This is a genomic window from Bradyrhizobium sp. 139, assembly GCF_023074175.1.
GTDB lineage: Bacteria > Pseudomonadota > Alphaproteobacteria > Rhizobiales > Xanthobacteraceae > Bradyrhizobium.
The window spans coordinates 228,944-285,593 of record NZ_JADPKS010000008.1 but is presented as its reverse complement, the minus strand read 5'-3'; the positions used below and the strand labels follow the sequence as shown (position 1 = coordinate 285,593).

Below are 56,650 nucleotides of genomic sequence, written 5' to 3'. Positions count from 1 at the left end.
ATGATCGGCCTGGAAGTCGAGGGCAAGCCCTTGATGCGCGCCTACAGCATGGCGAGCGCCAATCACGAGGAGGCGCTCGAGTTCTTCTCGATCAAGGTGCAGGACGGTCCGCTGACCTCGCGCCTCCAGAAGATCCGGGAAGGCGACATCATCCTGGTCGGCCGCAAGGCGACGGGCACGCTGATCACCGGCAATCTCATTCCCGGCAAGCGCCTGTTGCTGCTCTCGACCGGCACCGGGCTTGCGCCGTTCGCCAGCCTGATCAAGGACCCCGACGTTTACGAGAATTACGAGACCATCGTGCTCGCCCATGGCTGCCGTCAGGTCTCCGAACTCGCCTATGGCGAGCAGCTTGTCGACGGTCTGCGCAATCACGAATTCTTTGGACCCCTGATCCGCGACAAGCTGGTCTATTACCCGACCGTTACCCGCGAGCCGTTCCGCAATCGCGGCCGCATCACCGATCTCATCTCATCCAACCAGCTCTTCGACGACATCGGGCTATCAGGCCTCGATATCGAGACCGACCGCATTATGCTGTGCGGCAGCCCGGCGATGCTGGAGGAACTCCCGGCGATGTTTTCCGCGCGCGGCTTCATTGAGGGCAATCACGGCCAGCCCGGCCATTTCGTCATCGAAAAGGCCTTTGTCGAGCGCTGAGGGCAAATCGCGGCCCGGCGACAACTAATTGCTATCGCCGGAAAGCCACCTGAACAAATCTGATGCAAAGGCGCCGACTATCGGCGGACCAGGAGCAAGCGATGGCACTAGATCAGATCGTCGACGGACTTTCGGAGGTTTCCTGCGACGTGCTCGTCATCGGCGGCGGCACCGCTGGCCCGATGGCGGCGCTGAAAGCGAAACTGAAGAATCCGAAGGCCAATGTCGTCCTGCTCGAAAAGGCCAACGTCAAGCGCTCCGGCGCGATCTCGATGGGCATGGACGGCTTGAACAACGCCGTCATCCCCGGCTACGCGACGCCGGAGCAGTACACCAAGGAAATCACCATCGCCAATGACGGCATCGTCGACCAGAAAGCTGTCTATAAATACGCCCAGAACTGCTACAAAATCGTCGAGGAGCTCGACAGTTTCGGCATCCGCTTCCTGAAGAACGAGAACGGCGACTACGCCGTCAAGAAGGTGCATCACATCGGCAGCTACGTTCTGCCGATGCCGAACGGCGAGACCGTGAAGAAGGCGCTGTATCGCCAGCTCCGCCGCGCCCGCATCCTGATCTCCAACCGCTATATGGCGACGCGGCTGCTCAAATCGTCCGACGGTCGTATCGCCGGTGCGATTTCCGTCAACACCCGCACCGCCGAGATACTGGTGATCAAGGCCAAGGCCGTGATCCTCTGCATGGGCGCCGCCGGCCGCCTCGGTCTGCCGACCTCCGGTTACATGTTCGGCACTTACGAGAATGCCGCCAATTCCGGCGACGGCTACGCGATGGCCTATCACGCCGGCGCGGCGCTCGCGAACCTCGAATGCTACCAGATCAATCCGCTGATCAAGGACTATAACGGCCCGGCCTGCGCCTATGTCGCCGGTCCCTTCGGCGCCTTCACCGCCAACAACGAGGGCTCGCGCTTCATCGAATGCGACTACTGGTCCGGCCAGATGATGCTGGAGTTCTATAACGAGCTGTTGTCCGGCAAGGGCCCGGTGTTCCTGCAACTGAAGCATCTCCATCCCGACACCATCGCCGAGATCGAGTCCACGCTGCACAAGGTCGAGCGTCCCACGCGCGGCTTGTTCCAGCAGGGGCGGGGCGTCGACTATCGCAGCGAGTCGATCGAGATGCACATCTCCGAAATCGGCTTCTGCTCCGGCCACAGCGCCTCCGGCGTCTTCGTCGACGACAACGCCCGCACCACCGTGCCAGGCCTCTACGCCGCCGGCGACATGGCGAGCGTGCCGCACAATTACATGCTCGGCGCCTTCACCAACGGCTCGGTCGCCGGCATCGACGCCATGGAGTTCGCCGACAGCCACGATTTTGCGGAGTTCGATTCGGCCGATGTCGCCAGGGAGCGCGACCGCGTGCTGGCGCCAACGAAGCGCGAGGACGGCATTCCGCCGAACCAGGTCGAGTACAAGACCCGCCGCCTCGTCAACGACTATCTCCAGCCGCCAAAAGTCACGCGCAAATACGAGCTCGGCATGCGCCGCCTCGCCGAGGCACGCGAGGACATGCAGAAGCACATGATCGCGCGCAACGCGCACGAGCTGCTGCGCGCGCTCGAGGTGCAGTCGATCATGGATTGCGCGGACATGGCGGTGCATGCCTCGCTCTACCGCGAGGAAAGCCGCTGGGGCCTCTATCACTGGCGCACGGATTTCCCGGAGAAGGACAACGAGAACTGGTTCTGCCACACCCTGCTGAGCAAGCGGGACGGCAAGATGACCAGCGAGAAGCGTGCGGTGGAGCCCTATGTCGTGCCGATCGCCGACGACGAGAAGGATCTCTACGACAAGCAGCGCATCCGCGCCACCGCCTGATCCACCGCCAGCTGCAAGCAACAGGAGACCAACGATGCCTCTCGCTTCCTATCAGACATCGGTTCCGGTGGTCGTCGACGACGCCAAATGTATCGCCGACAAGGGGTGCACGGTGTGCGTCGATGTCTGCCCGCTCGACGTGCTGCGCATCAGCGACATGACCGGCAAAGCCTACATGGCCTATGACGAGTGCTGGTACTGCATGCCGTGCGAGGCCGATTGCCCGACCGGCGCCGTCACCGTCAACATTCCCTATCTCCTGAGGTAGTCATGTCGAGCCCGTTCGAATCCTACGACGATCTCGACGACGCCGACGAGCGGTTGCAGGCCGCCGATCCCGCCGAGCGCCGCGTCGCCATCATCGCGCTCGGCCACTCCGGCGATCCCGCGGCCGTGGGCCATCTCGCGAACTTGGTCGCCGATCCCGACGCGGGCGTGCGCCAGCAGGTCGCAATGGCGCTCGGCGAATTCGACGGGCCGGAAGCCGCGAGCGCGCTGGTGAAGCTGCTGGTCGACCCCGAAAGGATCGTGGCATCGGCAGCTGCCGACGGCATGGCCGAGTTCAAGGATCCCGCCTGCGCCGACATCATCCTGCCGCTGGTCAAGCATGCCCACGCCTTCGTCCGCATGGGCGCACTGCGTGCGCTGAAGGAACTGCGCTGCAAGGACACGCTGAAGCCGGCGCTTGAAGCGCTCCAGGACTCCGACGCCGCCGTGCGTGTGCAGGCGATCGGCGTCATCGGCTTCCTGAAGCTGGAAGAATCCATTCCAGCGCTGACCGCGTTGATCAACGATCCCGACGCGCATGTGCGCCGTGCCGCCGTGAGTGCATTGGCCTTCTCGCAGTTAAAGCCCGCGGCGGAAACGATCACCCGGGCGCTGAAGGACACCGACTGGATGGTCCGCGAGATGGCGGCGGAGACGCTGGGGCTTAACGTCAATGGCGCGATTGCCGCCGATCAACTGGTCGCGTGCCTTGCCGACGAGTTCTGGCAGGTGCGGCTGAAGGCGATCCGCAGCCTCGGCAAGATGAAGGTCGAGCGCGCGGTGCGGCCGATCGGCAATTGCATCAACCACGACCAGGCCAATTTGCGGAAGGAGGCGGCCGCCGCGCTTGGCGAGATCGCGCATCCCGACGGCGAGGCGTTCCTGGCCGTCATCGCCGACGATTCCGATCCCGACGTGCGCAAGAACGCGCGGTGGGCGCTCCAGCAGATCGCGGCCCGAAAGGCCCGGGCAGGGGCATAGCTGCGAGACAGGCTGCTGCTCTGGACTTCCAGAGCCAGGCGTTTATTGGTCTTGGCCAAGAAACAGCGAGGACGCAGCCATGACGACACTGACAGCCAAGGATCTTCTCCCTGAGGACGGAATGCGGGGAACATTGGCGGGCCGCGTCTGGCTGCCGCAGGCGAACGGGCCGGCTGTGGTCGCCGTGCGGGCTGAAGGCGTCTTCGACGTCACCGCGAAATTCCCGACCGTCAGCACGCTCTGCGAGGAAGACAATCCGGCCAAGGCGCTTGCCGCGGCCAAGGGCGAACGTATCGGCGATATCGAGGCCATCGTGGCCAACACGGCGCCTGATCAGCGCGACCGCCAAAAACCATGGCTGCTCGCGCCGGTCGATCTCCAGACGCTGAAGGCGGCCGGCGTCACTTTCGCCATCTCGATGCTGGAGCGCGTGATCGAGGAGCGGGCGAAAGGCAATCCGGCCTCGGCCGAAGCGATCCGGAAAGAAGTGACGCGGCTGATCGGCGACGATCTGTCGAAGCTCAAGCCGGGCTCAGACCAGGCGATGCACTTGAAGCAGGTGCTGATCGACCAGAACGCCTGGAGCCAGTATCTCGAAGTCGGCATCGGCCCGGATGCCGAGGTCTTCACCAAGGCGCCGACCTTGTCCTCGGTCGGCACCGGCATGGATGCCGGGCTGCATCCGAAATCGACCTGGAACAATCCGGAGCCCGAACTGGTGCTGTTCGTCTCCAGCCGCGGCAAGATCGTCGGCGGCGCGCTCGGCAACGACGTGAACTTGCGCGACTTCGAAGGACGCTCGGCACTGCTGCTGTCGAAGGCCAAGGACAACAACGCCTCCTGTGCGATCGGCCCGCTGCTGCGCCTGTTCGACGACAGCTTCTCGCTCGACGACGCGCGCAAGCTCGACATCAGCCTGAACGTGAAGGGGCAGGACGGCTTTGTCCTCGACGGTCATTCCTCGATCAGCAAGATCAGCCGCGATCCGACCGATCTGGTCGAACAGACCATCGGACCCGTGCATCAATATCCCGATGGCTTCGTGCTGTTCCTCGGCACGATGTTCGCGCCGGTCAAGGATCGCGATGCGCCGGGGCAGGGCTTCACTCACAAGCGTGACGACATCGTCACGATCGCAGCGCCGCAACTCGGCAAGCTGGTGAACCGCATGCGGACCAGCGACGAGTGCGAGCCCTGGACCTTCGGCATCGGCGCGCTGATGAAGAACCTCGCGCAGCGGAAGCTGATCTAGGGCTGGCTTTCTTCACCTCGCCCTGCTTGCGGGGCGAGCTCGAATTTGCGCAAAGCGCAATTCGGGTGAGGGGAAGTCACCGCGAGTCGATTTGGTCGACATAGGCCGAGTTCTATCGACACCGTCATTGCGAGCGTAACGAAGCAATCCAGAATCTTTCCGCAGAGGGACTCTGGATTGCTTTCGCTGCGCTCGCAATGACGAGGAGGAGGTTGCGAGTCCCACTCTCACCGGCGCTGCTGGCGCATTATTTCTTTCATCTCCCCGTTGCATTGGTGGAACAAAATCGCGTTGGATGTGTCGTTAGGCCGCCCCTCCCGGCGCGCGCCTCCCGCCCAAATAGTCAGATAATATTACTAGTCGGAACCCGTCTTCCATGAAATAGTCTCTCCCGGCGCCCGCAAAGGGCAGTCGTCGGGTGCCATGCTACCAATCGCGCCCGAGATAAACACTTGGGAGAGACGCTTGATGACCCCTAAAGCCTTGTTTGCGGCCTGTGCCACGGCCGCGTTGCTGCTCGCGCTGCCTTCATTGCCTTGCAGCAGGGGCTGGTCGCGCTCGCGCGCCGGCCGGTGACGAACAGCGCGGGAGCGGCCTCATGACATCGCGCATCGTCGTCATCCCGACGCGGCGGGCTCACTCCAACCATGCGGAGGTGGCCCGCTCGATCGGCGTCGACATCATCGCGGGCCGCTACGCGGAGGGAACGCGCCTGCCGGGCGATGCCGAGATGATCGCGATGTTCGGCGTGTCGCGGCCGGTGCTGCGGGAGAGCGTGAAGACCCTGGTCGCCAAGGGCCTGCTCACGACCAAGGCGCGGGTCGGCACCGTCGTGCGCGAGCGCGCCGCCTGGAACATGTTCGATGCCGACGTGCTGGCCTGGCATCTGGACGCCGGCATCGACAAGCGCTTCCTCAACGACCTCGCCGAGATCCGTCTCGCCGTCGAGCCGCGCGCGGCGATGCTGGCGGCTGCGCAGCGGTCGGAGGAGGATATTACCGAACTCCGTCGCAGCATGGAGCGCATGCGGCTTGAAGCCTCAGACTCGGTGGGGTTTGCCGATGCCGACCTCGCGCTTCACGTCGCTGTGGCGCGCGCGTCGGGCAATCTGTTCATGCGCTCGATCGGCCACGTCATCGAGGCTGCCCTGCGCGCCTCCTTCCTGCTCAGCGCACCGGTTGAGCCGGACGACCGCGACACCGTGCTGCTCTGGCACCAGAAGATCGTCGATGCCATCACAGCCGGCGATGCCCAGACCGCCTCGGAGGCGATGGTTTATGTCATTCACAATGGTATGCGCCGCCACGAGGGCACGGTGATCGTAACCGCGCCGGCCGAGGCGGTGCCATCCGCAGAATCTGGAGAGAGGTCGTGACTGAACTTCGCATCGCCATCGTCGGACTCGGCAAGATCGCGCGCGACCAGCATGTCGGCGCGATCGCGGCGGTCTCGGGCGCGACGCTCGCAGCCGTCGCCAGCCGCAATGCCTCGCTGCCGGGAGTGCCGCATTTCGTCACCATCGAAGACTTGCTGGAGAAAGGGCCGCACGTTGATGCGGTGTCGCTCTGCACGCCGCCGCAGGTACGGCGTGCCCAGGCTGCCGCGGCGCTCGCCGCCGGCAAGCACGTGATGCTGGAGAAGCCGCCCGGCACCGGCGTTGCCGAGCTCGATCCGCTGATCGCAATGGCGGCGAAGGCGAAGCGGACGCTGTTTGCGACCTGGCATTCGCGCTACGCACCGGCGGTCGAGCCGGCGCGCGAGTGGCTTGCCACGCGGCGGATCAGATCCGTGCACATCAACTGGAAGGAAGACGTTCGTGTCTGGCATCCCGGGCAGGGCTGGATCTGGGAGCCGGGCGGGCTTGGCGTGTTCGATCCCGGCATCAACGCGCTCTCGATTCTGACTCGTATTCTGCCCAAGCCGGTGTTTGTCACCGCGGCCGAGCTGGCCTTTCCAGCCAATTGCCAAGCGCCGATCGCCGCGAACCTGACGCTGACCGACATTGGCGGCCTGCCTGTTACCGCCGAGTTCGATTTCCGCCAGACCGGACCGCAGAGTTGGGATATCCTGGTCGAAACCGACCAGGGCCAAATGACGTTGTCCGGCGGCGGCCGGCGAATGGCGATCGACGGCAAGGCGGTTGCCGAGGCGCCCGATCAGGAATATCGCGAGCTGTACAGGCGCTTCGTCAAGCTCACCGCGACAGGCGCGCGCGATGTTGATCTGGCGCCGCTTCGTCTCGTTGCCGATGCTTTCCTGCTCGGCAAGCGCATGATCGTCGAACCATTTGGGGATTAGACATGGCTGGCTCAAAGACAATGGAAAAAGACGTCTTCGGAACGCTGCCGGATGGCCGCAACGTCGAGCGTATCGTGTTGCGCGGGGAGGGCGGGTTCGAAGCCCGCATCATCACCCATGGCGCAGTGATCCAGGCGCTCATCGCGCCGGACGCCAAAGGTGGTTACGACGACGTCGTGCTCGGCCATGATGCGTTTGCCGGCTATCTCGCCGAACGGAAGTTTTTGGGCGCGACCGTCGGCCGCTACGCCAACCGCATCGCCAACGGACAATTTTCGCTAGACGGCGAGGCGGTGCAGCTTCCCGTCAACAATGGTCCGAATGCGCTGCATGGCGGTCTCGACGGCTTCGACCGCAAGCTCTGGGAGATCGCCGGCATTGACGACGGTGCGGAGCCGGGCGTCACGCTCACCTATTCGAGTCCGCATGGCGAAGAAAATTATCCCGGCCGGCTCGACGTGCGCCTGACCTATCGCGTCACCGGCCCGACCGAGCTGTCGTTGACGATAGAGGCGCGGACCGACCGGCCGACCGTCGTCAACCTGACCAACCACAGCTTCTTCAATCTGGAAGGCGCGACGTCAGGTACACCGATTCTGGATCACAAATTGACGGTCGCGGCCGAACATTTTCTTGCCATCGATCCGACCGCGATTCCGCTGCCGGAGCCGCCGCGCGCGGTGGCCGGTACGCCCTTCGACTTCCGCGAGCCGCGGCCCGTGGGCGATCGCATCCGCGAGAGCGACCAGCAATTGCGCAACGGCAAGGGCTATGATCACACTTATTGCCTCGCGCGTGACGGCAAGCTTGGTCTTGCCGCACGGTTGGAGGCGCCGCGCTCGGGACGCATCATGGAGTTGTTCACCGATCAGCCCGGCCTCCAGGTCTATTCCGGCAACTATCTCGACGGAACGATTTCGGGGAAGGGCGGCAAGCTCTATCGCCAGTCGGACGCCATATGCCTGGAGCCGCATATATGGCCCAATGCGCCGAACCGGCCGGACTTCCCGAGCCCGCGCCTTGCGCCCGGCGAGGTCTATCGCCATCACACGGTCTATCGCTTTGCGGTGAGGACGCCATGATGGAACAGGTGCCGACGTCCGTCCTCTCGGACGATCCTTGCCATCTCGGCGAGGGGCCGACCTATGATTTGACCACCGACACCGCCTGGTGGTTCGACATTCGCGAGGGGCGGCTGTTCGAGGCGCATCTTGGAAGCGGCAGCATCCGCATCCATGCGCTCGGCCGGATGGCGAGCGCGCTCGGGCGCATCGATGCTGAACGCCAGCTGATCGTCGCCGAGGACGGTCTCTATATCCGCACGCTCGCCGACGGCGCGATGACGCTGCTCTGCCCGCTCGAAGCCGACAATCCCGTCACCCGGTCCAACGATGCGCGCGTGCATCAGTCCGGCACGTTCTGGATCGGCACCATGGGCCGCAAGGCGGAAGCAGGCGCAGGCGCGATCTACGCGTTCCATCGCGGCAAGATCTCGACGCTGTTCCCCCGTATCAGCATTCCCAATTCGATCTGTTTCTCGCCTGACGGCGCCACCGGCTATTTCGCCGATACCGCGCGCGCCGTGCTCTACGCGGTGCCGCTCAATCCGGCAACCGGCCTGCCGCGAGGCGAGCCGGAAGTTCTGTTGCGCCACACCGGCGTCGGGGGCCTCGACGGCTCAGTGTGCGACGCCGACGGGCAGATCTGGAACGCGTGCTGGGGTGCGGGCCGTATTGATGTCTACTCTCCGCAAGGCGAGCGTCTGCGCTCGCTGCGTGTGCCGGCCAAGCAGTCCAGCTGCCCGGCCTTTGTCGGCCCTGATCTGTCGCACCTCCTCGTCACGTCGGCCTGGCAGGATATGGACGCGGCAGCGCGCCTCGCCGATCCGCAAGCCGGCTGCACTTTCCTATTGCAGGCATCTGCGCGTGGCCGCGCGGAGCCTGAGGTCAAGCTCGCATAGGAGGCTCGAAGCCGCACACGACCAGCGTTCTCGACCAAACGAAGAAACAGTCTGACACCCAAGGGAGTGAAGCATGCTGAAACTGAAGACGACATTCCTCGCGCTGGCGTTGACCGGCGCTGCGACGATGGCCGCAGGCGTCACCGCCTTCGCCCAGGACAAGGCGACGGTTGGCATCGCCATGCCGACCAAATCGTCGGCGCGCTGGATCGACGACGGCAACAATATGGTCAAGGTGCTGAAGGAGCGCGGCTACAACACCGACCTGCAATATGCCGAGGACGACATCCCGAACCAGCTCTCGCAGGTCGAGAACATGGTGACCAAGGGTGCGAAAGCGCTGGTGATCGCCGCGATCGACGGCACCACGCTGTCCGACGTGCTCAAGCAGGCCAAGGCCAAGGGCATCACCATCATCGCCTATGACCGCCTGATCCGCGGCACGCCGAACGTCGACTACTACGCGACCTTCGATAATTTCCAGGTCGGTGTGCTCCAGGCGCAGTCGATCGAGCAGGGGCTCGGGCTGAAGGATGGCAAAGGACCCTTCAACATCGAGCTGTTCGGCGGCTCACCCGACGACAACAACGCCTACTTCTTCTATAATGGCGCGATGAGCGTGCTGAAGCCGTACATTGATAGTGGCAAGCTCGTCGTCGTCTCCGGCCAGATGGGCATGGACAAGGTCGCGACGCTGCGCTGGGACGGCGCCACCGCGCAGTCCCGCATGGACAATCTGCTCAGCGCCTATTACGGCAACAAGAAGATCAATGCCGTGCTGTCGCCTTATGACGGCATCTCGATCGGCATCATCTCCTCGCTGAAGGGCGTCGGCTACGGCAGCGCCGACCAGTCGATGCCTGTTATCTCGGGCCAGGATGCCGAGGTGCCCTCGATCAAGGCGATGCTCCGCGGCGATCAGTACTCGACCATCTTCAAGGACACCCGCGATCTCGCCAAGGTGACCGCCGACATGGTCGACGCCGCGCTCGCCGGCAAGCAGGTCACGGTCAACGACACCAAGACCTACGAGAACGGCGTCAAGACGGTACCGTCCTATCTGCTCAAGCCGGTCGTGGTCTACAAGGACAATTGGGAGAAGGTCCTGGTTGACAGCGGCTACTACAAGAAGTCGCAGTTTCAATAAGACTCTCTCTTGTCCCTCGCCCCGCTCTTGCGGGGAGAGGGAGCTCTCTATGGGGGACGAAACGTAGGTCCACATACTCGTCATGCCCGGGCTTGTCCGGGGCATCCACGTCCCTTCTCGCAAGCGGTGGCGCGTGGATGGCCGGGACAAGCCCGGCCATGACGACGTGGAAAAGTCCGGGAGCATGATCCGATGACCGCAATGCTGGAGATGCGCAACGTCAGCAAGAGCTTCGCCGGTGTGCAGGCACTGCGCGACGTCAACTTCTCGGTTCACGCCGGGCAGATCCACGCGCTCGTGGGCGAGAACGGCGCCGGCAAATCCACGCTGATGAAAGTCTTGAGCGGTGTCTATCCACACGGCAGCTATGAAGGCACCATTATCTTTGATGGTGAGGAGCGCCGTTTCCGCGACATCAACGATTCCGAGGCGCTCGGCATCATCATCATCCACCAGGAGCTGGCGCTGATCCCGCTGATGTCGATCGCGGAAAACATTTTTCTGTCGCATCCGCCATCCAAGCTCGGTGTCATCGACCGCGACGAGGTATACCGCCGTACGCGGGATCTTCTGGCGCAGGTCGGCCTGAAGGAATCGCCGGATACGCTGATCACCGATCTCGGCGTCGGCAAGCAGCAACTCGTCGAGATCGCGAAGGCGCTGTCCAAGCGGGTGAGAATGCTGATCCTGGACGAGCCGACCGCGAGCCTCAACGAAGCCGACAGTGCTGCGCTGCTCGAACGTCTCATGGCCTTCCGCGAGCAGGGCATCGGCTCGATCCTGATTTCGCACAAGCTGAACGAGGTCGCCCGCGTCGCCGACCACATCACCGTGCTGCGCGACGGCCGTACCGTCGACAGCATCGATTGCCATGCCGAGCCGATCGAGGAAGACCGCATCATCCGCAGCATGGTCAATCGCGATCTCGCCCATCGCTTTCCCGAGCGCAGCGCAGAGATCGGCGAGCCCGTCCTCGAGGTCGCGAATTGGTCAGTCTACCATCCAATTCATCCCGATCGGCAGGTGATCAAGAACGTCAATTTCGGCGTGAAGCGCGGCGAGGTCGTCGGCATTGCCGGGCTGATGGGCGCTGGCCGCACCGAGTTCGCCATGAGCCTGTTCGGCCGTTCGTGGGGCACCAATATCAGCGGCCGGATCCGGCTAGAGGGCAGGGAGATCGGGCTGCCGAGTGTCGCAGTCGCGATCGACGCCGGTCTTGCCTATGTCACCGAGGACCGCAAGCAGCTCGGACTGATCCTGGCCGACGACGTCCGCAAGAACATCACGCTCGCGAGCCTCGACCAGGTCGCACCGGGGCGGGTGATCGACGATATCGCCGAACTGAAGATCGCCAGCGACTACAGGAGCCGCATGCGCATCCGTTGCTCCGACGTCTACCAGGAGACGGGCCAGCTCTCCGGCGGCAACCAGCAGAAGGTGGTGCTATCGAAATGGCTGATGACCGATCCCAGAGTGCTGATTCTCGACGAGCCGACGCGGGGTATCGACGTCGGTGCCAAATACGAGATTTACTGTATCATCAACGAGCTCGCGGAAGCCGGCCGGGGCGTCGTCGTGATCTCCTCGGAGATGCCCGAGCTGCTCGGCATCTGCGACCGCATCTGTGTCATGAACGAGGGCGCCTTCGTCGGGGAGTTCAAGGCGGCGGAGGCAACGCAGGAGAAGATCATGCGCGCTATCATGCGCAACGACAGAGACTATGGAAGCAGCGCCCTTGCGGGTGCGGAGATGGGGGGATCGCAGCCATGACCGACAAGACGGTTTCGCTGCCCGAGGAGCGCCGGCACGGCAGCTTCATCAAGAACAATTTGCGCAATTACGGCATGCTGATGTCGCTGATCGCGATCATGCTGTTCTTCCAGGTCATGACTGGCGGCACGCTGCTCCAGCCGCTCAACCTCACCAATCTGGTGCTCCAGAACAGCTACATCGTCATCATGGCACTGGGCATGCTGCTCGTCATCGTCACCGGTCATATCGATCTTTCGGTCGGTTCGGTCGCGGGCTTCGTCGGCGCCGTAGCTGCCTTGCTCATGGTGACCTACAAGGTTGACTACACGCTTGCCTTCATCGCCTGCCTCGTGGTCGGCGCTGCCATCGGCGCGGCCCAGGGCTATTGGGTTGCCTATTTCAAGATCCCGTCCTTCATCGTGACGCTGGCCGGCATGCTGGTGTTCAAGGGCCTTGCGCTCGCGGTGTTGCAGGGCCAATCGCTCGGCCCGTTCCCGCCGACCTTCCAGAAATTGTCGTCGGGCTTCATTCCAGAGCTCCTTCCTGAAGCCGGCACGCTGCATCCGACCTCGATGCTGATCGGTGCGGTGCTGGCTCTGGGCCTGGTCTATGCCAGCGCCAAAAGCCGTACGCGCGAGCAGTCGCATGGCATCGAGGTCGAACCCTACGCGTTCTTCCTCGGCAAGAGCATCGTGCTGGCCTGCGCGGTGCTCTATTTCACCTATCTGATCGCGACCTATCGCGGCCTGCCGAACGTGCTGGTGATCATGAGCGCCTTGATCGCGCTTTACGGCTTCGTGACGCGTCGCACCGTGATCGGCCGGCAGATCTATGCGGTCGGCGGCAATGCGAAAGCAGCAAAACTGTCGGGCATCAAGACCGAACGGCTGACCTTCCTCACCTTCGTCAACATGGGCGTGCTCGCCGCGTTAGCCGGCCTCGTCTTTGCCGCGCGCCTCAACACCGCGACGCCGAAAGCGGGCCTCGGCTTCGAGCTCGACGTCATCGCCGCCTGTTTCATCGGCGGCGCGTCAGCCTATGGCGGAGTAGGGCGCGTCGGCGGGGCCGTGGTCGGCGCCATGATCATGGGCGTGATGAACAACGGCATGTCCATCCTCGGCATCGGCATCGACTACCAGCAGGTCATCAAGGGCTTGGTGCTGCTCGGGGCGGTCTGCATCGACGTGTATAATCAGCGGCGGTGAGGGGGCGTAGCCCGGATGGAGCGAAGCGTAATCCGGGACCGCTGCCCCGCATTACGCTGCGCTCCATGCGGGCTACTGTCGAGCGCGTTGCGACCCGCTGAGCTATTGCTCAGCCATTGAGTATATGATCAAATGCGCCGATGGATCCCGGCACGCTCGACCTCATCATCTTCGATTGCGACGGCGTGCTCGTCGACAGCGAGTTGTTGAGCTGCCGGTGCCTGTCGGAGGTGCTGGCTGAGTCCGGGCTCGAACTCAGTGTGGAGCAGGCACTCGAGCATTTTCTCGGACGCAGCACGGCTGCGATCGGACAATACTATCGAGAGCGCGGCGATATCCTGCCTGACGAATTCCTACCGCAGCTGAAGGCGCGGGTGCTGAAGACGTTCGCAACATCGCTTCAGCCGATCCATGGCGTTGGGGCAGTTTTGTCCGGGCTTAACACGCCGTTCTGCGTGGCATCGTCGAGCGATATCGATCGCGTCTCATTGTCGCTCGAGGTGACCGACCTCGCATCGCATTTCGATAGCCGGCTCTACACCTCGCAAATGGTCAGGCACGGCAAGCCGGCGCCTGACCTTTTTCTTTACGCGGCCGAGAAGATGGAGGCTGATCCGGCGCGCACCCTCGTGATCGAGGACAGCGTCAGCGGCGTGCTGGCTGCGAAGGCTGCCGGCATGACGGTTTGGGGATTTGTCGGCGGCAGCCATTATCGCGCCCACGATGGCCACGCTATATTATCCGCCGCCGGGGCCGATCGGGTCTTCGCGCACATGAGCGATTTTTGGAAGGACGCGTAACGCCGCCATGGCCGCCGAGAACGAAAAATCCAGGCTCGACGATGCCGCACGTGCCGGCTGGCTCTATTTCATTGCCGGCCATACCCAGGACGAGATCGCAAAGATGCTCCAGGTCTCGCGGGCGTCGGCGCAGCGGCTGGTCTCGCTGTGTCTGGCCGAGCGTCTCATCACCTTCCGCCTCGAACATCCCATTGCCGCCTGTATGGAACTGGCGGCGCGCCTGAAGGGGCGCTTCGGCCTCAGCCATTGCGAGGTGGTGCCGGCCGATCCTGCCGCACCGCAGGCCACAGCAGGCATCGCCGAGCGCTGCGCCAATCTGCTGGATTCGACCCTGCGTTCGGAAACGCCCGTCATCGTCGCACTCGGCACGGGACGCGCGGTGCGCGCCGCGGTCGAGCGCGTCACGCCGATCGACCGGCCCAATCACCAGATCGTCTCGCTGGTCGGCAACATCTCCGCCGACGGTTCGGCGAGCTTCTACGATACCGTCGGACGGCTCGCCGACCGCACCGGCGCGCGGCACTACCCGATGCCGCTGCCGTTCCTGATGTCGTCGGAGGACGAGCGCAACAAGATGGTGCGCATCGAGCCGATCGCGAAGGTGAAGGCGGTCGCGGCCAAGGCCGATCTGCGCCTCGTCGGCATCGGCCAGATGGATCAGAAGGCGCAGGTCCATGTCGATGGCTTCGTCACGCGCGACGAACTGTTCGAGATGATGCGGCAGGGGGCGATCGGCGAGATCACCGGCTGGGCCTATGATGCCAAGGGCCGTCTGCTCAAGGCCGGCACCAACAAGCGCCTCACCAGCATTCCGCCGGAAGTGCCGGCCAGGACCACGACGATCGGCGCCGCGGTCGGCATGGCCAAGGTGCCGGCGATCGCGGCCGCGCTGAACGGGCACCTGATCAACGGCCTGATCACGGACGAGGCCACTGCACAGGCGATTCTGGAGCGCTGAGGCAGAGCTTGGGCGGCGCCCTCGCTGGTCTCCCTCTCCCGCTTGCGGGAGAGGGCTGGGGAGAGGGTCTCTCCGCTGGCAAGACTCCCAAAGAGGAGAAAACCCTCACCCGTATCGCATCTTTCGATGCGATACGACCTCTCCCGCAAGCGGGAGAGGTGGAGCAAGCCGCCATATTTGTGCACGAAACGACAAGTCACTCCCGCACCGCAGCACTCATAAGTTGCGGGTACGCCCGCGCGTCTGCTTGACAACAGCTCACCCTCAGTTGAACATACACCCAACGCGTGGGCATATGCTCAAAGCGCGATCCTAGGGAGGTCACTGTGAAACACGTCCTCGGCGCCGTCTGCGGCGCGTCTATCCTGCTGGCCGTCCCCGCGATGGCCGAAACCACCCTGACGATCGCCACCGTCAACAACGGCGACATGATCCGCATGCAGGGGATGACGGGCGAGTTCACCAGGAAGAATCCCGACATCACGGTCAAATGGGTGACGCTGGAGGAAAACGTGCTGCGTCAGCGCGTCACCACCGACATCGCCACCAAGGGCGGCCAGTTCGACGTTTTGACCATCGGCACCTATGAGGTACCGATCTGGGCCAAAAAAGGCTGGCTGGTGCCACTTGCCAATCTCGGCGCCGATTACGATGTCGCTGACCTCCTGCCGAGGATCCGCGACGCGGTCTCGGTCGACGGCAAGCTCTTTGCCGCGCCGTTCTACGGCGAGAGTTCGATGGTGATGTACCGCACCGATCTGTTCGACAAGGCCGGCCTGAAGATGCCGGAAAAGCCGACCTGGGATTTCGTGATCGACGCTGCCAAGAAGCTCACCGACAAGAGCGCAGGCGTCTACGGCATCTGCCTGCGCGGCAAGGCCGGCTGGGGCGAGAACATGGCGTTCCTCTCGGCCATGGCGAATTCCTACGGCGCACGCTGGTTCGACGAGAAGTGGGAGCCGCAGTTCAACACGCCGGAATGGAAGGCGACGCTGTCGACCTATGTCGACCTGATGAAGCAGGCCGGCCCTCCCGGCGCCAGCTCGAACGGCTTCAACGAGAATTTGGCGCTGTTCAACGCGGGCAAATGCGCCATGTGGATCGATGCTACGGTCGCGGCGTCCTTCGTCACCAACCCCAAAGACTCCAAGGTCGCCGACAAGGTCGGCTTCGCGCTCGCGCCCAACACCGGGCTCGGCAAGAACGCCAACTGGCTGTGGGCCTGGAACCTGGCGATCCCCGCCGGCTCCAAGAAGGCCGAAGCCGCAGAGAAGTTCATCGCCTGGGCGACCAGCAAGGACTACACAAAACTCGTGGCGTCGAAGGAGGGCTGGGCCAACGTGCCGCCGGGCACGCGGACCTCGCTCTACCAGAACGAGGACTATCTGAAAGTCGCACCCTTCGCGAAGCTGACGCTGGCCTCGATTGATGCTGCCGATCCGAACAAGCCGACGGTGAAGCCGGTGCCCTATGTCGGCGTCCAGTACGCCGCGATCCCCGAATTCCAGGGCATCGGCACGCAGGTGGGCCAGCAGTTCTCGGCCGCGCTCGCCGGGTCGATGACGGTCGATGCCGCACTCACCGCGGCGCAATCCGCGACCGAGCGCGAGATGAAGCGCGCTGGCTACATCAAGTGAACCCGAGCTCTCCTCCTGAGCTCAAACTGGCGGCCATCCACTTTTCACTTTGATGGATGGCCGCCTTCTTCCCGCAATCGGAGAAGCCAAGGATGGCAACCCGGCAGACGCAGTTCCTTGCGCGCTCGCTTCTGACTCCGGCCGTCGGGCTGCTGTTCATCTGGATGATCGTCCCGCTGGCGCTGACGATCTATTTCTCGACCCTGCATTACAGCCTGCTCGATCCGGGCTCCGAGGCATTCGTTGGCCTCGAGAATTTCCGCTACTTCCTCACCGATCCCGCCTTCCTCGCCTCGCTCCAGAACACGCTGGTGCTGGTCGGCTCGGTGCTGGCGCTGACGATCCTGCTCGGCATTCCGCTGGCGCTGCTGATGGACCAGCCCGTGATCGGCCGCAACATCGTGCGTCTGATGGTGATCGCCCCGTTCTTCGTGATGCCGACGGTGAGCGCGCTGGTCTGGAAGAACCTGTTGATGCACCCGGTCTCCGGGCTGTTTGCCTGGATCGCCTTACTGTTCGGGCTGACGCCGATCGACTGGTTCAACGATGTGCCGCTGTTTGCGGTGATCCTGATCGTCGCCTGGCAATGGCTGCCGTTCGCGACGCTCATTCTGCTGACCGCGCTGCAATCGCTCGACGAGGAGCAGAAGGAGGCCGCCGAGATGGACGGTGCCAGCGCCGTCTCGGCCTTCATCTACATCACCTTGCCGCACCTCGCGCGTCCCATCACGATGGTGATCCTGATCGAGACCATCTTCCTGCTCACGGTGTTCGCCGAGATATTCGTTACCACCGGCGGCGGACCGGGCCTTCAGACCACCAACATCGCCTTCCTGATCTATTCGCAGGCGCTGATCCAGTTCGATGTCGGCAGCGCCTCGGCAGGCGGCCTCGTGGCAGTCGTGATCGCCAATATCGTGGCCTTCTTCCTCGTCCGCATCGTCGGCCGCAATCTGGAGGCATGAGAGCATGGCGCGAATGGCGACGACGCAGCGGGTGGTGATATCGACGATTGGCGCTTGGTTCTTCGGCTTGCTGATCTTCTTCCCGATCCTGTGGATGGTGCTGGCGAGCTTCAAGACCGAGCTCGAGGCCTTCGCCATTCCGCCGTCCTTCCTGTTCTTCCATTGGACCACGGAAAACTATGCGACCGTGCAGGAGCGCAGCGACTATCTGCACCATGCGATGAACTCGATCATCATCGCCGGCGGCTCGACCTTGATTGCGCTGCTGATCGCGATCCCGGCGGCCTGGTCGATGGCATTCTCGCCGACCAAGCGCACCAAGGACATCCTGCTCTGGATGCTCTCGACCAAGATGATGCCGCCGGTCGGCGTGCTGGTGCCGATCTACCTGATCTACAAGAGCTTCGGCCTGCTCGATTCCCGCATCGGCCTCGTCTTCATTCTGTGCCTCGGCAATCTGCCGATCGTGATCTGGATGCTGTTTACTTATTTCAAGGAGATCCCGCGCGACATCCTCGAAGCCGCGCGGATGGACGGCGCCACCATCGGCCGCGAGCTCGTCTATGTCCTGACGCCGATGGCGATCCCCGGGCTGGCATCGACCTTGCTGCTCAACTTGATCCTGGCCTGGAACGAGGCGTTCTGGACGCTCAATCTGTCGACGTCGAACGCCGCGCCGCTCACCACGTTCATCGCGTCCTATTCGAGCCCGGAAGGGTTGTTCTGGGCAAAACTGTCGGCGGCGTCGACGCTGGCGATCGCGCCCATTCTCGTCCTCGGTTGGTTCAGCCAGAAGCAGCTCGTGCGCGGGCTCACCTTCGGCGCGGTGAAATAAAGGGCTGCCGGATCATGGGTCAGATCACACTTCAGGACGTGCAGAAATCCTTCGGTCCCGTGCACATCATCAAGGGGGCTGATCTCGACATCGCCGACGGCTCCTTCGTGGTGTTCGTGGGGCCCTCAGGCTGCGGCAAGACCACGCTGCTGCGGCTGATCGCCGGGCTTGAAGACGTCTCAGGCGGCAAGATCCTGATCGACGGCAAGAACGTCGTCGACACGCCGCCGGCCAAGCGCGGGCTGTCGATGGTGTTCCAGTCCTACGCGCTCTATCCGCATATGAGCGTGCGCGGCAATATCGGCTTCGGCCTGAAGATGGCGGGCCGTTCCAAGGACGAGATCAACCGCAAGGTCGAGGCCGCTGCCGCGACGCTGAACCTGACGCCCTATCTCGACCGCAAGCCGCGCGAACTGTCCGGCGGCCAGCGCCAGCGTGTCGCGATCGGCCGCGCCATCGTCCGCGAGCCCAAGGCGTTCCTGTTCGACGAACCGCTGTCCAATCTCGACGCGGCATTGCGTGTGCAGATGCGCATAGAAGTCACGCGGCTCCAGAAGCAGCTCGGCACCACGGCGGTCTACGTCACCCACGATCAGGTCGAAGCCATGACCATGGCGGACAAGATCGTGGTGCTGAACGGCGGCAAGATCGAGCAATATGGCTCGCCGCTGGAACTCTACGAGAAGCCCGCCAATCTCTTCGTCGCCGGCTTCATCGGTTCGCCGAAGATGAACCTCGTCGCCGGCGAGCCCGCCAGGCAGCAAGGCGCGACCACGATCGGCGTCCGTCCGGAGCACCTGAAGATCGAGCGCGACGGCGCTGGCGGCTGGCAGGGAACGATCGCGGTCGCCGAGCATCTCGGCAGCGACACCTTCCTCTATGTCGATGCCGGTCCGCTCGGGATGTTGACGGCGCGCTACATCGGCGAATTGAGCCTGCACGCCGGCGACCGCGTGTCGCTGGTGCCGGACCCGACGCGCATTCACCGCTTCGGCGCGAGCGGCAACGCACTCAGCGGCTGACAAGAAACAGCAAGACAACGGAAAGACCACCATGTACCTGGAAAAATTCAAGCTGAACGGCAAGACCGCATTCATCACCGGTGGCGGGCAAGGCATTGGCCTCGCCTGCGCGGAAGCGCTGGCCGAAGCCGGCGCCAAAGTCGTGATCGGCGATCGCGACAGCAAGATTGCCGACAGCGCGAAGGCCGGCCTGAAGGCGAAGGGCTATTACGTCGAGACCGCGATCATGGACGTCACCGACACCAGGCGCGTGGCCGAGGTCGCTCGCGACCTCGTCGCCCGCCACGGCAAGGTCGACATCCTCGTCAACAACGCCGGCATTGCGCGGAGCGAGACGCCGGCCGAGACCGTCACCGACGAGCATTGGCTCAACGTCATCGATGTCAATCTCAACGGCACCTTCTGGTGCTGCCGCGAATTCGGCAAGCACATGCTGAAGGCGAAGAGCGGCGCCATCGTCAATGTCGGCTCGATGTCCGGCTTCATCGTCAACAGGCCGCAGGAGCAGTGTTTCTACAACGCCTCCAAGGCCGGCGTGCACCATTTGACCAAGTCGCTGGCCGCCGAATGGGGCGCGCGCGGCATCCGCGTTAATGCGGTGGCGCCGACCTATATCGAAACGCCGCTCAACGCCTTCGTGAAAAGCAATCCCAGAATGTACGACGCCTGGATTGGTGGAACCCCGATGGCGCGGATGGGGCAGGTCGAGGAGATCGCCTCCGTCGTGCTGTTCCTTTCTTCCGAGGCCGCGAGCCTGATGACCGGCAGCATCGTGCTGGTGGATGGTGGCTACACTTGCTGGTAGGCTTGCGTCATAACTGACGAAGCGACCAGGAGCGACAATGCCGCGAGCGTATATCGGCGTCGACGTAGGGACCACGAGCACGCGGGCAGGGGTCTTCGATGAGACCGGCGCTCTCCTGGCGATCGCGCGGCACCCGATCAGGATCTGGCACGAGGCCGGCGACATCGTCGAACAATCGTCCTCGGACATCTGGGAGGCCTGCGCCAAGTCGGTGCGAGCGGCGATGGCGGAAGCTGCAATCGCGCCCGACAGCGTCGGCGGCATCGGTTTCGACGCCACCTGTTCGCTGGTCGTCCTCGATCGGCAGGGCGAGCCGGTCACCGTCAGTGCCTCCGGCGACCGCCAGCGCAATGTCATCGTCTGGATGGACCATCGCGCCACGGCCGAGGCACGGCTGATCAACGAGACCGGGGACGCGGTGCTGCGCTATGTCGGCGGCTCGATCTCGCCCGAGATGGAGATGCCGAAGCTGCTGTGGCTGAAGCGGCACATGCGTGCGAGCTTCGATGCCGCCGGTCATTTCTTCGATCTGGCGGACTATCTGACCTGGCGCGCGACCGGCTCGCTCCAGCGCTCCACTTGCACCGTCACCTGCAAATGGAATTATCTCGCTCATGATGGTGGCGGCTGGAGCGCGCCGTTCTTCCAGCGCATTGGACTATCGGATTTCGTCGCCGAGAACTACGCCCGCATCGGCACCGAGATCGTCGCCCCCGGCACGCGGCTCGGCGCCGGTCTTACCCGTACTGTCGCGGCTGACCTTGGCCTCTCAGCGGGCATACCGGTCGGCGCGTCCCTGATCGATGCGCATGCCGGCGGCATCGGCGCGATCGGCGGCCGCGATGGAGCGGGCGGGACGACCGATGTCGCCGATCGCCTCGCCTACATCATGGGGACTTCGGCCTGCATCATGGCGACCACGAAGCAGCCGTGCTTCGTGCCGGGCGTGTGGGGCCCTTATTATTCGGGCATGGTGCCGGGCTTCTGGCTCAACGAGGGTGGCCAGTCCGCCGCGGGGGCAGCGATCGATCATCTCCTCAAGTCGCATCCGGGCCATGCCGAAGCGGGCGCGGCGGCGCGCAGCGAGAGCGTCGACCTCATCGAGTACCTCGAGCGGCGCATCATCGCGCGCGCCGGTGACGCCAGCCCCGCCGCGCTGCTCGCGCGCGACGTTCATGTGCTTCCCGAGTTCATAGGCAACCGCTCGCCTTACGCCGATCCAGATACGCGCGCGGTGATCGCGGGCCTCGATCTCGACAGCGACGTTGGTGCGTTGGAGCGGCTGTTCGTCGCCGGCCTCTGTGGTCTCGCTTATGGGCTTGCCGAGGTGATCGACGCCTTTGCCGCGCATGGCGTCCATTCCAGCATCATGATCATGGGCGGCGGCGCCAGCCGCAGTCCGCTGGTGCGGCAGATCATGGCCGATACCACCGGTCTCACCGTCGCGCTGCCGCAGACCGGGGAGCCGGTGTTGCTCGGCGCCGCGATGCTCGGCGCGGTCGCCGGCGGCGCCTATGCCTCGATCGGCGAGACCATGGCAAAAATGTCGGTGCTGGGACGCAAGAGCGAGCCCACCGCGCCCGATATGGCCGCGTTTCATTCGCGCAAGCGCGAGGTCTACAAGCTGCTGCGCGAGGTCGATCGCGGCAGCCGTGCGGCGATGCGCGAGGGCGCGGGAGGCCGAAACGGATGTTGATTGCCTGCGGCGATGCGCTGATCGATTTCGTCCCGACGCGAAATGCCGACGGGCGTGAGGCAGTGATGCCGGCGGTCGGTGGCTCCTGTCTCAACGTTGCGATCGGCATGGCGCGGCTGGGCGCGCCGACCGGCTTCGTCGGCGGCATCTCGAACGACCTGTTCGGAAGCATGATCGCCGAGCACGCTGCTGCGTCAAACGCCGAGCTCGGTCTCGCCACCCGCAGCGATCACCAGACCACACTCGCCTTCGTGCGCATGGTCGCAGGCGAGTCGCATTATGCCTTCTACGATGCCGACACCGCGACGCGGAACTGGACCTACCGGCGCGGCACAATCCCGTTCGCAACCGTCGAGGCCGTCCATGTCGGCTCGACCACGCTGGTCAACGACCAGGGCGCCGCCGAAGCAAAGGCCCTGATCATGGACGCGCGGGCGGCGTCGACGATCTCCTTCGATCCGAACTGCCGCCCCAACCTCGTCAAGGACAAGCCGGCCTATCTCGCGCGCATGGCCGAGTTCGCGAGGCACGCCGATCTCATCAAGATGTCGGACGTCGACTTCGCCTACCTCTTCGATGATGAGCCTTACCAGCAGCGCGCGAACGCGCTGCTGGCGCAGGGCGCGAGCCTCGTCGTCATCACCCGCGGCAACCATGGCGCCATCGCCTGGCATGCGGGAGCAGGGCAGATCGAAGTGCCGGCACCGAATGTCGAGATCGCCGATACCATTGGAGCCGGCGACAGCTTTCAGGCGGCGCTGCTGTTCGCCTTGTACAAGCAGGGCCGCATCGGCCGGCAACAACTGAAGGACATCAGTGCAGAAGATCTTCGCCCCGCGCTGTCCTTTGCCGCCAAATGCGCCGGCCTGACCTGCACCCGTCCGGGCGCCGATCCGCCCTGGAGTCATGAGGTGACCTGGAACTGGTAGGGTGCGCCCGGCCTTGCGATGTCCGAGATGTCCCGGCGGACTGTAGCCATGCGCCAGCCGAAATGGACATGTGAGATCCTCGCTGGCAAGGTCCGCGCGTCCCGACGTGAGCCTGTCCTTCATGAGCATAGATCTCTGTTTCCTGTCAGCCACTGAACTGCGCGCACGTATCAACAGCAAGACGGTCTCGCCCGTCGAAATTGTCAGCGCCGTGCTCGCGCGCGCCGAGGCGCTGCAGAGCCAATTGAACTGCTTCATCACGCTGTGTGGCGACGAGGCGATGGCAGAGGCGCGCGCGGCCGAGCGCAAGGTGATGGCGGGCGAGCCGCTTGGCCTGCTCCACGGCCTTCCCGTGACGGTCAAGGACATCGTCAACACCAGAGGCGTGAAGACCACCTTCGGCGCCGTTCCCTACAAGGACAATGTCCCCGCTGAGGATGCCGTCGCGGTTGCAAAACTGCGCGCGGAAGGCGCGATCCTGATCGGCAAGACCACCACGCCCGAATTCGGCAGCAAGTGCCTGACGGACTCGCCGCTGTTCGGCCGCACCCGCAATGCCTGGAGTGCGGAGCGGTCGTCGGGCGGCTCAAGCGGCGGCGCGGCGGTGGCTGTTGCGAGCGGCATCGCGCCGCTTGCGATTGCGACCGACGGCGGCGGCTCGACGCGAATTCCCGCCGCCTGCAACGGCGTGGTCGGGCTGAAGCAGAGCAATGGCGTCATCCCGCACAGCCAGGCGCTCGACGCCTTCGGCAACCAGACCTATGTCACGCCGACGACGCGCACCGTCGCCGACACCGCGCTGATGATGCAGGCGATGGCCGGTGAGGATCCTAGCGATCCCTGGTCGATCGGCGTACCCGTGCCTGATTTCATCGGCACCGCCACGCCGCGCGGCGATCTGCGCGGGCAAAAAATCCTGTTCTGCGCCTCGCTGCCCGGACGCCCGGTGTCTGCGGATGTCGCAGTTGGCTTCAAGGCGAGCCTTGATCGGCTCGCGAGCCTCGGTGCCGAGCTCGAGGAATTTTCCGGCGAAGGATTCGACATCGAGCCGATCTGGCGCGCGATCAACCACACGGTCTGGCGCACGCGTTTTGCGAAGCTCGTGGCCGAGCGCGGCGACGTCCTCAGCGAGACCTTCGTCAAGCAGGTCGCGCTTGCGACCAATGTCAGCGGCGTCGCGTATCAGGAGGCGATGTTCGCGCGCACCGCGCTGTTCCGCCGGGTGCAATCGCTGCTTGCGCGCGGGCATCTTTTGGCGATGCCGACCATCACCCGCACCGCGCTGCCAATCGACCAGGACCTGTTCGGCACCATCGAGATCGACGGCAAACACTTTGACAGCGTCCGGCCGCACTGGTTCCCCTGGACCATGCCATTCAACATGACCGGCCACCCCGCGATCAGCCTTCCTGGCGGCTTCGGCCGCGACGGCCTGCCGATCGGGCTTCAGCTCGTTGGCCGCTTCCGCGCCGATGCCGAACTGCTCCGTGTGAGCGCGCTGTTCGAGGCCTCGCACGATCTTCTGTCCCGCTGGCCCGGCTGAGGTGTGGCACGTGCCGAAAAGGACTGTGTGCAAAGGACTTGCCTCCCGCGCCTGGACATGTTGATCGTGCCGCGGGTGAGCCCTGAAGCCGAGCGCGCATGAGCGTATTCTTTCTCCGACGTCTGTTGACCTTGCTGGCGACGCTGGTCGGCGCATCCGTAATCATTTTCCTGGTGCTGGATGCTCTTCCCGGCAACGCCGCGCAGATGCTGATGGGCGCGGATGCGTCAGCGGACGCGGTGCGCGCGCTCACCATCAAGCTCGGGCTCGATCAGCCGCTGGCCGTCCGTTATTTGCACTGGATCAAGGGGCTCCTGATCGGCGATCTCGGCAACAGCTATGTCTACGGCACGCCGGTCGCTAGCTTGATCGCGGAGCGGCTGGTGCTGACCATTCCACTCGCGACCATGTCGATGCTGATCACGGTGACGCTGGCGCTCTCGGCCGGCATCTATACCGCCGCCAACCATAACAAGCTCGGCGACGTCGGCGTGATGTCGTTGACGCAGGTGGGCATCGCGCTGCCGAACTTCTGGTTCGCGATCCTCCTGGTCCTCTTGTTCTCGGTGCGGCTGCAATGGCTCTCCGCGGGCGGATTTCCCGGCTGGGAGGACGGCATCTGGCTCGGAATCAAGTCGCTGCTGCTGCCGGCGATCTCGCTTGCGGTGGTGCAGGCCGCAATCCTCGCGCGCGTCACGCGCTCGGCCGTGCTGGAGGTGCTGCGCGAAGACTTCGTCCGCACGGCGCGCGCGAAGGGGCTCGGCAAGCGCGAGGTGCTGTGGAGCCACGTGCTGCGCAACGCCATGATCCCCGTCATGACCGTGATGGGGCTGCAATTCGCCAATCTGCTCGCCGGCACCATCGTGATCGAGAACGTGTTCTATCTGCCGGGCCTCGGCCGCCTTATTTTCCAGTCGATCGCCAACCGCGACCTCATCGTGGTGCGCAACTGCGTGATGCTGCTGGCGGCCATGGTCGTCATCGTCAATTTCGTGGTCGACGTGCTCTATGCCTTCGTCGATCCCCGCATCAAGGTTCACGACCTGTGAGCGCGCCGCTGACCACCCTGGTTGACGCGCCGGCCGCAACGCGTGCTCTGCCGGCGCGGACGTTCTGGCGTCGCGCGCTACGCCATCGCAGTTTTGTGCTGGGCGGCGCGCTTGGCCTGCTGGTGCTCGCCTCGGCGCTGCTGTCGCTGGTGTGGACGCCGTGGTCGCCCTACGAGATCGACATCGCCTCGAAACTCAGGCCGCCCTCGGCGGCGCACTGGCTCGGCACGGATTCCTTCGGCCGCGACATCGTCTCGCTGCTGCTGGCGGGCGCACGCTCCACCATCATGGTCGGCATCATCGCGGTGAGCATAGGTCTTACCTTCGGCGTTTGCCTCGGCCTGATCGCGTCGGCCCGGCGCGGCTGGACCGAAGAGATCATCATGCGCTTCACCGACTTCACCTTCGCCTTTCCGGCCGTGCTCTCCGCCATCATGCTCGCCGCCGTCGTGGGCCCGGGCATGGTCACCTCGATCGTCGCGATCGGCATCTTCCAGATTCCGACGCTGACACGGCTGACGCGCGGCTCGGCCAACGCGATCTGGGCGCGCGAATTCGTGCTGGCCGCGCGTGCGGCAGGCAAGGGGCGCTTTCGCATCACCATCGAGCACGTGCTGCCCAACATCCTGTCGATCCTGATCGTGCAGGCGACCATCCAGTTTGCGCTTGCCATCCTCGCCGAAGCGGCCTTGTCCTATCTCGGCCTTGGCACGCAGCCGCCGCAGCCGTCCTGGGGTCGCATGCTGAACGATGCGCAGACGCTGCTGTTCCAGTCGTCGATGCTCGCGGTCTATCCCGGCGTGGCGATCGCGATCGCGGTGCTCGGGCTCAATCTGCTCGGCGACGGCCTGCGCGATCTGCTCGATCCGCGACTGGCGCGGGAGCGGTAACAATGGCTGATCATGCAACCATGCCGCTGATCGCGGCCGACAATCTCGGTGTCCGCCTCAACACCAGCCGCGGACCCGCGCAGGCCGTGCGTGGCGTCAGCTTCGGCCTCAAGCGCGGCGAGACGCTGGGCCTCGTCGGCGAATCCGGTTGCGGCAAGTCGGTTACGGCGCTGTCGCTGATGGGGCTGCTGCCGGACAGTGCCGTCGTGACCGGCAGCATCAGGCTGGACGGCAGCGAGCTCGTCGGGCTTTCGGATGCGGATTATTGCGGCTTGCGCGGCAACCGCATCAGCATGATCTTCCAGGAACCGATGACCGCGCTCAACCCGATGCACACGATCGGCCATCAGGTCGCCGAGCCGTTGCGGCGTCACAAGAACTATTCGGCGGCGCAGGCGCGCGAAGAGGCGATCGCCTTGCTCGACCGCGTCGGACTGCCCGATCCCGCACGGCGGATCGACGCCTATCCGCACCAGTTCTCCGGCGGCCAGCGCCAGCGCGTCACCATTGCGATGGCGCTTGCCTGCGAGCCGGACCTTCTGATCGCGGACGAGCCGACCACTGCGCTCGACGTCACCATCCAGGGCCAGATCCTCGACCTCATCGCCGACCTCGTCGAGGAGCGCGGCATGTCGATGATCCTGATCTCGCACGATCTCGGCGTCATCGCCGAGAACGTGCAGCGCATGATGGTGATGTATGGCGGCACCGTGGTCGAGAGCGGGCCGACCGACGAGGTGTTCCGCCGCATGGGCCATCCTTACACGCAGGGCCTGTTCCGTGCCCGGCCGAAGCTCGGCGCGCGCAAGGGGACGCGGCTGACGACGATCTCGGGTACCGTGCCCGAGCTTGCCGATATGCCTTCCGGCTGTACCTTCGCCGATCGGTGTCCGCTCGTGATCGAGCAGTGCCGCGCTGCGCTGCCACCGATGGTGGACGTCGGACCTGGCCACTTCGTGCGCTGCATCCGGACGGACGTGTCGATGGCTGAACGCGTCGGAGCGCTGCCCGCATGACCGCAGCGCCGCTCCTCGACGTGAAGGATCTTGAGCAGCGTTACACGCTGCCACGCGAAAGCCTGTTCCGGCCGCCCGGGCAGGTGCGCGCGCTCAACGGCGTCAGCGTGCAGGTTGCGGCCGGCAAGAGCCTCGGCGTCGTCGGCGAATCCGGTTCGGGCAAGTCGACCTTCGCGCGGGTGGTGATGGCGCTGGAGCGGCCGACCTCGGGGCAGGTCGCGCTGCTCGGCCGCGACCTCAACAAGATCTCCGCCGACGAACTGCGCCGCGCCCGCCGCGATTTCCAGATGGTGTTCCAGGACCCTTACGGTTCGCTCGACCCGCGCCAGACCATCGCGCGCATCGTCGCCGAACCGCTGACCGTGCTGGAAGGAGCTGATCGCACCACGTTCCGCGAACGCGTCTCCGCGGTGCTGCGTCAGGTCGGCTTGCGCGATGCCGACATGGACAAATATCCGCACGAGTTTTCCGGCGGCCAGCGCCAGCGCATCGCGATCGCGCGTGCGCTGATCACCCAGCCGAAGCTGATCGTCGCCGACGAGCCGGTCTCCGCGCTCGACGTCTCGGTGCAGGCGCAGGTGCTCAATTTGATGCAGGACCTGCAGGAGCAGTTCGGCCTGAGCTACATGCTGATCAGCCACGACCTCGCCGTCGTCGACTATCTCTGCGACGAGGTCGCGGTGATGTATCTCGGCCGGATCGTCGAGCAGGGCCGGCCGGAGGACCTGTTCGAGCGTTGCGCTCATCCCTATACGCGGGCGCTCTTGGATGCCGTGCCGCGCGCACGCGCCGGCGGACGGCGGCGGCGCGGCGCCCAGGCGATCGCCTCGCACTCGGCGGACGCGACCGGATGCCCCTATGTGACGCGCTGTCTGCTGGCCGACCAGCATTGCCGCGAGGCCCTGCCTGCGTTACGCAAGATGGGCGAGGCGCATCTCGCCGCCTGTCACAAGGCGGAGGCCGTGATGGCGTTGCCGCAGGCGGCCATGGAAGGTTAGTGTCCGCTGCGGAATTGACGTAGGCTGGGACAAGAGAAGGCCGGGGAGTTACGCATGTTCAGGAAACTATCGATCGTCGCCTTTGCTGTCGCGCTCGTCGCGGCGCCGCTGCCGGTGCTGGCGCAAGGCAAGAAGGACAGCGTCGTCATGGCGATGGCGCTGGAGCCGCCGGGTCTCGATCCCACCAACGCGGCCGCCGCCGCGATCGCCGAAGTCACGCTCTACAACATCTACGAGACGCTGACCAAGATCAACGAGGACGGCACCACTTCGCCCCTGCTGGCCGAGAGCTGGACCGCCTCGCCCGATCTGAAAACCTACACCTTCAAGCTGCGCAAGGGCGTCAAATTCCACAATGGCGAGCCGTTCGATTCCGCGGCGGTGAAGTTCTCGTTCGAGCGCAACGCTGTCGCCACCAGCACCAACAAGGACAAGAGCCTGTTCCAGAGCTTCGAGTCGGTTGCCGCGCCCGATCCCGACACCATCGTGATCACCCTGAAAAATTCCGAGCCGAACCTGCCGTTCCTGCTGGGGCAGGCGAGCGGCTCGATCGTCGAGCCGAAGAGCGCGCCGACGAATGTCACGCAGCCGGTCGGGACCGGACCCTATCAGCTCGGCGCCTGGGCCAAGGGCTCCTCGATGACCTTGACCAAATGGGCCGACTACCGCAACGCCGCCGCGATCAAGCTGTCGAAGGTGACGATCCGATTCATCTCCGATCCCTCCGCGCAGACCGCGGCGCTGCTGTCGGGCGATGTCGACGCATTTCCGCGCGTCGCGGCCCAGCGCACCATCGCGCAGTTCAAGGCCGATCCGCGCTTCACCGTGCTGGTCGGCGGTTCCAGGGCCAAGACCATTGTCGGCATCAATCACAAGAAGAAGCCGCTCGATGATGTCCGCGTGCGCCGCGCCATCCTCGCCGCAATCGATCGCAAGGCCATGATCGACGGCGCGGTGGACGGGTTCGGGACGCCGATCGGCAGCTTCTACGTGCCGACCGCGCTCGGCTATGTCGATACCACCGGCATCAACCCCTACGATCCGGACAAGGCCAAGAAGCTCCTCGCCGAGGCCGGCATCACCGCGCCGCTCGAGCTGTCGCTGAAGCTGCCGCCGCCGTCCTATGCGCGGCAGGGCGGCGAGATTCTCGCAGCCCAGCTTGCCAAGGTCGGCATCGTCGCCAAGATCGAGAACGTCGAATGGGCGCAGTGGCTGTCGCAGGTGTTCGCGCCCAACGGTCCGCACAATTTCGACCTCACCATCGTCAGTCATGTCGAGCCGTTCGACCTCGTCAAGATCACCGAGCCGGACTACTATCTCGGCTACAACAACGAAGCGTTCAACGCGCTCTACAGGCAGATCGTGTCGACGCCGGATGAAGCGGCCCGCGCCAAACTTCTCGGCGATGCCCAGCGCATGCTCGCAACCGACGCGGTCTCCGGCTATCTGTACCAGCCGCAGCTGATCACCATCACCAACAAGAAGCTGAAAGGCGTCTGGAAGGAAGTCCCGCAGTTCGAGAACGACTTCTCCACGTGGCATTGGGAGTAGGGGCCGCACAGACATCGGGAGTGCGAATCTGTCGCCGTTACCCCCGCGCAACCGCGAAGCGGTTGTCGCTGGAGGTGGCCGCTTCTTCAGCGGCCCTCGAAGGGCGACGGCCCGGCTGCATCTCGGCCGTACATCCTTCGAGGCTCGTCCGGCAGTGCGGTCACACTGCCGGCCTCGCGCCTCAGGATGACGGGGTTGGAAGCTACCTCGATTCTAAAACGCTCAAACCAAAGTAAAAGCAACGGTACAATCATAAATTGCCTCATCAAGTGTTGACAACGAGCTCACTGCCGTCATCCTGAGGTGCGAGCCGTGCGGTGCAAAGCACCGTACGGAGAGCCTCGAAGGATGTGTTGTGGGCATCTATGTCTACATGCTGCACTGTGCGGATGGCTCTTTCTACATCGGAAGCGCCACTGGTGAGGACACATCCAAGCGTGTCGACGAGCACAATGCCGGGGCCTATCCGGGACACACCCATTCGAGACGGCCGGTCGTTCTCGTGTGGTCGGAGTATTTCGATCGCATAACGGACGGCATCGCGGCCGAGCGGCAGCTCAAGGGATGGAGCCGAGCCAAGAAGGAGGCGCTCATTCGTTCGGATTGGAGATCTGTGAGCCAGCTTGCGCGGAGGCGCGCGGGAGCGCCCAAGTCCAAGAAGTAAGCGCTGGTCCGGTTAAAGATGGGCCGTTCATCCCTCGAGGCTCGCCCGGCAGCGCGGTCGCGCTGCCGAGCTCGCACCTCAGGATGACGGGGTGGCACGATGCTGCGGATTTTCCGATGTTGCCACTATGCCCCTGTTTTGCCCGACGAGTCAAACGGCGTTGCGGCCCGTTGCTGCGCCCTCTCCCTATGTTGCGGGAGAGGGCAGCGGCGCCGATAGACACAGACTCACTCGGGTGAGGGGTCTGTCTTCGCCTCGTGGCCTGCCGCGCACTGCCCGCGTAAGCCGTTGATTTTCCAACCCCCGGCTACTGTGCATGGGGTTGTTTTCGCAGTTTTTGTTTGGCTCACCCGCCCGCGCATTCGGGATTCAAAGCCCACGGCCGCACAGCTCTCGCTGCTCTCCAAATCCTATTTCCGAGAACAACAACCAGCCCCAAATTGACTGCGGTTTTGCGAACGCCTGTTGCCGGAATGCATCGTCGATCCGCCACGGCATTGAACGACTGGAACCCTCACGCGTTAGCCCGGTGCAGGATGGCCGCATGCGTGCGCTCCTGTGCGCGGGTTACGGAGTTCGGTTCTTGCTCAAACTATACAGGTGGCCGTCCGACGACTGGCAAGGCATCGGGGCGGAAATGCCGTCCGAGATCATCTGGGCTGATCTCTTGGATGCGACCGCGAAGGAAAAGCAATTCGTCGAACGATTGCTGAAGATACGCATTCCGTCCGCGGAGTCGCTCAGCGAGATCGAGGCGTCGAGCCGGCTGATCTTCGATCATGGCACGCTCTATCTCAGCGCGCCGGCGGTCCGGCTCAACGAGGACAACGAGGCCGAGATCACGCCGGTGGGGTTTGTCATCGGCCCGCACGTCCTGGTGACGGTGCGGTTCGCGCAACTGCCGATCTTTGACGACGTCGGGAAACGCATAGGTTCGGACGACAGCCTGGAGAACGGCATGTGCGTGTTCACCAGCCTGCTCGAGGCCATGATCGATCGCGGCGCCGATGTGCTGGAGCATTTGGGCGCGAAGGTCGATCTCCTATCGAGAGGCGTCTTCAAGGGCGGGCTGGTTCGAACCAAGCGGCCGGTTCGCTCGAGCCGGAGAATGCACGAGGCGTTGGAGAATATCGGCGAACTGGCCGATCGTCTCACCAAGGCGCGCGATGTTCTGCTTGGCGTCGGCCGTATCGCGTCGTTTGCCGGCGATGTCGGCAGCGAGTGGATCACTGCCGGGTCGAAGAAGCGTCTCGATGCTGTATCGAAGGACGTCGTTTCACTCAGCGACTACGAGACGCGATTGTCCGACAAGATTCAGCTTCTGCTCGATGCCGTGCTCGGGTTCATCAACATCCAGCAGAACGAGCTTTTCAAGGTCCTCACGATCGTGTCCGTCGTCGGCGTGCCACCCACCATCCTGGTTGGAATCTGGGGCATGAACTTCAAGAATATGCCGGAGTTGAGCTGGACGTTCGGCTACCCGCTGGCCTTGCTGGCCATCATTGCCAGCGGCGTGTTGCCTTTGGTCTGGTTCAAGCGGCGCGGCTGGTTCGATTGAAGTAAGCAGTGATCGCGCGCGACGCACCGTTCGTGAACGATGCGCCGCTCGCCAGATTACGCCGCCTCCGCGCTGACGTTGCTGATCCAATTGCGGGCCAGCGTCACGTCAGCCTGCGACAATTGATGGCCTGCCGGCAGGACTCTGTGACTCACACTCGCCCCTGATTCCGACAACAGAGCCGCCAGCCGGACCGAGTTGCTTGCCGGCACGATCGGATCGGCCTGCCCGGACAGGAGCAGAACCGGCTTGCCGTCGAGTTCAGCCTTGGGCGGATCCGACAGCGGCACCATGGCGCGCAGCAGGATCGCGCCTGCGAGCACCTCCGGCTTCAACAGCAGCAGCGCGGCTGCGATGTTGGCACCGTTCGAAAAGCCGACCGCAATCGGCGCGGCGATGCCGTAGCGCTGCCGCGCGTCGCTAACGAAGTCGCCGAGTTCGTGCGCGCGGCGGCGAACATCCTCCTCGTCGAACACGCCCTCAGTGAGGCGGCGAAAAAAGCGCGGCATGCCGTGCTCGAGCACGCGGCCGCGCGGCGAGAGCAGGGCTGCGCCGGGCGAGATCATTTTGCCACGCCCGAGCAGATCGTTCTCGTCGCCGCCGGTGCCGTGCAGCAGCAGGAGTGGGCGCGAGCCCGCGTCACGCGCGGGCTCGAAACGATGGACGAATGCACTCTCGGTCATGACACGCTCTCTTCCAGGCTCGGCAGCACGCCCTCGATCTGCTTGCGCTGCGCTTCGAGGAAGCCCGGCAGCTTCAGATCACGTCCCAGCGTCGCGACGGGCTCATCGACGGCGAAGCCGGGGATGTCGGTCGCGATCTCGAACAGCACGCCGCCGGGCTCGCGGAAATAGACCGAGCGGAAGTAGTTGCGGTCGCGCTGCTCGGTCGGGTGCAGCCCGTGATTGGACACGAGCTTTTGCGCCATCTGGCCCTGCTCGGCATCGTCAGCCGCGCGGAACGCGATGTGGTGCACCGAGCCGCCGCCCTGATGGCCGCGCAAAAAGCCCTTGGCCTCGTAGATATCGACGACACTGCCTTCGACATCGCCCGGTGCCTTGAAACGGATCACCGAGCCTTCGCGTCCCGTCTCCCTGAAGCCGAACACGTCGGTTAGGACGGCCGCCGTCTTCGCCGCGCCGTCGAGCAGCAAGGTCACGCCATGGAAGCCGCGGATCGCGTGCTCGGCCGGCACGTCGCCGTTGCTCCAGCCGGGCTCGTCCTCGGTGCCGGATACGCCGACCAGCGCGAGCGCCATGCCATCAGGGTCGGTGAACGGCAGCACGGACTCGCCAAAGCGCTTTTCCAGCGCCTCGTAGGCGATGCCCTTCTCGGTGAAGCGCTGCGTCCAATAGCCGAGCGAGCGCTGCGGCACGCGAAAGGCGGTCTGATGGGTCTCGCCGACGCCGCGCCGCCCGGCCGGCACGCCGGCCCAAGGGAAGAAGGTCAGGATGGTGCCGGGCCGGCCGGTCTCGTCGCCATAATAGAAGTGATAGGTGCCGGGATCGTCGAAATTGACGGTCTTCTTGACGAAGCGCAGGCCGAGGTCGCGGGTGTAAAAGCCGAAATTCCTGATGGGGTCGCCGGCGATCGCGGTGACATGGTGCAGTCCAGACATCGTCGTCCTCCAAAGCTTTCGGAGCGGTCTTGCTCTGGCCGGAAATATCGTTCCGCTTTGGATTGGAGACAATCCATGCAAATATGACGGCTATGTCTACGATTTGGAAACAATCGCCTGGGCCGGCCTTTGGATAAGCTCGCCAGCCTCCGGGCCTTCGTGAAGGTGGTCGAAAGCGGCAGCTTTGCCGAGGCGGGCCGCCAGTTGCGGCTGTCGCGCTCGGCGATCAGCAAATACATCGCCGACCTCGAGGAGAGCCTCGGCGTGCAGCTGCTGAACCGGACCACGCGGCATGCAAGCCCGACCGAGAACGGCCAGCGCTATTTCGAGCGCGCGGTCGTGATCCTGTCGGAGATCGAGGCGGCCGACCAGGCAGTGACGCAGGCACAGTCGGCACCGCGGGGCTTGCTGCGCGTCAATGCGCCGATGTCGTTCGGCACGCTGCGGCTCGGGCCGGTGCTCGCCGATTTCATGGCGCGCTATCCGGAGCTTCAGCTCCAGCTCGTGCTCAGCGACGATCTGCTCGATCCCGTCCAGGACGGTTCTGACGTCACGCTGCGGATCGCGGAGCTGGAATCCTCCAGCCTGATCGCGCGGAAGATCGTGCCAGTTGCGCGCATGATCTGCGCTTCGCCGGACTATCTCGCGCGTCACGGCACGCCAAAACATCCGCAGGATCTGCGCGAGCACACCTCGCTCACCTACGGCTTCCTGCTCACCGGCAATCAGTGGAAGCTCACAGGCAGCGACGGCGACCACTGGATCCAGCCGGCCTGGTCGCTGTGCGTCAACAATGCCGAAGTGCTGCGCGATGTCGCCATCAAGGGCAGGGGTCTTGCGCTGCTTCCCGAGTTCATCGCCACTGAGGCCTTGCGGACAGGCGAGCTGCGCGCCGTGCTGAAGGATTATTCTGCGCCGCCGCTCGCGCTTTATGCGGTCTATCCGCCGACCCGGCATCTGTCGGTGAAGGTGCGGCTGTTTATCGATTTCCTGGTCGAGCGTTTTGGCCGCGAAGATGAGGCTGTCGCGCGCAAATCCGCTGCGGCTAAAGCGCGATGAGATTAGGATGAATCGTCATCGCGCTTTAGTTTATTGTTTGAGCATGATCTTTTCGGAAAACCGCTTCGCACTTTTCCGGATCATGCTTTAAGTGACCGGGCGCTGCTCGGCAGGTGCGAGCAGATCGTCCAGTGCGCTCATCGAGGCCTTCTGAAGCGCGGCGAGTTCGCGGGCGGCGTTCTGGCATTCGGGCGGGGACATCGACGGGGCTGCCAACTCCAATTCGCGGCAGCGCTCGAACAGGTTGACGAGGCCGAGTGCGCCTCCGGCGCTGCCGAGCTGGTGCGTGAGCCGCGCCAGCTGCACGTGATCGCCAATCGCTGCCGCCTTGGCGATGTCCTGGATCAGCCTGTCGCTGGTCTCCTGCAGCAAATGATGCAGCTTTGCGATTTGCGCGGCGCCCAACATCTCCTTCTGGTCGTCGAGGAAATGCCGGTCGATCAATACGCCCGCGGCCAGCTGCGCTGCGGCCGGCCCGACTTCCGGTTCGTCCTCGATCGCTTCGCGCAGCGCATTGATCAGGATCGGCTTGCTGACGATTTTGGTAATGCTTGCGCCGGCGAGCCGTTCGCGGGCACTGCCCGAGACGTCGGCGGTCGCGGCGATGATGCGCGGCATCCTCGGCAGACCGAGCGCGCCGATCCGCGACGCCGCTTCCACGCCGTCCATGTCGGGCATGTGCAGATCCATCAGAATAATGTCGAACGCCTGATCGCGGGCGAGCGCGACGGCCGACGCGCCGTTTCTGGCAATCGTCGCGCGATGGCCGAGCCGCTTCAGGATCGCTTCGCCGACCTCGCAATTGACGGGATCGTCATCGACCAGCAGCACGCGAAGTTGCCGCGACGGCGCCGGAAGTACACCTTGGGCGACATCGCCTGCGGCGCGGCCAAGCGGCACTTGAAGCGTGAATGTGCTGCCCGCGCCCGGCGTGCTCTCCACCGTCAGTTCGCCGCGCATCAGGCGCGTGAGGCGCCGCGCGATCGCGAGGCCCAGGCCGGTGCCGCCGAACCGCCGCACGATGCTGTCGTCCGCCTGGACGAAATCCTCAAAAATCCGCTCATGCATGTCGGGCGCGATGCCGATGCCGGTGTCGCGAACCGTGAGGGAAAGCAGGACATGATCGTCATGCCGCGCGGCGGTCGCCTTCAATCCGATGCCACCACTCGGCGTGAACTTGATCGCGTTGCCGATCAGGTTCAGCAGGATGCGATTGAGCCGCACCGGATCGCCGTGCACGAATGTTTCGACGTTTTCATCGCAGGCGAGGTCGAAGGTCAGACGCTTGCCGAAGGCCTGCGGACGCATCAGATCGGCAGCGGCCTCGATGAGCTGGTCGAGGCGGAAGTCGCGCGTCTCCAGCGTTTCGGTGCTGGCTTCCAGGCGGGCATATTCCAGGATGGCATCGACCAGCGCGATCAGCGTTTCGCCCGACGCGGCGGCGGTCGCGAGGTGGCGGCGCTGAGCTTCGCTGAGGCTGCCGTCGTCGAGCAGTTGCAGCACGCCCATGACGCCGTTCAGCGGCGTGCGCAGCTCGTGACTGACGACGGCGAGAAAGCGCGATTTGGTTTCGTTGGCCAGCACGGCGGCCCCACGCGCGCGCTCGGCTGCGTCATGCTCGGCCAGGGCGTGGTCGCGGGCCTTCTCGAGCTCGCAGGTGCGCTCGATCACCTTGCGCTCGAGCGTCGCGTAGGATTCTCGCAAGTGAGCGGCCATCCGGTTGAACTGGTCGCCGAGCGCTTCCAGCTCGTCGCCGGTCTTGATGGCGAGCCGCAGGCCGAGATCGCCGCTTTCGATCCGCCGCGCGCCTTGCATCAACATCTGGATTGGCACGGTCATGCGCCGGCTGAGCAGAAGAGAAACCAGAGCCGCGAAGGCGAGCAGGACGATCAGCAGAAACGTCGAGCGTCCGATCGATGCATAGATCGGGGCATAGGCTTCGCTGAGCGGAAGCTCGACGAACACCAGCCAGCCGAGCGAGGGCACCGTCGCATAGGTCGAGAGCACGCGCTGGCCCGACATATCCTCCTTGACCAAGCCGCCCGAGGGCGGCCCCACGCCATCGAGCGCGGCGCGCACGTCCGCATGCCCGGACAGATCGCTGCGGCGCAGTGCCGGCCACAAATCGGGATGCGCGATCAAGACCCCCATGCGGTCGACCACATAGGCCCTGCCGGTGTTGCCGACCCTGATGCCGGCGACGAGATCCCAGATGAAGCGCAGATTGACGTCGGCCACGATCACATTGGGATCCCGCCCGGTCCCGCGCGTGGCGAGCGTCATGAATGGCTCGGTGTCGCCGAGGAAGTAGACCGGCCCGTAATAGGCCCGGCTTTCATTGGCACTGTGGAAGGCCGGCAAGGTCGAGAGATCGGCTTTGCTGCCGATCCTGTCCGCGACGCGGCGCGACACGCGCACCTGCTCGCGGCCCTGCGAGTCGAGTTCGGTAATGTCCGCGATCGCGGGCGAGAGGCGCAGGAGTCGGATGGCGTTCAGGCGGTCGTCTTCGTTGCTCGACAGCTCCGGAGGCAGGCGCGAGAGCCATCTGATCTGGTTTTCGATCTGGCCGATGAACTGGCCGATCTGAATGGCCGCGCTTGCTGCCTGCTCGCGCTGGGTCGCCGCCAGAAGCTGCTTCTGCTCGCGATAGGAGAACCAGATGTCGAAGCCGGTGTTGACGGCGAGTGCGGCAAAGGCGAGGCCGACGATCGAATAGAGATATTTGCGGAACAGCCGGCCAGGAGGCGTGCGCAAATCTCTCTGGTCGATCGTTTCGTTCACTCGCGGATCTCGTCGGCGCGCGCGAGCAGCGTGAATGGAATGGTCAATCCCAGCGAGTGCGCGATTGTGCGGTTGATCAGGAGCTCGTATTTCCGCGGCGATTGCACCGGGAGATCGCCGGCTTTGGTGCCGCGCAGGATGAGATCGACATAGTCGGCCGAGCGTACCTCCAGCGTCGGCCCGTAGCTCATCAGCCCGCCCGCATCCATGAAATAATGGAACGGATAGATCATGGGGACGCGATGTTTGGCCGCGGCCGCCACGACCGCCTGACGGTGGATCACGAGGAAGCTGTCGACCAGCGCAACCATTGCCGCCCTCGGCGGTTCGGAAAAGTGCCTGATGGCTTGGTCAATGTCCGTTGACGCGTTGACGGGCGCGGGGGCCACGGACACGCCGCACGCCGCAGCCTCTTGCTCGATCGAGTCGAGGAAGAAGCGCCCGGCGCGGGGCGTGGTCGCCGGGTTGAAAAGGACGCCGACGCGCGCGAGATCCGGCACCGCCTCCCGGACGAGCTGAAGCCATTTGCCGCCCATTTCGGCGGTGCTGTTGGTGAAACCGGTGACGTTGCCGCCGGGGTGCGCGAGGCTTTCGACGAAGCCGTTGCCGACGGGATCGTTGGCGGTCGCGAAAACGATCGGGATGGTCTTGGTGGCGGCAAAGACTGCGGCGGTTTCGATGGTCGAGCCGGTCAGGACCACGTCCGGCTTGAGCTCGAGCAACTCCTGGACCGCAGTCTTGAGCTTATCCGGTCCGCCGAAGGTCGAACGGAGTTCGAAGTGGAAGTTGACGCCTTCGACCCAGCCTCGCTGCCTCAAGCCGACGATGAGGCCACCCAGGCGGGAGGTCGGGCTGTCGATCATGCTCCTTCTGGTCAGTTCGTCATCAAGCGGCAATGCGGTCAGCGAGGCAACCACCCGCATGCGATCCGACGTTGCGCCAAGCGCAATCCAGCCTGCGGCGGTGGTGCCTGCAAGGCGAATGAAGCCGCGGCGATCGACCGCGAACGCGGAAGGCCGTTCGGTCATGAAATTCTATGCATGATGGCTTTGCCCCAGGCGGATGCTTAGCGCGAACGGCCGGTATCCACAATTGATGAAAAAATGCACTTATGAATGCTCATTCGCAACTACATCTTCACCAAGTTGGGCGCGGTCTAATGGACATTCCAGGCGCAAGTCATGGCGCGCGGCGCTAACGCCGCAGCGTGAATTGCTCCGCACCGCGCCGGTGTTCCCATTTCGCCTGCTCCAGCTCGGGCTGGTCGCATTCGACTTCCGGATAGCCGATGCAGAGATAGGCGATGAATTTCCAGGAGCTGGGCACGTCGAGAATGGCGTGAATGCGCGCAGGGTTCAGGATCGATACCCAACCGAGCCCGATGCCGTCGGCGCGGGCGGCGAGCCACATCGCAGTGATCGCGGCGACCACGGAATATTCCGTGGTCTCCGGCATCGTGGCGCGGCCGAGGCCGTGGCCGATGTCGCTGGCCTTGTCGGCGAACACGGCGAGGTGACCGGGGGCCTGTTCGAGGCCCGACAGTTTCAGCGTGGCATAGCGCGCCGCGCGTTCGCCGGAGTAGCAATTCAGCGCATCGGCGTTGCACGCCCTGAAGTCGTCGATCACGGCAGCGCGCCGTGCAGCATCATCGACGGTGACGAAGCGCCAGGGCTGGCTCAGGCCGACGGATGGCGAAAGACAGGCGGTCTCGATCAGGCGATCGATCGCGCCGTCCGGCAACGGATCGTTGCGAAAGCGGCGCACGTCGCGGCGCCACACGAACAGCTGGCGCAAATGTTGTCGGAAGGTGTCGTCGAACTCGACCATGATGTCAGCGTCCCATCTGGAAGGCCGCGGCAACCAAGAGGATCAGGATCTCGCCGGTTTGTTCGAACGCGCCGAGGACGTCGCCGGTCTGCCCGCCGATCTGGCGGATGGCAAGTCGCCCCAGCATCAGGCCGGCGAGGGACAGCAGGATCAGGCTGACAAGCGCCTTGCCCGGCCCGAGCGCGAGCGCGAGCGCGAGGGTTCCAAGAGCGAAGGCGATGGCGACGCTGCGACCCGGCGGCGATCCGGCGCTTGCCGACAGACCGTCAGGCCGCGCGGGGGCCACCAACGACATGAACGCCGGGACGCCCGCGCGCGCCGCGGCATGCGCGGCGCAGAGCGCGAGCGCGACTGCCCACGGATTGGCGATCGCCGCGAGCGCGCTCCAGCGCAGGCCGAACGACAGCATCAGCGCGCAGACGCCGTAGGTGCCGATCCGGCTGTCGCGCATGATCTCGAGCTTGCGCTCGCGCGTTCGTCCGCCGCCGAGCCCGTCGGCGGTGTCGGCAAGGCCGTCCTCGTGCAGCGCGCCGGTGATGAGGGCTGTGGTGGCCAGTGCGAGCAGGGCGGCAAGGTTCGGTGTCAGTCCGAACCGGCTGGCAGTCGCATAGACCAAAGCGCCCGCAAGGCCGACCACCAGTCCTGCGACGGGCAGGGCCCAGGTCGCGCGCGCGATGGCACCGTCAGCCGCGGGCTTCGACGATGCCACAGGGAGGATCGTGACGAACGCTGCCGCGATCCCGAGATCGGCGATGACGTCTCGCAGAAGCTCGGCGCGCGGCATCATTTCAGCTTCATCGGCAAGCCGGCGACGACGAACTCGACCTCGTCGGCGACATCAGCGATGATCTGGTTCATGATCCCGGCAGCGTCGCGAAAGCTGCGCGCCAACGCGTTGTCGGGCACGATGTCGAGGCCGACCTCGTTGGTGACGAGAACCACCGGACTCCTAAGGCGGGGCAGGGCGCCGGCGAGTTCGGTCACTTCATGCTCCCAGTCGCGCTCGGCGTGCATCAGGTTTGATAGCCACAACGTCAGGCAGTCGACCAGCCTTGCGCCGCCGCCATCAGTCGCAACCAGCGCCTGCACGAGATCCAGCGGCACCTCGCGTTCGATCCAGTCGGTTCCGCGCCGTGCGCGATGCGTTGCGATGCGCTCCTGCATTTCCGCATCGAGCGCCTCCGCCGTCGCGATGTAGAAGGGCTGGTCCGGAAAGCTGCGCGCGCGCTTTTCCGCCCGCTTGCTCTTGCCTGATCGCGCCCCGCCTGTGATCAAGATGACGGCCATAAAAGTCTCCTGTCGGCCAGCACTAATCACCAAACGTGGCCAAAGACAAAGCCGAAATCAGGCGGGCAGGGCTTGCGCTCGGGCCGTGCTTTGCGCAACAGGGGCGGGACAGGAGGCGTGCGTGGGTTTTGCGGGTGCGATGGCGGTAGCGATGGCGGTGGACGCCCTTCTGGGCTGGCCGTCGTGGCTGTTCGCGCGGATCGGCCATCCCGTGACCTGGCTCGGCCGGCTGATCTCTGCCATCGATACCGCCTGGAATCGGCCGTCCGATCCGCCGGCACTTCGCCGCGCTGCAGGTCTTGCCGGCGCACTCGTGGTGATCGCGCTCTCCGTCGCGCTTGGCTGGGCGGTTCAGTCGTTGCTTGCCGCCGGCTGGATCCAGATCGTGTCGGTCGGCATCCTGGCCTGGCCGCTGGTCGCGCTACGCTCGCTCCATGATCACGTCGCCGCCGTCGCAACCCCGTTGCAGGCCGGCGATATCGCCGCTGCGCGCGAGGCGGTCTCGCGCATCGTCGGCCGTGATCCCGCGGCGCTCAACGAAGCCGGCATCGCGCGCGCGGCGATCGAGAGCCTGGCCGAGAACGCCTCCGACGGCATCGTGGCGCCCGTGTTCTGGGGCGCGCTGTTCGGACTGCCCGGCATTTTGGGCTACAAGGCGATCAACACGCTCGACTCCATGATCGGCCACCGGAGCGAACGGCACGAAGCCTTCGGCTGGGTCGCGGCGCGCATCGACGATGTCGCCAATTTCATTCCGGCGCGGCTGACCGGATTTCTCTTCGTGCTGCTGGCACCAAAGCGCTTCGAGGCGCTGTCATGCATGAGGCGCGATGCACGCCGGCACCGCTCGCCCAACGCCGGCTGGCCGGAAGCGGCCATGGCTGGCGCGCTTGGCGTACGGCTCAGCGGCCCCCGCATCTATCACGGCAGCATCACGAACGAGCCATGGCTGAATGAAGCTGCGCGCGATCCGCTTGCCGCCGATATCGATCGGGGATTGACGGTTTACCGCCGCGCCATGCTGCTGCTCGGCGGCGTCCTTGCGATCCTGGCCTTCGCGTGAAAGAACGGGGCATGCGCGAGCACGGTGGAAATCTCGATCTGGCCCGGCAGCGTTTTGGCGGGCGCGCGGACGACTGGATCGATCTGTCGACCGGGATCAACCGGCTGCCTTATCCCGTCGGCGAGGTCGGCTTGCGCGCCTGGACTGCGCTGCCCTCGCGCGCCCAGATCGAGACGCTGCATCAGGCGGCGCGGCACGCCTACCGCACGAGCGGGGCGGTCGTTGCGCTTGGCGGCGCGCAAGCCGCCATTCAACTGCTGCCGCAACTTGCGCGGCGTGGGCAGGCCCGCGTCCTCGCGCCGACCTACAATGAATATGCCGGCGTCCTCTCGGCTGCGGGCTGGGATGTCCGGGAGGTCGGGGAATTCGACGCCCTAGCGGGCGCGGATCTCGCGATTGTGGTCAATCCCAACAATCCCGATGGCCGGTGTCAGACGCGAAAGGATCTGCTGGCGCTGCTGCCGCGCGTTGGCCGTCTCGTCATCGACGAGAGTTTTGCCGATGCCGCCCCGCAGCTGTCGTTCGCATCCGAGGCGGATCGACCAGGGCTGCTGATCCTGCGCTCCTTCGGAAAGTTTTATGGCCTTGCCGGCCTGCGGCTTGGGTTCGCGCTCGGCAATGCGGCCGACGTCGCGAAGCTCGCGGCGATGTCGGGTCCATGGCCGGTCTCGGGAGCAGCGATCGCGATCGGCTGCCGCGCATTGCGTGACGACGCCTGGGCCGAGGCCACCTCAGCGCGGCTCGCACGCGACAGTGTCCGCCTCGACGAGATGGCGCGAGCGCAGGGCTGGCGGCTCGTCGGAGGCACGCCGCTGTTTCGTCTCTACGAAACGCCTGACGCGCTTGCCGCGCAGGAGAAGCTCGCGCGTAGCCAAATCTGGTCGCGCGTGTTCGCGCGAGAGCCGAGATGGCTGCGTCTCGGGCTTCCCGGCCGCGAATCCGAATGGTCGCGCCTTGCCGAGGTCCTAGCGCGCTAGCGCAAGCAGGCCTTCGACGTCGAGATGCTTTTCGAGATGATCGGCGAGCGCATCGAGCGCGCTCTCGATCCTGGCGTGATAGGGCTCGTTGCCTGCGGGAATGTCGAGCTTTGCCAAAAACGCCTTGCGGAAATCATCCGACGTGAACAGGCCGTGCAGATAGCTGCCCTGCACGCGGCCATCGCGCGAGACCGCACCTTCCGGCTCGCCGTTCAATCTTGCAAATGGCAGCGCGCGATCCGGCCCGTCGGTGCGGCCGATATGGATTTCGTAGGCCTCGATCGGCTGATCCGTCGCGGCATGCACGGCCGCGACACGCGTCAGCGTCTTCTCCGGGCTCATTACGGTTTCCACGTCGAGAAGTCCGAGGCCCGGCGTGTCGCCCGCGGGGCCTTCGATCCCGTCGGGATCGGCGACGCTGCGTCCGAGCATCTGATAGCCGCCGCAGAGGCCGAGCACATGGCCGCCCCTGCGGTGATGCGCCTGCAGATCAATGTCCCAGCCTTGTGCGCGCAGGAAGGTGAGATCGCCGCGGGTGGATTTCGAGCCCGGGATGATGACGAGCCTGACGTCGCCGGGAATGGCTTCGCTCGGCCGCACCATCACGAGATCGACACCAGGCTCGAGCTTGAGCGGATCGAGATCGTCGAAATTGGCGATCCGCGACAGCGCCAGGCAGGCGATCTTGCACTGGCCCGGTTTGCGCGCTTCACTCAGGCCCAGCGCATCTTCGGCCGGCAGTTCGCCGGCGCGCGCGAACCAGGGCAGCACGCCAAGGCCGCGCCACGACGTCTTCTGCTCGATCAGCTTGTAGCCATCGTCGAACAGCGTGGGATCGCCGCGGAACTTGTTGATGACAAACCCCTGGATCATCGCGGCATCGTCGGGATCGATCACCGTGTTGATGCCGACGAGCTGGGCGATGACGCCGCCGCGGTCGATGTCGCCGACCAGCACGACGGGGACGTCGGCCTTGCGCGCAAAGCCCATATTGGCGATGTCGGCCTTGCGCAGATTCACCTCGGCCGGACTGCCGGCGCCTTCGACCAGCACCAGATCGGCGCGCGCCTTCAACCGCTCAAAGCTTTCCAGCACGGCGCCCATCAGCGAAGGCTTCATCGCCGCGTATTCACGCGCCCGCGCGGTTGCGATGCGCTTTCCCCGCACGATCACCTGCGCGCCGATATCGGTCTCCGGTTTCAGGAGTACCGGGTTCATGTCGGTGTGCGGCTCGACGCCGGCGGCGAGCGCCTGCAGCGCCTGGGCGCGGCCGATCTCGCCGCCGTCGACGGTGACGGCCGCGTTGTTCGACATGTTCTGCGGCTTGAAGGGCAGCACGCGCAGGCCGCGGCGCGTAAAGGCGCGCGCGAGGCCGGCGACGATGAGCGACTTGCCCACGTCCGAGCCAGCCCCCTGGATCATCAGCGCGCGCGCCATCGTGTCTTTAGAACTCGACGCCGGCTTGCGCCTTGATGCCGGAGCGGAACGGATGCTTCACCAGCGTCATCTCGGTGACGAGGTCGGCGATCTCGATCAGCTCGTCCTTGGCATTGCGTCCGGTGAGGACGACATGCGTCAGCGGCGGCTTCTGCGTCGTCAGAAAATCGACCACCTCTGCAATGTCGAGATAGTCGTAGCGCAGCGCGATGTTGATCTCGTCGAGCACGACCATGCGCAGGCTGGAATCGAGGATCAGCTCCTTGGCCTTCTCCCAGCCGGCACGGGCAGCGGCGATGTCGCGGGCGCGGTCCTGCGTCTCCCAGGTGAAACCTTCGCCCATCGCGTGGAACTGGCAGAGCTCGCCGAAATGGCCGGTGAGCAGGCGCCGCTCGCCGGTGTCCCAGGCGCCCTTGATGAACTGCACGACCGCGCAGGGAAAGCCATGCGCGACGCAGCGGACGATCATGCCGAAGGCGGAGGAGGACTTGCCCTTGCCGGCGCCGGTGTGGACGATGATGAGGCCCTTTTCACCGCCCTTGGTCGCCATGATCTTGTCGCGGGCGGCCTTCTTCTTCGCCATTTTCGAGGCGTGGCGGGCGTCGGTTTCGTCGGCCGTTTGGGTATCCGGGTCGGGCGTCATCGGACGGGGTCCTTCGGCTTGACAAGAGGCGGCCGGGGGCAAATGGTGGCCCGGCGTTGGTTCCTGTCCTACGACAGGCGAAGAGGGAATGCGATAGGGTCCGAATCGGCAAGATTTGGTTCCAAAATGCAGCCGCCCCCGCGACCGTGACCGGAGAGATGCCCGATGCCACTGATCCCCTTGGGGTCGGGAAGGCGGGGATCGAAGGGGAAACCCTGCTCCGCAAGCCGGGAGACCTGCCAGCGCGGACGATTTTGGACCGGCGGACGGGGTGTTCCGCGACGGGGAAACGGGCCTTCGCAAGAACGGTTCGTGGGCCTCTTCGCTTCCCGCAGTTTATTCTGGAAGAGGCGATGACCGTCACACTTCATGTCTGCATCACCTGCCGGGCCGGCGAGACGCTCGGCGAGGGCGAGACGACGCCCGGCAAGCGCCTGCATGGTGCGATCCTCGAGGCCGGCGTGCCCGACGGCGTCAATGTGGTTCCCGTTGAATGCCTGTCGGCATGCAGCCAGGGCTGTTCGGTCGCGCTCAGCGCGCCCGGCCGCTGGTGCTATGTCTATGGTCGCCTCTCGGACGCGAATGCAAACGACGTGGTCGCGGGCGCCGCGGCCTATGCGGCCGCGCCTGACGGTCTCGTGCCCTGGCGCAGCCGCCCGGAAATCTTCCGCAAGCAATCGCTTGCCCGCATTCCCCCCATTGCCGTCGTGCCGGAGGCCGCCGAATGAATTCGCTCGCAAAAGTCCCGGTCACGGTGGTCACGGGTTTTCTCGGCTCCGGCAAGACGACGCTGATCCAGCATCTGCTCGCCAATGCGGGCGGCATGAAGCTTGCCGTGCTCGTCAACGAGTTCGGCAGCGAGGGCGTCGATGGCGAGATTCTGAAATCCTGCGCCGATGCCGATTGCCCGGAAGAAAACATCATCGAGCTCGCCAATGGCTGCATCTGCTGCACCGTCGCCGACGATTTCATTCCGACCATGGAGAAGTTGCTGTCGCGGCCGGTGCGGCCCGACCACATCCTGATTGAGACCTCGGGCCTGGCGCTGCCGAAGCCGCTGCTGAAGGCGTTCGACTGGCCGGAGATCCGTTCGCGCATCACGGTCGATGGCGTGATCGCGCTCGCCGATGCCGAAGCCGTCGCCGCCGGCCGCTTCGCGCCCGACCCGATTGCCGTCGAAGCGCAACGCGCGGCGGATGAGAGTCTGGACCACGAAACGCCGCTGTCGGAGGTGTTCGAGGACCAGATCGCCTGCGCCGATATCGTGCTGCTGACCAAGGCCGATCTTGCAGGCGCCGCAGGCCTCGAAGCGGCCAAAGCCGCGATCATCGCCGAGATGCCGCGCCGCGTGTCGATACTGCCCATCACTGACGGAGCGATCGACGCGCGCGTCATCCTCGGTCTCGGCGCTGCCGCCGAGAACGATCTCGCCGCGCGCCCCTCGCATCATGACGGCGACGAGGACCACGAGCACGATGATTTTGCCTCGGTCGTGATCGAGCTTCCCGAAGTCATCGATATCGATGCGCTGGTCGCATCGGTCCAGCGTCTGGCGCGCGAGCAGAACGTGCTGCGTGCCAAGGGCTATATCGCGGTCGCGGGCAAGCCGATGCGCCTCTTGCTGCAAGCGGTCGGCGAGCGCGTGCGCCACCAGTTCGACAAGCCCTGGGGCGCAGGCATCAGGCAATCAAAGCTCGTCGTGATCGGGGAGCACGGCGACATCGACGAAGCCGCGATCAAGGCAGGACTTGGTATTTCAAGGCTGGGCATCGCAGGACTTGGTGTCTGATGCACGTCGTTTTCCGCGAGAGCCGCGGTCTCGAGGAGACCGCGACGCCAAGGGACATCGGCCAGGACCCGGCCGATCTCGTGGTGCTCTCGTATTCGGATTCCGACCTTGCTGCGTTCGCGGCCGGTTGGCGGCGCGGCCGTAACAGCCTGCCGCCGCTGCGGCTCGCCAACCTTGCAGAACTCCGTCATCCGCTCTCGGTGGACACCTATATCGAGCGCACGTTGTCGCAGGCGCGCGGCATCCTTGTGCGCCTGATCGGCGGTGAATCCTATTGGGCTTATGGCCTCGCGGCCCTCCAGCAACTCGCCCAGGATCGGAACATCGCGTTGGCCGTGCTGCCGGCCGATGGCCGCGACGACACGCGGCTGGACGCGTATTCGACCTTGCCGGTCTCGACGCTGCGGCGGCTCAAGGTGCTCTGCGACAGCGGCGGCCCCGTCGCGGCGCAAGCGGCGATCGCGCAGCTTGCGCTGGCGTCGGGTCTCTATGCCGGCCCGGTCGTCGGCGACATGACCGTCCCCGAGATGGGCTTTTACGATCCCGTACGTGGTGTGATTGCGGCGCCGACGAAAGGCGAAAGCCGACCGCGGGCGCTCGTCACCTTTTATCGCTCCTATCTCACCGGTGCGGACACCGGCCCGGTCGATGCCCTGATTGCAGCGCTAGGTGAGAAGGGGTTTGACGCCTACGGTGTGTTCGTGACTTCGCTGAAGTCTCCGGCCGTGGTGGATTGGCTGCGGGGCCACCTTGCGGAAAATGCTCCGGCCGCGATCGTCAATGCGACCGCGTTCTCGGCGATGGGCGAGGACGGCACGACGCCGTTCGATGCCGCGCCGTGTCCGGTGTTCCAGGTCGCGCTCTCCACGGCGCGTCGCGAGGACTGGGCGAGCTCGCTGCGCGGCCTGTCGCCCGGCGATCTCGCGATGCATGTGGTGCTGCCCGAGGTCGACGGCCGCCTGTTTGCGGGCGTGGTGAGCTTCAAATCGGCTGCGACGCGCGATCCCGATCTGCAGTTTTCGCATCTGGCGCACAGGCCCGACGAGGAGCGCGTGGAGGCCGTCGCCGCGCGCGTTGTGGCCTGGCGACGCCTTGCGGAGAAGCCGGCGGCTGAAGAGCGGGTGACGATCGTGCTCTCGAACTACCCCGGCCGTCCGCACCAGATCGCGCATGCGGTTGGTCTCGATGCGCTTGCGTCGGTCGAGGCATTGTTGTCCGATCTCAGGGAGGCCGGTTTCGATGTTGCGCCGGTCCCTGCACTTGGCGAGGCGCTGCTAAAGCAGAATTTGACCTGGAATGTCGTCGATTACCGCGCCGCGCTCTCGCGCCTTCCGCAATCCTTGCGAGACGATCTCGCGCAAGCCTGGGGCGCGCCGGAGGACGATCCGAGCTGCCGCGACGGCGCGTTCCATTTCGCTGCGATCCAATGCGGCCGGTCGATCATCGCGGTTCAGCCGGAGCGCGGCGATGCGGCCACGCGCGATGCCGACTATCACGATCTCGCCCGCACGCCGCGCCATGCCTATGTCGCGTTCTATCTCTGGCTTCGGCAGCAGGGCATCGATGCCGTCGTGCACATGGGCGCGCATGGTACGCTGGAATGGCTGCCCGGCAAATCCGTCGCGCTGTCATCGAGCTGCTGGCCGGAAGCCCTGATCGGCGATCTGCCCGTCATCTATCCCTTTATCGTCAATGATCCCGGCGAGGCCGCGCAGGCCAAGCGGCGCTTAGGCGCCGTCACCATCGGCCATCTGCCGCCGCCGCTGGAACAATCTGCGGTGCCGGAAGGCCTGCGCCGGCTCGAACGTCTCCTCGACGAATACTCGACGGCCGATGGCCTCGATCCCGCCCGCCGCCAGCGTCTGATCGCCGCGATCCGCGACGAGGCGCGCGCGGCGAACCTCGAGGATGATCTCGGCCTCGATGCGTCGGCCGCACCGGCCGAAGCGATTCCGCGGATCGACCGCTTCGTCTGTGACCTCAAGGAGAGCCAGTTCGGCGACGGCCTGCACGTGTTCGGTCGCGGCGCCTGTGGCGACGCGGAGCGGAATGCGCTGCGCGCCGCGCTTGCGGGACAGCGCGTTGCGCCGGGGCCGTCGGGCTCGCCGTATCGCGGCCGCCGGGACGTGCTGCCGACCGGACGCAATCTCTTTGCCGTCGATCCGCGCGCCGTGCCGACGCCGTCGGCGCACGCGCAGGGCATCAAGCTCGCGGAAGAAGTGCTCCGCCGCCACTTGCAGGATCACGGCGACTGGCCGAAGGGCCTTGTCGTCGATCTCTGGGGCTCGGCGACGATGCGCACCGCAGGCGAGGAATTCGCCATGGCGCTGCATCTGGCCGGCCTGGCACCGCGCTGGGATCACGCCTCCGGCCGCGTCACCGGCTACGACATCATCGCGCCGGCCGAACTCGGACGTCCCCGCATCGACGTGACGCTGCGCGTGTCGGGCCTGTTCCGCGATGTCTTCACGGGCCTTGCGCAATTGTTCGAGGCCGCCGCCGAGGCGCTCGCAACGCGCGAGGAGGAGGGCGAGGAGAATCCGTATCGCCATCGTGCCTCCCGCGTGTTCGCGCCGCGCCCCGGACAATATGGCGTGGGCCTGTCGGCAATCCCGGATGCGTTCACGCCCGAGACGCGCGCTGCGGCCGGCGCAGCCTGGTTATCGGCATCGTCCTGGGCGTTCTCCGCGGACGGTGCGATGCAGCCGGATCGTGCCGGCATCGAACAGCGGCTGGCATCCGCCGATGCTTTCGTTCATGTTCAGGATCTGCCGGAAACGGATCTTCTGCTCGCCGCCGACTACGCCGCGCATGAAGCAGGTGTTGCGGCGGCTGCGGCACATCTCGGCGCGGCTGGACCATCGCTCTATCATCTCGATACGACGCGCCCCGAGCAGCCGCATGCGCGCACGCTGACCGAGGAAATTTCGCGCGTGGTCCGTGCGCGCGCGGCCAATCCGGCCTGGATCGCTGGCATGATGCGCCACGGTTTTCGCGGCGCTGCCGAGATCACCGCGACGCTGGAACATATGGCTGCCTTCGCGCATCTCGCGGGCGCCGTGCCGCCGCATCTGTTCGATCTCTACTACGATGCGACGCTGGGCAATGACGACGTCCGCGCCTTCATGGCGGGCAAAAATCCGGCGGCGCTCGCTGCGATGGAAACGTGCTTCACGCGCCTGCATGAGGCCTCGCTCTGGCGCACCCGCCGCAATTCGATCGCGGCCGCTCTGCGGGAGGCGTCATGAGCGCGGCAACGGTCAAGGGCTGGTGCCCCGGCGCGCTGCGCCCGATGCAATCGGGCGACGGGCTCGTAGTCCGCGTGCGTCCGTTCGGCGGACGGCTTGAAGCGACACAGGCGGCCGGGCTTGCCGAGCTCGCCGAACGCTTCGGCAACGGTCTCATCGACGTGACGAGCCGCGCGAACCTCCAGATCAGAGGTGTGAGCGAACAGGGCCATCGGCCGCTGCTTGACGGACTCGCGCGGCTGCGGCTGCTCGATCCCGATATTGGCGTCGAAGCCCGGCGCAACATCCTGGTGACACCGTTCTGGAGCCTTGGCGACGAGACGCAGGCGCTCGCCGCCGAGCTCGAGGAAGCGCTTGCCGACAGCGCGCTCGATCTTCCCACGAAATTCGGCTTCGCCATCGATGACGGAAAGTCGCGCGTGCTCGCCGGCGATTCCGCCGATGTGCGCATCGAGCGCGATCGCGGAGGTCGGCTCCTGGTGCGGGCCGATGGCGTGAGGTTCGGCCGCTCCGGCGGGCGCGGAGAGGCCGTAAGCATGGCGCTGGCACTCGCCAGCTGGTTCATCACGTCCGGCGGGGCGAAGGGCGGGCGCGGGCGCATGGCAGCCCATATCGCGGCCGGCGCGGCATTGCCTGCGCGCTTGCTGGGCGAAACCGAGCCAGCTCCGGTTATGGCCGCATCGCGGCCCGGGCTTTATCCGCAAGGCGCAATGGTCGGTGTTGCTTTCGGGCAGATGCTGCACACGACGCTCCATCAATTTTCCGGCTGCGGTCACGCGCTGCGCATGACGCCATGGCGGATGGTGCTTAGCGAGGGCAAGCGCGAGATGCCGAGCGCGGCGGGCCTCATCACCGAGCCTTACGATCCGGCGTTGCGCGTGATTGCTTGTAGCGGCGCTCCGCGTTGCCGCGAGGCGCATGCAGACACCCGCGCGCTCGCTTCCGCACTTGCACCGCGCATTGCGCTCGATACGCACCTTCATGTCTCCGGCTGTGCCAAGGGCTGCGCGCGTTCAGGCGCGTCCGCAGTGACGCTGGTGGCGACCCGCGCCGGATTCGATCTCGTCCGCGACGGCTCGACTCGCGACGAACCGGTCTTGCGCGGCCTGAACGGCGCCGACATCGTCAGCGATCCCTCCATCCTGGTCGGAGGGCATTGATGCCGCATCTTTATGAGACCGACGGCGCGGCGATCTACCGCCAGTCCTTTGCGACCATCCGGACCGAAGCGGATCTTGTGCGCTTTTCGCCGGACGAGGAGCAGGTGGTGGTGCGGATGATTCACGCCGCCGGCATGGTGGGCCTCGAGGCGCATATCCGCTTCACGCCCGGCATGACGGTCGCTGCGCGCGCGGCCTTGCAAAAGGGCGCGCCGATCCTGTGCGACGCGCGCATGGTGTCGGAAGGAATCACGCGCGCGAGACTTCCGGCGGCCAACGCCGTGATCTGCACGCTTGGCGAGGCCGCCGTTCCCGCGCTCGCGCAGTCCATGCGCAACACGCGTTCGGCTGCGGCGCTGGAGTTGTGGCGTCCGCATCTAGGCGGCGCCATCGTTGCGATCGGCAACGCGCCGACGGCGCTGTTTCATCTGCTCAACATGCTCGAGGATCGTGACTGCCCGCGGCCTGCGGCGATCATCGGCTGTCCCGTCGGCTTCGTCGGCGCCGCCGAATCCAAGGCGGCTCTGATGGCTCATCCGCCGGGACCCGCGTTAACGGTCGAGGGCCGCCTCGGCGGCTCCGCGATCACGGTCGCCGCCGTGAACGCGCTGGCGAGCCGGAGCGAATAGCGATGGGACGCATCATCTGCTGCGGTCTCGGCCCCGGCGACCCTGATATGATGAGCGTGCGCGCGGACCGGACGGTGCGCGGTGCAAGGCACGTTGCGTATTTCCGCAAGAAGGGCCGGCCGGGCCAGGCGCGGCGCATCGTCGAGGGCGTGTTGGCTGGCGACGTCACCGAATATCCGATGGAATACCCGGTCACGACGGAGATCGCCTTCGACAGCCCTGAATACGTCCAGCTGCTCGCCGGCTTCTACGACGAATGGGCCGAGCGTCTGGCGCGACTGGCGCGCGCGGTCGATGTCGTCGTGCTCTGCGAGGGCGATCCCTACTTCTACGGCTCCTTCATGCATCTGCACAGGCGCCTGCAAGGCCGTGTCGAGATCGAGGTGATTGCGGGCATTCCCGGCATGGTCGGCTGCTGGAATGCGGTTGGCCGGCCGATCGCGCTCGGCGACGACGTGACGACGGTGCTGATGGGCACGCTCGCCGAGGACGAGCTCGAACGGCGCATGCGCGATTCCGATGCGCTGGTCATCATGAAGACCGGCCGCAATCTCGCGAAAGTACGCCGCGCGCTGGCCTCCGCTGGCCGGCTGGACGATGCCTGGCTGGTCGAGCGCGGCACCATGCCGGGCGAGCGCGTGGTGCGACTCGCCGATATCGATGCCGCCGACTGCCCGTATTTTGCGATCGTGCTCGTGCACGGCAAGGGCCGGCATCTGGACGCCGCCGAATGACGGGCACGCTGACCATCGCAGGCCTTGGGCCGGGCAGCGACTCGCTGGTGACGCCCGAAGTCTCCGCCGCGCTAGCTTCCGCGACCGACATTCTGGGCTATGCGCCCTATGTTGCGCGCGTGCCGCCGCGGGCAGGGCTCACCTTGCATCCCTCCGATAATCGCGAAGAGCTGCAGCGTGCGAGCGAGGCCCTGCGGCTCGCGGCGGAAGGCGGACAGGTCGTCATCGTATCCTCCGGCGATCCCGGCGTCTTCGCGATGGCCTCCGCTGTGTTCGAGGCACTCGAACAGGCGCCGCAATGGCGCGAGCTTCCCATTTGTGTGTTGCCGGGCGTCACAGCGATGCTGGCGGCCGCCGCGCGCGCCGGCGCGCCGCTCGGCCATGATTTCTGTGCGATCAATCTCTCCGACAATCTCAAGCCCTGGGCGGTGATCGAGAAGCGCCTGCGGCTCGCCGCGGAGGCTGATTTTGCCATTGCGATCTACAATCCCCGCTCGGCGAGCCGGCCGGAGGGTTTTGGCCGTGCGCTTGCCGTGCTGAAGGACGCCGGCTGCGGCGAGCGCCTCGTGATCTTCGCGCGTGCGGTCAGCGCAGCGGACGAGAAGATTGAAACCATGACGCTGAGCGAAGCGACACCCGAGATGGCGGACATGCGCACGCTGGTGATCGTCGGCAATTCGCAGACGCGCCGCGTCGGCCGCTGGGTCTATGCCCCGAGGCGGGTGCGATGACCGAGCCATCGCATGATCTCGGCCACGCTTTCAACCCGCAACCGTTCGGGCAGATCCGGTCGCGAGATCATGATCACGGGCAGGCCGAGGATGCGGGCCGCGTCGATCTTGGCGCGCGCGCCGTCGCCGCCGGAATTGCGGGCGACGATCCATTCGATTTCGCGCGTGCGTATCATTTCGAGCTCACCGTCGAACGTGAACGGCCCGCGCGAGACGATCACGTCTGCGGCGAACGGCAGCGGCGCTTCGGGCGGATCGACGAAGCGCAGCGTATAGGCATGCTGCGGCTTCGCCGCGAACGGCGCGATGTGCTGGCGGCCGATGGCGAGGAACACGTTTGCCGCTGCTTCGGGCAAGGCGGCGACGGCGGCGTTGACATCTGCGACCTCGATCCAGTTGTCGCCGGGCGCCCTGGCCCAAGGCGCGCGCTCGAGCGCAATCAGCGGCGTGCCGGTTCCCGCGCACGCTTTAACCGCGTGGCGGCTCATCTCGGCGGCGAAAGGATGCGTGGCGTCGATCACATGGGTGATTCGTTCGCGGCGAATGTAGTCGGCAAGCCCGCTCACGCCGCCGAAGCCACCGATGCGGGTCGGCAGCGGCTGATCGGCGGGCGCACGGGTTCGGCCGCCATAGGAATACACGGCGGCGATGCCGACGCGTACGATCTCCGCCGCAAGCAGGCTTGCGTCGGCGGTTCCGCCCAGAATGAGGGCGCGCGTCATGGCTGATCCCTGGCTGACCATCATCGGTATCGGCGAAGATGGCCTCGCCGGGCTGTCCGAGGCAAGCCGAAACGCACTTGCGAGGGCCGAAACCGTTTTCGGTGGTGAACGGCACCTCGCGCTTGCGGGCCTGACAGCGCGTGGCCGTCCGTGGCCGGTGCCGTTCGATGCAGATGTCGTGCTGAGCTACCGCGGTCGGCCGACGGCGGTGCTCGCCTCCGGCGATCCGTTCTGGTATGGCGTCGGAGCAGGCATCGCCGAGAAACTCGATGCGGGCGAGTGGATTGCGCATTCGGCGCCATCGGTCTTCTCGCTCGCCGCCGCGCGGTTGGGCTGGCGTCTCGAAGCCGTTGTCTGCCTGGGTCTCCACGCCGCACCGTTCGAGCGCCTCGTGCCGCATCTTGCGTCCGGTGCGCGGATCATTTGTCTCGTGCGCGACGGCAAGGCTGCCGGCGATCTCGCGAGATGGCTGACCGAGCGCGGATGGGGCGCCTCGGCATTCTGGACTCTCGCCGCGCTTGGCGGGCCACATGAAAGCGTCGGTGAGTGTCGCGCTGAAAGTTATACGCGCGCTTCCGCCGGAAAGCTGGTTGCAGTGGCGCTGCAGGCGAAGGGGGCACAGGGTCTGTCTCGCGGCTCGGGCCTGCCGGACGATTTCTTCGCTCATGATGGCCAGATCACCAAGCGGCCGGTGCGCGCGTTGGCGCTCTCGGCACTGGCGCCCTGTCCCGGCGAGAGACTATGGGACATCGGCGCCGGCTCAGGCTCGATCTCGGTCGAATGGACGCTATGCGGCGGGACGGCGATTGCCGTCGAGACGCGCGAGGATCGCGCCGCCAACGTCCGCAGCAATGCGGTAGCGTTTGGACTGGCACATCGGGTCACTGTTATCACGGGGAAGGCGCCCGAAGTCTTGGCTGCGCTGGAGGCGCCAGATGCCGTCTTCATCGGCGGAGGACTCGACATCGCGATGTTCGATGCAGTCTGGTCGCGCATCGCGCCGGGGACGCGGCTCGTTGCGCATGCGGTGACGCTGGAGACGGAGGCGCTACTCGGCGAGCTGCATCAGCGCCACGGCGGCGAGCTGATGCGGGTCGAGATCTCCCATGCCGGGCCGCTCGGCCGCTATCGGTCGTGGCAGGCGGCACGGCCGGTGGTGCAGTGGAGTGTGGTCCGATGAAGGTCGCCGGGCTCGGGTTCAGGCGCGACGTCACGCTTGCCTCGCTACGCGAGGCGCTGCTTGCGGCCGGCGGCGCCTCCGGGCTCGCGGCAGTGGCGACGATCAGCGACAAGGCGGATGCTGAGGCGCTAAAACTGCTCGCGCGCGAGTGCGGTGTGCCGATCAAGGCAATTCCCGCGGACAGGCTGGCCGGCATCGAGACACCGACGCAGTCGAAGCTGGTCGCGGAAAGGTTCGGAACGGGATCAGTTGCCGAAGCGGCTGCGCTCGCTGCCGCTGGTCCGCGCGCACGGCTCATCACGACGCGGGTGATCTCGCAGGATCGCACCGCGACCGCCGCGATCGCGGAAGGAGACGGCGCATGACCGTGCATTTCATTGGCGCAGGGCCGGGCGCGCCCGATTTGCTGACGTTGCGCGGCCGCGACCTGATCGCGGCCTGTCCGGTCTGTCTCTATGCGGGCTCATTGGTGCCTGAGGGCGTGCTGGCGCATTGCCCGGCCGGCGCGCGCATCGTCAACACCGCGCCGCTGTCGCTCGACGAGATCATCGCGGAGATCGCTGCCGCGCATGCGGATGGCAAAGATGTTGCGCGGCTGCATTCCGGCGATCTCTCGATCTGGTCGGCGATGGGCGAGCAGCTCCGCCGCCTGCGCGCGCTCGGTATTCCCTACACAGTCACGCCGGGCGTTCCATCTTTTTCGGCAGCGGCAGCAGCGCTGGAGGTCGAGCTGACGCTGCCGGGCCTTGCTCAGACGGTGGTGCTGACGCGCACGCCGGGCCGCGCCAGCGCGATGCCCGAGGGCGAAAAGCTTGCCGCATTCGCCGCGACCGGCGCGGTGCTCGCGATCCATCTGTCAATCCATCTGCTCGACAAGGTCGTCGCGGAGCTCGTGCCCCACTACGGCGCGGACTGCCCGGTCGCGATCGTCTGGCGCGCGAGCTGGCCGGACCAGCGCATCGTCCGCGCGACGCTGGCAAGGCTCGATGCTGCCGTGGGCAGCGAGATGGAGCGCACCGCGCTGATCCTGGTCGGCAAGACGCTCGGCTCGGCGGATTTTGACGAGAGCCGCCTCTATGCCGCCGACTACGATCGCCGCTATCGGCCAGTCGGCGTCGAGCCGCGCTTTCCGGAGGCATCGTGATGCCGGCAGGGCTCGTCATCTCCGCGCCGGCCTCGGGCGTCGGCAAGACGACGCTGACGCTGGCGCTGGCGCGCGCCTGGCGCAATCGCGGATTGAACGTGCAGTGCTTCAAGAGCGGGCCCGACTATATCGATCCTGCCTTCCATGCCGCCGCGACGGGACGCGCCTCTGTCAACGTCGACAGCTGGGCGATGGATCGCGCGGCGATCGCGCATCTCGTCAGCCGCGGTATTGACGCGGATGTCGTGCTTGCCGAGGGCTCAATGGGCCTGTTCGACGGCGTCGCCGCGCGTGGCGTCTCCGGAACCGGCGCCACCGCCGACATCGCGCAGATGCTGG

At 65.4% G+C, this 56,650-nt stretch carries 53 protein-coding genes and 1 riboswitch (2 of these 54 cut by a window edge); of the genes, 43 read left to right on the top strand and 10 right to left on the bottom strand.

Annotated elements, in window-relative coordinates; translation table 11 throughout:
* The 29 genes from IVA80_RS02275 to IVA80_RS02135 all read left to right on the top strand — a co-directional run.
* Positions 1–660 carry the 3' portion of a ferredoxin--NADP reductase gene (locus IVA80_RS02275; protein WP_247425247.1) on the top strand. 114 nt of this gene lie to the left of the window's left edge, so the window shows 660 of its 774 coding nt (coding positions 115–774); the start codon falls outside the window, past its left edge; the stop codon is at positions 658–660.
* A gap of 101 nt (positions 661–761) precedes the next feature.
* Positions 762–2,504, top strand: coding sequence for a fumarate reductase/succinate dehydrogenase flavoprotein subunit (locus IVA80_RS02270; protein WP_247425245.1), 1,743 nt, complete (start codon positions 762–764; stop codon positions 2,502–2,504).
* 34 nt (positions 2,505–2,538) lie between these two features.
* Positions 2,539–2,772 carry a ferredoxin family protein gene (locus tag IVA80_RS02265; protein WP_008141081.1) on the top strand — a complete coding sequence of 78 codons (234 nt, stop codon included), beginning with the start codon at positions 2,539–2,541 and terminating at the stop codon, positions 2,770–2,772.
* A gap of 2 nt (positions 2,773–2,774) precedes the next feature.
* Entirely contained in the window at positions 2,775–3,752 is a 978-nt protein-coding gene (locus tag IVA80_RS02260; RefSeq protein ID WP_247425243.1) for a HEAT repeat domain-containing protein, read from the top strand.
* 79 nt (positions 3,753–3,831) lie between these two features.
* Entirely contained in the window at positions 3,832–5,004 is a 1,173-nt protein-coding gene (locus IVA80_RS02255) for a fumarylacetoacetate hydrolase family protein (protein WP_247425242.1), read from the top strand.
* A 598-nt stretch (positions 5,005–5,602) separates the two neighbouring features.
* Entirely contained in the window at positions 5,603–6,379 is a 777-nt protein-coding gene (locus IVA80_RS02250; RefSeq protein WP_247425240.1) for a FadR/GntR family transcriptional regulator, read from the top strand.
* Complete coding sequence (locus IVA80_RS02245; RefSeq protein ID WP_247425231.1) at positions 6,376–7,302, top strand: Gfo/Idh/MocA family oxidoreductase; 927 nt, start codon at positions 6,376–6,378, stop codon at positions 7,300–7,302. Before IVA80_RS02250 ends, IVA80_RS02245 begins: the two co-directional genes overlap by 4 nt.
* A 2-nt stretch (positions 7,303–7,304) precedes the next feature.
* Positions 7,305–8,384, top strand: a complete 1,080-nt coding sequence (locus IVA80_RS02240; RefSeq protein ID WP_247425229.1) for an aldose epimerase family protein — start codon at positions 7,305–7,307, stop codon at positions 8,382–8,384.
* On the top strand, positions 8,384–9,262 hold the full coding sequence (locus IVA80_RS02235; protein WP_247425479.1) for an SMP-30/gluconolactonase/LRE family protein: 879 nt from the start codon (positions 8,384–8,386) through the stop codon (positions 9,260–9,262). The genes IVA80_RS02240 and IVA80_RS02235 overlap by 1 nt, the downstream gene beginning before the upstream one ends.
* A 73-nt stretch (positions 9,263–9,335) precedes the next feature.
* On the top strand, positions 9,336–10,409 hold the full coding sequence (gene chvE / locus IVA80_RS02230; RefSeq protein ID WP_247425227.1) for a multiple monosaccharide ABC transporter substrate-binding protein: 1,074 nt from the start codon (positions 9,336–9,338) through the stop codon (positions 10,407–10,409).
* A gap of 192 nt (positions 10,410–10,601) precedes the next feature.
* A complete protein-coding gene (gene mmsA / locus IVA80_RS02225; RefSeq protein ID WP_247425226.1) occupies positions 10,602–12,179 on the top strand; it encodes a multiple monosaccharide ABC transporter ATP-binding protein in 1,578 nt (525 codons plus the stop codon).
* Positions 12,176–13,366, top strand: a complete 1,191-nt coding sequence (mmsB, locus tag IVA80_RS02220) for a multiple monosaccharide ABC transporter permease (RefSeq protein WP_247425224.1) — start codon at positions 12,176–12,178, stop codon at positions 13,364–13,366. The genes mmsA and mmsB overlap by 4 nt, the downstream gene beginning before the upstream one ends.
* A 140-nt stretch (positions 13,367–13,506) precedes the next feature.
* Positions 13,507–14,166: an HAD family hydrolase gene (locus tag IVA80_RS02215; protein WP_247425222.1), complete on the top strand. Its 660-nt coding sequence runs from the start codon at positions 13,507–13,509 to the stop codon at positions 14,164–14,166.
* Between the two features lie 7 nt (positions 14,167–14,173).
* Positions 14,174–15,124: a sugar-binding domain-containing protein gene (locus IVA80_RS02210; protein WP_247425219.1), complete on the top strand. Its 951-nt coding sequence runs from the start codon at positions 14,174–14,176 to the stop codon at positions 15,122–15,124.
* Positions 15,125–15,450: 326 nt separating this feature from the next.
* Positions 15,451–16,761, top strand: coding sequence for a sugar ABC transporter substrate-binding protein (locus tag IVA80_RS02205; protein WP_247425217.1), 1,311 nt, complete (start codon positions 15,451–15,453; stop codon positions 16,759–16,761).
* A gap of 92 nt (positions 16,762–16,853) precedes the next feature.
* Positions 16,854–17,726 (top strand): sugar ABC transporter permease, encoded by an 873-nt coding sequence (locus IVA80_RS02200; RefSeq protein WP_247425215.1) that lies wholly within the window; start codon positions 16,854–16,856, stop codon positions 17,724–17,726.
* A gap of 4 nt (positions 17,727–17,730) precedes the next feature.
* On the top strand, positions 17,731–18,561 hold the full coding sequence (locus IVA80_RS02195) for a carbohydrate ABC transporter permease (RefSeq protein ID WP_247425213.1): 831 nt from the start codon (positions 17,731–17,733) through the stop codon (positions 18,559–18,561).
* Positions 18,562–18,575: 14 nt separating this feature from the next.
* Positions 18,576–19,583, top strand: coding sequence for an ABC transporter ATP-binding protein (locus IVA80_RS02190; RefSeq protein ID WP_247425211.1), 1,008 nt, complete (start codon positions 18,576–18,578; stop codon positions 19,581–19,583).
* 31 nt (positions 19,584–19,614) lie between these two features.
* Positions 19,615–20,388 carry an SDR family oxidoreductase gene (locus IVA80_RS02185; protein ID WP_247425208.1) on the top strand — a complete coding sequence of 258 codons (774 nt, stop codon included), beginning with the start codon at positions 19,615–19,617 and terminating at the stop codon, positions 20,386–20,388.
* Positions 20,389–20,425: 37 nt separating this feature from the next.
* Positions 20,426–22,084 carry an FGGY-family carbohydrate kinase gene (locus IVA80_RS02180; RefSeq protein ID WP_247425206.1) on the top strand — a complete coding sequence of 553 codons (1,659 nt, stop codon included), beginning with the start codon at positions 20,426–20,428 and terminating at the stop codon, positions 22,082–22,084.
* A complete protein-coding gene (locus tag IVA80_RS02175) occupies positions 22,078–23,013 on the top strand; it encodes a carbohydrate kinase (RefSeq protein WP_247425203.1) in 936 nt (311 codons plus the stop codon). Before IVA80_RS02180 ends, IVA80_RS02175 begins: the two co-directional genes overlap by 7 nt.
* A 121-nt stretch (positions 23,014–23,134) precedes the next feature.
* Positions 23,135–24,556 (top strand): amidase, encoded by a 1,422-nt coding sequence (locus IVA80_RS02170; RefSeq protein ID WP_247425201.1) that lies wholly within the window; start codon positions 23,135–23,137, stop codon positions 24,554–24,556.
* Positions 24,557–24,654: 98 nt separating this feature from the next.
* On the top strand, positions 24,655–25,605 hold the full coding sequence (locus tag IVA80_RS02165; RefSeq protein WP_247425199.1) for an ABC transporter permease: 951 nt from the start codon (positions 24,655–24,657) through the stop codon (positions 25,603–25,605).
* The gene (locus IVA80_RS02160) at positions 25,602–26,495 is read left to right on the top strand and encodes an ABC transporter permease (RefSeq protein ID WP_247425198.1); all 894 of its coding nucleotides are present in this window, start codon (positions 25,602–25,604) and stop codon (positions 26,493–26,495) included. Before IVA80_RS02165 ends, IVA80_RS02160 begins: the two co-directional genes overlap by 4 nt.
* 2 nt (positions 26,496–26,497) lie before the next feature.
* Entirely contained in the window at positions 26,498–27,511 is a 1,014-nt protein-coding gene (locus IVA80_RS02155) for an ABC transporter ATP-binding protein (RefSeq protein WP_247425196.1), read from the top strand.
* Positions 27,508–28,509, top strand: coding sequence for an oligopeptide/dipeptide ABC transporter ATP-binding protein (locus IVA80_RS02150; protein ID WP_247425195.1), 1,002 nt, complete (start codon positions 27,508–27,510; stop codon positions 28,507–28,509). The genes IVA80_RS02155 and IVA80_RS02150 overlap by 4 nt, the downstream gene beginning before the upstream one ends.
* A 54-nt stretch (positions 28,510–28,563) precedes the next feature.
* Positions 28,564–30,060 carry an ABC transporter substrate-binding protein gene (locus IVA80_RS02145; protein ID WP_247425193.1) on the top strand — a complete coding sequence of 499 codons (1,497 nt, stop codon included), beginning with the start codon at positions 28,564–28,566 and terminating at the stop codon, positions 30,058–30,060.
* 355 nt (positions 30,061–30,415) lie between these two features.
* Positions 30,416–30,724 (top strand): GIY-YIG nuclease family protein, encoded by a 309-nt coding sequence (locus IVA80_RS02140; protein WP_247425191.1) that lies wholly within the window; start codon positions 30,416–30,418, stop codon positions 30,722–30,724.
* A gap of 583 nt (positions 30,725–31,307) precedes the next feature.
* Complete coding sequence (locus IVA80_RS02135) at positions 31,308–32,282, top strand: magnesium transporter CorA family protein (RefSeq protein ID WP_346347953.1); 975 nt, start codon at positions 31,308–31,310, stop codon at positions 32,280–32,282.
* A gap of 56 nt (positions 32,283–32,338) precedes the next feature.
* On the opposite strand, the gene IVA80_RS02130 is transcribed toward IVA80_RS02135, so the two are convergent.
* Together IVA80_RS02130 and IVA80_RS02125 are read right to left on the bottom strand one after the other, a co-directional pair.
* Entirely contained in the window at positions 32,339–32,965 is a 627-nt protein-coding gene (locus IVA80_RS02130) for an alpha/beta hydrolase (protein ID WP_247425187.1), read from the bottom strand.
* Positions 32,962–33,900: a ring-cleaving dioxygenase gene (locus tag IVA80_RS02125; protein WP_247425185.1), complete on the bottom strand. Its 939-nt coding sequence runs from the start codon at positions 33,898–33,900 to the stop codon at positions 32,962–32,964. The genes IVA80_RS02130 and IVA80_RS02125 overlap by 4 nt, the downstream gene beginning before the upstream one ends.
* 129 nt (positions 33,901–34,029) lie before the next feature.
* On the opposite strand from IVA80_RS02125, the gene IVA80_RS02120 reads away from it, so the two are divergent.
* Positions 34,030–34,959, top strand: a complete 930-nt coding sequence (locus IVA80_RS02120; RefSeq protein WP_247425182.1) for a LysR family transcriptional regulator — start codon at positions 34,030–34,032, stop codon at positions 34,957–34,959.
* Positions 34,960–35,046: 87 nt separating this feature from the next.
* Here IVA80_RS02120 and IVA80_RS02115 read toward each other — a convergent pair whose 3' ends face one another.
* From IVA80_RS02115 to cobU, 5 genes are all read right to left on the bottom strand, one after another.
* Complete coding sequence (locus IVA80_RS02115) at positions 35,047–37,740, bottom strand: hybrid sensor histidine kinase/response regulator (protein WP_247425180.1); 2,694 nt, start codon at positions 37,738–37,740, stop codon at positions 35,047–35,049.
* Positions 37,737–38,768, bottom strand: a complete 1,032-nt coding sequence (locus tag IVA80_RS02110; protein WP_247425179.1) for an ABC transporter substrate-binding protein — start codon at positions 38,766–38,768, stop codon at positions 37,737–37,739. The genes IVA80_RS02115 and IVA80_RS02110 overlap by 4 nt, the downstream gene beginning before the upstream one ends.
* Positions 38,769–38,934: 166 nt before the next feature.
* Positions 38,935–39,567, bottom strand: coding sequence for a 5,6-dimethylbenzimidazole synthase (gene bluB, locus IVA80_RS02105; protein ID WP_247425177.1), 633 nt, complete (start codon positions 39,565–39,567; stop codon positions 38,935–38,937).
* A gap of 4 nt (positions 39,568–39,571) precedes the next feature.
* Entirely contained in the window at positions 39,572–40,354 is a 783-nt protein-coding gene (gene cobS / locus IVA80_RS02100) for an adenosylcobinamide-GDP ribazoletransferase (protein WP_247425175.1), read from the bottom strand.
* Complete coding sequence (cobU, locus tag IVA80_RS02095) at positions 40,351–40,854, bottom strand: bifunctional adenosylcobinamide kinase/adenosylcobinamide-phosphate guanylyltransferase (protein ID WP_247425173.1); 504 nt, start codon at positions 40,852–40,854, stop codon at positions 40,351–40,353. The genes cobS and cobU overlap by 4 nt, the downstream gene beginning before the upstream one ends.
* 121 nt (positions 40,855–40,975) lie before the next feature.
* Here cobU and cbiB point away from each other — a divergent pair, with 121 nt between their 5' ends.
* Both cbiB and cobD read left to right on the top strand, forming a co-directional pair.
* Entirely contained in the window at positions 40,976–41,917 is a 942-nt protein-coding gene (gene cbiB, locus IVA80_RS02090; protein ID WP_247425171.1) for an adenosylcobinamide-phosphate synthase CbiB, read from the top strand.
* A gap of 11 nt (positions 41,918–41,928) precedes the next feature.
* Positions 41,929–42,894: a threonine-phosphate decarboxylase CobD gene (cobD, locus tag IVA80_RS02085; RefSeq protein ID WP_247425169.1), complete on the top strand. Its 966-nt coding sequence runs from the start codon at positions 41,929–41,931 to the stop codon at positions 42,892–42,894.
* Here cobD and IVA80_RS02080 read toward each other — a convergent pair.
* Both IVA80_RS02080 and cobO read right to left on the bottom strand, forming a co-directional pair.
* Positions 42,883–44,331 (bottom strand): cobyric acid synthase, encoded by a 1,449-nt coding sequence (locus IVA80_RS02080; protein WP_247425167.1) that lies wholly within the window; start codon positions 44,329–44,331, stop codon positions 42,883–42,885. The genes cobD and IVA80_RS02080 overlap by 12 nt on opposite strands.
* A 7-nt stretch (positions 44,332–44,338) precedes the next feature.
* A complete protein-coding gene (gene cobO / locus IVA80_RS02075) occupies positions 44,339–44,974 on the bottom strand; it encodes a cob(I)yrinic acid a,c-diamide adenosyltransferase (RefSeq protein WP_247425165.1) in 636 nt (211 codons plus the stop codon).
* Between the two features lie 40 nt (positions 44,975–45,014).
* A riboswitch (cobalamin riboswitch) is annotated at positions 45,015–45,233 on the top strand.
* A gap of 94 nt (positions 45,234–45,327) precedes the next feature.
* Between cobO and IVA80_RS02070 the strand changes: the two genes are divergently transcribed.
* The 7 genes from IVA80_RS02070 to cobJ are packed head-to-tail and all read left to right on the top strand — an operon-like array spanning position 45,328 to position 53,265.
* A complete protein-coding gene (locus IVA80_RS02070; RefSeq protein ID WP_247425163.1) occupies positions 45,328–45,702 on the top strand; it encodes a DUF1636 domain-containing protein in 375 nt (124 codons plus the stop codon).
* Positions 45,699–46,763, top strand: a complete 1,065-nt coding sequence (gene cobW, locus IVA80_RS02065) for a cobalamin biosynthesis protein CobW (RefSeq protein WP_247425161.1) — start codon at positions 45,699–45,701, stop codon at positions 46,761–46,763. The genes IVA80_RS02070 and cobW overlap by 4 nt, the downstream gene beginning before the upstream one ends.
* Positions 46,763–50,011: a cobaltochelatase subunit CobN gene (gene cobN / locus IVA80_RS02060; RefSeq protein ID WP_247425160.1), complete on the top strand. Its 3,249-nt coding sequence runs from the start codon at positions 46,763–46,765 to the stop codon at positions 50,009–50,011. The genes cobW and cobN overlap by 1 nt, the downstream gene beginning before the upstream one ends.
* Positions 50,008–51,171 (top strand): precorrin-3B synthase, encoded by a 1,164-nt coding sequence (gene cobG, locus IVA80_RS02055; protein ID WP_247425158.1) that lies wholly within the window; start codon positions 50,008–50,010, stop codon positions 51,169–51,171. The genes cobN and cobG overlap by 4 nt, the downstream gene beginning before the upstream one ends.
* Positions 51,171–51,800 (top strand): precorrin-8X methylmutase, encoded by a 630-nt coding sequence (locus IVA80_RS02050; RefSeq protein WP_247425157.1) that lies wholly within the window; start codon positions 51,171–51,173, stop codon positions 51,798–51,800. The genes cobG and IVA80_RS02050 overlap by 1 nt, the downstream gene beginning before the upstream one ends.
* Before the next feature lie 2 nt (positions 51,801–51,802).
* Positions 51,803–52,534: a precorrin-2 C(20)-methyltransferase gene (locus IVA80_RS02045; protein WP_247425156.1), complete on the top strand. Its 732-nt coding sequence runs from the start codon at positions 51,803–51,805 to the stop codon at positions 52,532–52,534.
* Entirely contained in the window at positions 52,531–53,265 is a 735-nt protein-coding gene (gene cobJ / locus IVA80_RS02040; protein WP_247425154.1) for a precorrin-3B C(17)-methyltransferase, read from the top strand. The genes IVA80_RS02045 and cobJ overlap by 4 nt, the downstream gene beginning before the upstream one ends.
* Here cobJ and IVA80_RS02035 read toward each other — a convergent pair.
* Positions 53,241–53,987 carry a cobalt-precorrin-6A reductase gene (locus IVA80_RS02035; RefSeq protein WP_247425152.1) on the bottom strand — a complete coding sequence of 249 codons (747 nt, stop codon included), beginning with the start codon at positions 53,985–53,987 and terminating at the stop codon, positions 53,241–53,243. The genes cobJ and IVA80_RS02035 overlap by 25 nt on opposite strands.
* Here IVA80_RS02035 and cbiT point away from each other — a divergent pair.
* The 4 genes in view from cbiT to IVA80_RS02015 are tightly spaced (each overlapping or abutting the next) and all read left to right on the top strand, a layout consistent with a single transcriptional unit that may run on beyond the window.
* Positions 53,986–55,167, top strand: coding sequence for a precorrin-6Y C5,15-methyltransferase (decarboxylating) subunit CbiT (gene cbiT / locus IVA80_RS02030; RefSeq protein WP_247425151.1), 1,182 nt, complete (start codon positions 53,986–53,988; stop codon positions 55,165–55,167). The genes IVA80_RS02035 and cbiT overlap by 2 nt on opposite strands.
* Positions 55,164–55,532: a cobalamin biosynthesis protein gene (locus IVA80_RS02025; protein ID WP_247425149.1), complete on the top strand. Its 369-nt coding sequence runs from the start codon at positions 55,164–55,166 to the stop codon at positions 55,530–55,532. Before cbiT ends, IVA80_RS02025 begins: the two co-directional genes overlap by 4 nt.
* Positions 55,529–56,311 (top strand): precorrin-4 C(11)-methyltransferase, encoded by a 783-nt coding sequence (gene cobM / locus IVA80_RS02020; RefSeq protein WP_247425146.1) that lies wholly within the window; start codon positions 55,529–55,531, stop codon positions 56,309–56,311. The genes IVA80_RS02025 and cobM overlap by 4 nt, the downstream gene beginning before the upstream one ends.
* A protein-coding gene (locus tag IVA80_RS02015) for a cobyrinate a,c-diamide synthase (RefSeq protein WP_247425143.1) crosses the window boundary here: on the top strand, positions 56,311–56,650 show its 5' portion. The gene runs 971 nt beyond the window's last position; the window shows 340 of its 1,311 coding nt (coding positions 1–340); the start codon lies at positions 56,311–56,313; its stop codon lies off the right edge, out of view. The genes cobM and IVA80_RS02015 overlap by 1 nt, the downstream gene beginning before the upstream one ends.

What these genes read in the sequence shown, in the direction of transcription:
- IVA80_RS02265 (WP_008141081.1), top strand. Translation starts at nt 2,539, where the DNA reads ATGCCTCTCGCTTCCTATCAGACATCGGTTCCGGTGGTCGTCGACGAC.
- cobM (WP_247425146.1), top strand. Translation starts at nt 55,529, where the DNA reads ATGACCGTGCATTTCATTGGCGCAGGGCCGGGCGCGCCCGATTTGCTG.
- IVA80_RS02080 (WP_247425167.1), bottom strand. Translation starts at nt 44,331, where the DNA reads ATGGCGCGCGCGCTGATGATCCAGGGGGCTGGCTCGGACGTGGGCAAG.
- chvE (WP_247425227.1), top strand. Translation starts at nt 9,336, where the DNA reads ATGCTGAAACTGAAGACGACATTCCTCGCGCTGGCGTTGACCGGCGCT.
- IVA80_RS02130 (WP_247425187.1), bottom strand. Translation starts at nt 32,965, where the DNA reads ATGACCGAGAGTGCATTCGTCCATCGTTTCGAGCCCGCGCGTGACGCG.
- IVA80_RS02180 (WP_247425206.1), top strand. Translation starts at nt 20,426, where the DNA reads ATGCCGCGAGCGTATATCGGCGTCGACGTAGGGACCACGAGCACGCGG.
- IVA80_RS02210 (WP_247425219.1), top strand. Translation starts at nt 14,174, where the DNA reads ATGGCCGCCGAGAACGAAAAATCCAGGCTCGACGATGCCGCACGTGCC.
- cobG (WP_247425158.1), top strand. Translation starts at nt 50,008, where the DNA reads ATGAGCGCGGCAACGGTCAAGGGCTGGTGCCCCGGCGCGCTGCGCCCG.
- IVA80_RS02190 (WP_247425211.1), top strand. Translation starts at nt 18,576, where the DNA reads ATGGGTCAGATCACACTTCAGGACGTGCAGAAATCCTTCGGTCCCGTG.
- IVA80_RS02110 (WP_247425179.1), bottom strand. Translation starts at nt 38,768, where the DNA reads ATGACCGAACGGCCTTCCGCGTTCGCGGTCGATCGCCGCGGCTTCATT.
- mmsA (WP_247425226.1), top strand. Translation starts at nt 10,602, where the DNA reads ATGACCGCAATGCTGGAGATGCGCAACGTCAGCAAGAGCTTCGCCGGT.
- IVA80_RS02165 (WP_247425199.1), top strand. Translation starts at nt 24,655, where the DNA reads ATGAGCGTATTCTTTCTCCGACGTCTGTTGACCTTGCTGGCGACGCTG.
- cobO (WP_247425165.1), bottom strand. Translation starts at nt 44,974, where the DNA reads ATGACGCCCGACCCGGATACCCAAACGGCCGACGAAACCGACGCCCGC.
- IVA80_RS02250 (WP_247425240.1), top strand. Translation starts at nt 5,603, where the DNA reads ATGACATCGCGCATCGTCGTCATCCCGACGCGGCGGGCTCACTCCAAC.
- cobS (WP_247425175.1), bottom strand. Translation starts at nt 40,354, where the DNA reads ATGATGCCGCGCGCCGAGCTTCTGCGAGACGTCATCGCCGATCTCGGG.
- IVA80_RS02035 (WP_247425152.1), bottom strand. Translation starts at nt 53,987, where the DNA reads ATGACGCGCGCCCTCATTCTGGGCGGAACCGCCGACGCAAGCCTGCTT.
- IVA80_RS02050 (WP_247425157.1), top strand. Translation starts at nt 51,171, where the DNA reads ATGCCGCATCTTTATGAGACCGACGGCGCGGCGATCTACCGCCAGTCC.
- cobD (WP_247425169.1), top strand. Translation starts at nt 41,929, where the DNA reads ATGCGCGAGCACGGTGGAAATCTCGATCTGGCCCGGCAGCGTTTTGGC.
- IVA80_RS02150 (WP_247425195.1), top strand. Translation starts at nt 27,508, where the DNA reads ATGACCGCAGCGCCGCTCCTCGACGTGAAGGATCTTGAGCAGCGTTAC.
- IVA80_RS02270 (WP_247425245.1), top strand. Translation starts at nt 762, where the DNA reads ATGGCACTAGATCAGATCGTCGACGGACTTTCGGAGGTTTCCTGCGAC.
- cobN (WP_247425160.1), top strand. Translation starts at nt 46,763, where the DNA reads ATGCACGTCGTTTTCCGCGAGAGCCGCGGTCTCGAGGAGACCGCGACG.
- IVA80_RS02235 (WP_247425479.1), top strand. Translation starts at nt 8,384, where the DNA reads ATGGAACAGGTGCCGACGTCCGTCCTCTCGGACGATCCTTGCCATCTC.
- IVA80_RS02215 (WP_247425222.1), top strand. Translation starts at nt 13,507, where the DNA reads ATGGATCCCGGCACGCTCGACCTCATCATCTTCGATTGCGACGGCGTG.
- IVA80_RS02155 (WP_247425196.1), top strand. Translation starts at nt 26,498, where the DNA reads ATGGCTGATCATGCAACCATGCCGCTGATCGCGGCCGACAATCTCGGT.
- IVA80_RS02170 (WP_247425201.1), top strand. Translation starts at nt 23,135, where the DNA reads ATGAGCATAGATCTCTGTTTCCTGTCAGCCACTGAACTGCGCGCACGT.
- IVA80_RS02175 (WP_247425203.1), top strand. Translation starts at nt 22,078, where the DNA reads ATGTTGATTGCCTGCGGCGATGCGCTGATCGATTTCGTCCCGACGCGA.
- IVA80_RS02185 (WP_247425208.1), top strand. Translation starts at nt 19,615, where the DNA reads ATGTACCTGGAAAAATTCAAGCTGAACGGCAAGACCGCATTCATCACC.
- cbiT (WP_247425151.1), top strand. Translation starts at nt 53,986, where the DNA reads ATGGCTGATCCCTGGCTGACCATCATCGGTATCGGCGAAGATGGCCTC.
- IVA80_RS02195 (WP_247425213.1), top strand. Translation starts at nt 17,731, where the DNA reads ATGGCGCGAATGGCGACGACGCAGCGGGTGGTGATATCGACGATTGGC.
- cobW (WP_247425161.1), top strand. Translation starts at nt 45,699, where the DNA reads ATGAATTCGCTCGCAAAAGTCCCGGTCACGGTGGTCACGGGTTTTCTC.
- IVA80_RS02025 (WP_247425149.1), top strand. Translation starts at nt 55,164, where the DNA reads ATGAAGGTCGCCGGGCTCGGGTTCAGGCGCGACGTCACGCTTGCCTCG.
- cobJ (WP_247425154.1), top strand. Translation starts at nt 52,531, where the DNA reads ATGACGGGCACGCTGACCATCGCAGGCCTTGGGCCGGGCAGCGACTCG.
- cobU (WP_247425173.1), bottom strand. Translation starts at nt 40,854, where the DNA reads ATGGCCGTCATCTTGATCACAGGCGGGGCGCGATCAGGCAAGAGCAAG.
- mmsB (WP_247425224.1), top strand. Translation starts at nt 12,176, where the DNA reads ATGACCGACAAGACGGTTTCGCTGCCCGAGGAGCGCCGGCACGGCAGC.
- IVA80_RS02200 (WP_247425215.1), top strand. Translation starts at nt 16,854, where the DNA reads ATGGCAACCCGGCAGACGCAGTTCCTTGCGCGCTCGCTTCTGACTCCG.
- IVA80_RS02255 (WP_247425242.1), top strand. Translation starts at nt 3,832, where the DNA reads ATGACGACACTGACAGCCAAGGATCTTCTCCCTGAGGACGGAATGCGG.
- IVA80_RS02240 (WP_247425229.1), top strand. Translation starts at nt 7,305, where the DNA reads ATGGCTGGCTCAAAGACAATGGAAAAAGACGTCTTCGGAACGCTGCCG.
- bluB (WP_247425177.1), bottom strand. Translation starts at nt 39,567, where the DNA reads ATGGTCGAGTTCGACGACACCTTCCGACAACATTTGCGCCAGCTGTTC.
- IVA80_RS02125 (WP_247425185.1), bottom strand. Translation starts at nt 33,900, where the DNA reads ATGTCTGGACTGCACCATGTCACCGCGATCGCCGGCGACCCCATCAGG.
- IVA80_RS02070 (WP_247425163.1), top strand. Translation starts at nt 45,328, where the DNA reads ATGACCGTCACACTTCATGTCTGCATCACCTGCCGGGCCGGCGAGACG.
- IVA80_RS02145 (WP_247425193.1), top strand. Translation starts at nt 28,564, where the DNA reads ATGTTCAGGAAACTATCGATCGTCGCCTTTGCTGTCGCGCTCGTCGCG.
- IVA80_RS02260 (WP_247425243.1), top strand. Translation starts at nt 2,775, where the DNA reads ATGTCGAGCCCGTTCGAATCCTACGACGATCTCGACGACGCCGACGAG.
- IVA80_RS02045 (WP_247425156.1), top strand. Translation starts at nt 51,803, where the DNA reads ATGGGACGCATCATCTGCTGCGGTCTCGGCCCCGGCGACCCTGATATG.